The sequence below is a fragment of the Streptomyces sp. NPDC091387 genome (assembly GCF_044756945.1).
Taxonomy (GTDB): domain Bacteria; phylum Actinomycetota; class Actinomycetes; order Streptomycetales; family Streptomycetaceae; genus Streptomyces.
Genome location: NZ_JBIVTZ010000002.1, coordinates 111,815 through 169,485, shown reverse-complemented (window position 1 = coordinate 169,485; position 57,671 = coordinate 111,815). Strand labels below are relative to the sequence as shown.

General features: G+C 69.4%; 48 protein-coding genes and 2 pseudogenes (2 of these 50 running past the window's edge). 22 read left to right on the top strand and 28 right to left on the bottom strand.

Annotated elements, in window-relative coordinates; translation table 11 throughout:
• The 4 genes from ACIQM0_RS05045 to ACIQM0_RS05030 all read right to left on the bottom strand — a co-directional run.
• Positions 1-695 carry the start of a hypothetical protein gene (locus ACIQM0_RS05045; protein WP_401283646.1) on the bottom strand. Its footprint begins 1,318 nt before the window's first position, so 695 of the gene's 2,013 nt are visible here — the first part of the coding sequence; it begins with the start codon at positions 693-695; its stop codon lies off the left edge, out of view.
• Positions 696-1,126: 431 nt separating this feature from the next.
• Positions 1,127-1,573, bottom strand: a complete 447-nt coding sequence (locus tag ACIQM0_RS05040; protein WP_401283644.1) for a DUF6113 family protein — start codon at positions 1,571-1,573, stop codon at positions 1,127-1,129.
• Complete coding sequence (mshB, locus tag ACIQM0_RS05035) at positions 1,570-2,469, bottom strand: N-acetyl-1-D-myo-inositol-2-amino-2-deoxy-alpha-D-glucopyranoside deacetylase (RefSeq protein ID WP_401283642.1); 900 nt, start codon at positions 2,467-2,469, stop codon at positions 1,570-1,572. The genes ACIQM0_RS05040 and mshB overlap by 4 nt, the downstream gene beginning before the upstream one ends.
• 84 nt (positions 2,470-2,553) lie before the next feature.
• On the bottom strand, positions 2,554-2,748 hold the full coding sequence (locus ACIQM0_RS05030; RefSeq protein ID WP_363027592.1) for a hypothetical protein: 195 nt from the start codon (positions 2,746-2,748) through the stop codon (positions 2,554-2,556).
• 209 nt (positions 2,749-2,957) lie between these two features.
• Here ACIQM0_RS05030 and ACIQM0_RS05025 point away from each other — a divergent pair, with 209 nt between their 5' ends.
• From ACIQM0_RS05025 to ACIQM0_RS05015, 3 genes are all read left to right on the top strand, one after another.
• Complete coding sequence (locus ACIQM0_RS05025) at positions 2,958-5,048, top strand: prolyl oligopeptidase family serine peptidase (protein ID WP_401284153.1); 2,091 nt, start codon at positions 2,958-2,960, stop codon at positions 5,046-5,048.
• 261 nt (positions 5,049-5,309) lie between these two features.
• Positions 5,310-5,819 carry a hypothetical protein gene (locus ACIQM0_RS05020; RefSeq protein ID WP_401283639.1) on the top strand — a complete coding sequence of 170 codons (510 nt, stop codon included), beginning with the start codon at positions 5,310-5,312 and terminating at the stop codon, positions 5,817-5,819.
• Positions 5,816-7,024, top strand: coding sequence for a PrsW family intramembrane metalloprotease (locus tag ACIQM0_RS05015; RefSeq protein ID WP_401283638.1), 1,209 nt, complete (start codon positions 5,816-5,818; stop codon positions 7,022-7,024). The genes ACIQM0_RS05020 and ACIQM0_RS05015 overlap by 4 nt, the downstream gene beginning before the upstream one ends.
• A gap of 10 nt (positions 7,025-7,034) precedes the next feature.
• Here ACIQM0_RS05015 and ACIQM0_RS05010 read toward each other — a convergent pair whose 3' ends face one another.
• From ACIQM0_RS05010 to ACIQM0_RS04985, 6 genes are all read right to left on the bottom strand, one after another.
• Complete coding sequence (locus ACIQM0_RS05010) at positions 7,035-8,186, bottom strand: hypothetical protein (RefSeq protein WP_401283636.1); 1,152 nt, start codon at positions 8,184-8,186, stop codon at positions 7,035-7,037.
• 196 nt (positions 8,187-8,382) lie between these two features.
• Complete coding sequence (locus ACIQM0_RS05005) at positions 8,383-9,654, bottom strand: ABC transporter ATP-binding protein (RefSeq protein ID WP_401283634.1); 1,272 nt, start codon at positions 9,652-9,654, stop codon at positions 8,383-8,385.
• Positions 9,644-10,621, bottom strand: a complete 978-nt coding sequence (locus ACIQM0_RS05000; protein WP_401283632.1) for an ABC transporter ATP-binding protein — start codon at positions 10,619-10,621, stop codon at positions 9,644-9,646. The genes ACIQM0_RS05005 and ACIQM0_RS05000 overlap by 11 nt, the downstream gene beginning before the upstream one ends.
• A gap of 13 nt (positions 10,622-10,634) precedes the next feature.
• On the bottom strand, positions 10,635-11,615 hold the full coding sequence (locus ACIQM0_RS04995; RefSeq protein WP_401283630.1) for an ABC transporter permease: 981 nt from the start codon (positions 11,613-11,615) through the stop codon (positions 10,635-10,637).
• Entirely contained in the window at positions 11,608-12,531 is a 924-nt protein-coding gene (locus ACIQM0_RS04990) for an ABC transporter permease (RefSeq protein ID WP_363027579.1), read from the bottom strand. The genes ACIQM0_RS04995 and ACIQM0_RS04990 overlap by 8 nt, the downstream gene beginning before the upstream one ends.
• 330 nt (positions 12,532-12,861) lie before the next feature.
• The gene (locus ACIQM0_RS04985) at positions 12,862-14,496 is read right to left on the bottom strand and encodes an ABC transporter substrate-binding protein (RefSeq protein WP_401283628.1); all 1,635 of its coding nucleotides are present in this window, start codon (positions 14,494-14,496) and stop codon (positions 12,862-12,864) included.
• Positions 14,497-15,003: 507 nt separating this feature from the next.
• Between ACIQM0_RS04985 and ACIQM0_RS04980 the strand changes: the two genes are divergently transcribed.
• The 6 genes from ACIQM0_RS04980 to ACIQM0_RS04955 all read left to right on the top strand — a co-directional run bounded on the left by ACIQM0_RS04980 (position 15,004) and on the right by ACIQM0_RS04955 (position 21,928).
• The gene (locus ACIQM0_RS04980; protein ID WP_401283626.1) at positions 15,004-16,032 is read left to right on the top strand and encodes an ABC transporter permease; all 1,029 of its coding nucleotides are present in this window, start codon (positions 15,004-15,006) and stop codon (positions 16,030-16,032) included.
• A 75-nt stretch (positions 16,033-16,107) separates the two neighbouring features.
• Positions 16,108-17,898 carry an ABC transporter substrate-binding protein gene (locus tag ACIQM0_RS04975; RefSeq protein ID WP_401283624.1) on the top strand — a complete coding sequence of 597 codons (1,791 nt, stop codon included), beginning with the start codon at positions 16,108-16,110 and terminating at the stop codon, positions 17,896-17,898.
• 92 nt (positions 17,899-17,990) lie between these two features.
• The gene (locus ACIQM0_RS04970; protein ID WP_363027571.1) at positions 17,991-18,971 is read left to right on the top strand and encodes an ABC transporter permease; all 981 of its coding nucleotides are present in this window, start codon (positions 17,991-17,993) and stop codon (positions 18,969-18,971) included.
• Positions 18,972-18,982: 11 nt separating this feature from the next.
• Positions 18,983-20,008, top strand: coding sequence for an ABC transporter ATP-binding protein (locus ACIQM0_RS04965; RefSeq protein ID WP_401283622.1), 1,026 nt, complete (start codon positions 18,983-18,985; stop codon positions 20,006-20,008).
• A 26-nt stretch (positions 20,009-20,034) separates the two neighbouring features.
• The gene (locus tag ACIQM0_RS04960; protein WP_401283620.1) at positions 20,035-21,123 is read left to right on the top strand and encodes an ABC transporter ATP-binding protein; all 1,089 of its coding nucleotides are present in this window, start codon (positions 20,035-20,037) and stop codon (positions 21,121-21,123) included.
• A gap of 268 nt (positions 21,124-21,391) precedes the next feature.
• Positions 21,392-21,928: a hypothetical protein gene (locus ACIQM0_RS04955; RefSeq protein ID WP_401283618.1), complete on the top strand. Its 537-nt coding sequence runs from the start codon at positions 21,392-21,394 to the stop codon at positions 21,926-21,928.
• Positions 21,929-22,076: 148 nt separating this feature from the next.
• On the opposite strand, the gene ACIQM0_RS04950 is transcribed toward ACIQM0_RS04955, so the two are convergent.
• The 7 genes from ACIQM0_RS04950 to ACIQM0_RS04920 form a co-directional block, all read right to left on the bottom strand.
• Positions 22,077-23,219: a dipeptide ABC transporter ATP-binding protein gene (locus ACIQM0_RS04950; protein ID WP_363027565.1), complete on the bottom strand. Its 1,143-nt coding sequence runs from the start codon at positions 23,217-23,219 to the stop codon at positions 22,077-22,079.
• The gene (locus ACIQM0_RS04945; protein WP_401283616.1) at positions 23,212-24,270 is read right to left on the bottom strand and encodes an ABC transporter ATP-binding protein; all 1,059 of its coding nucleotides are present in this window, start codon (positions 24,268-24,270) and stop codon (positions 23,212-23,214) included. Before ACIQM0_RS04945 ends, ACIQM0_RS04950 begins: the two co-directional genes overlap by 8 nt.
• Positions 24,271-24,281: 11 nt before the next feature.
• Entirely contained in the window at positions 24,282-25,232 is a 951-nt protein-coding gene (locus ACIQM0_RS04940; RefSeq protein ID WP_401283614.1) for an ABC transporter permease, read from the bottom strand.
• Positions 25,225-26,157: an ABC transporter permease gene (locus ACIQM0_RS04935; protein WP_363027625.1), complete on the bottom strand. Its 933-nt coding sequence runs from the start codon at positions 26,155-26,157 to the stop codon at positions 25,225-25,227. Before ACIQM0_RS04935 ends, ACIQM0_RS04940 begins: the two co-directional genes overlap by 8 nt.
• 169 nt (positions 26,158-26,326) lie before the next feature.
• A complete protein-coding gene (locus ACIQM0_RS04930) occupies positions 26,327-27,967 on the bottom strand; it encodes an ABC transporter substrate-binding protein (RefSeq protein WP_401283612.1) in 1,641 nt (546 codons plus the stop codon).
• Positions 27,968-28,624: 657 nt separating this feature from the next.
• Positions 28,625-30,496 carry a translational GTPase TypA gene (typA, locus tag ACIQM0_RS04925; protein ID WP_363027557.1) on the bottom strand — a complete coding sequence of 624 codons (1,872 nt, stop codon included), beginning with the start codon at positions 30,494-30,496 and terminating at the stop codon, positions 28,625-28,627.
• A 512-nt stretch (positions 30,497-31,008) separates the two neighbouring features.
• Positions 31,009-33,393, bottom strand: coding sequence for an ABC transporter family substrate-binding protein (locus tag ACIQM0_RS04920; RefSeq protein WP_401283609.1), 2,385 nt, complete (start codon positions 33,391-33,393; stop codon positions 31,009-31,011).
• Positions 33,394-33,699: 306 nt separating this feature from the next.
• Between ACIQM0_RS04920 and ACIQM0_RS04915 the strand changes: the two genes are divergently transcribed.
• The 4 genes from ACIQM0_RS04915 to ACIQM0_RS04900 all read left to right on the top strand — a co-directional run bounded on the left by ACIQM0_RS04915 (position 33,700) and on the right by ACIQM0_RS04900 (position 37,699).
• Positions 33,700-33,948 (top strand): hypothetical protein, encoded by a 249-nt coding sequence (locus ACIQM0_RS04915; protein WP_401283607.1) that lies wholly within the window; start codon positions 33,700-33,702, stop codon positions 33,946-33,948.
• 176 nt (positions 33,949-34,124) lie between these two features.
• Positions 34,125-35,012 (top strand): hypothetical protein, encoded by an 888-nt coding sequence (locus ACIQM0_RS04910; RefSeq protein WP_401283606.1) that lies wholly within the window; start codon positions 34,125-34,127, stop codon positions 35,010-35,012.
• On the top strand, positions 35,013-36,926 hold the full coding sequence (locus ACIQM0_RS04905; RefSeq protein ID WP_401283604.1) for a fumarate reductase/succinate dehydrogenase flavoprotein subunit: 1,914 nt from the start codon (positions 35,013-35,015) through the stop codon (positions 36,924-36,926). It begins immediately after the preceding gene.
• Positions 36,923-37,699: a succinate dehydrogenase/fumarate reductase iron-sulfur subunit gene (locus ACIQM0_RS04900; RefSeq protein ID WP_401283602.1), complete on the top strand. Its 777-nt coding sequence runs from the start codon at positions 36,923-36,925 to the stop codon at positions 37,697-37,699. The genes ACIQM0_RS04905 and ACIQM0_RS04900 overlap by 4 nt, the downstream gene beginning before the upstream one ends.
• A 21-nt stretch (positions 37,700-37,720) precedes the next feature.
• Here the strand turns inward: ACIQM0_RS04900 and ACIQM0_RS04895 are convergent, their stop codons facing one another.
• The 3 genes from ACIQM0_RS04895 to ACIQM0_RS04885 are packed head-to-tail and all read right to left on the bottom strand — an operon-like array spanning position 37,721 to position 40,202.
• Positions 37,721-38,272 (bottom strand): isochorismatase family protein, encoded by a 552-nt coding sequence (locus tag ACIQM0_RS04895; RefSeq protein ID WP_363027547.1) that lies wholly within the window; start codon positions 38,270-38,272, stop codon positions 37,721-37,723.
• A gap of 35 nt (positions 38,273-38,307) precedes the next feature.
• Positions 38,308-39,750: an MFS transporter gene (locus ACIQM0_RS04890; protein WP_401283600.1), complete on the bottom strand. Its 1,443-nt coding sequence runs from the start codon at positions 39,748-39,750 to the stop codon at positions 38,308-38,310.
• Positions 39,747-40,202, bottom strand: a complete 456-nt coding sequence (locus tag ACIQM0_RS04885) for a MarR family winged helix-turn-helix transcriptional regulator (RefSeq protein ID WP_401283599.1) — start codon at positions 40,200-40,202, stop codon at positions 39,747-39,749. The genes ACIQM0_RS04890 and ACIQM0_RS04885 overlap by 4 nt, the downstream gene beginning before the upstream one ends.
• Before the next feature lie 168 nt (positions 40,203-40,370).
• On the opposite strand from ACIQM0_RS04885, the gene ACIQM0_RS04880 reads away from it, so the two are divergent.
• On the top strand, positions 40,371-41,426 hold the full coding sequence (locus ACIQM0_RS04880; RefSeq protein ID WP_401283597.1) for a LacI family DNA-binding transcriptional regulator: 1,056 nt from the start codon (positions 40,371-40,373) through the stop codon (positions 41,424-41,426).
• A gap of 76 nt (positions 41,427-41,502) precedes the next feature.
• Here the strand turns inward: ACIQM0_RS04880 and ACIQM0_RS04875 are convergent, their stop codons facing one another.
• Positions 41,503-42,483 carry an acetylxylan esterase gene (locus ACIQM0_RS04875; RefSeq protein ID WP_401283595.1) on the bottom strand — a complete coding sequence of 327 codons (981 nt, stop codon included), beginning with the start codon at positions 42,481-42,483 and terminating at the stop codon, positions 41,503-41,505.
• Between the two features lie 256 nt (positions 42,484-42,739).
• Here ACIQM0_RS04875 and ACIQM0_RS04870 point away from each other — a divergent pair, with 256 nt between their 5' ends.
• From ACIQM0_RS04870 to ACIQM0_RS04840, 7 genes and pseudogenes are all read left to right on the top strand, one after another.
• Positions 42,740-43,990: a sugar ABC transporter substrate-binding protein gene (locus ACIQM0_RS04870; RefSeq protein WP_401283593.1), complete on the top strand. Its 1,251-nt coding sequence runs from the start codon at positions 42,740-42,742 to the stop codon at positions 43,988-43,990.
• Positions 43,991-43,995: 5 nt separating this feature from the next.
• Positions 43,996-44,988, top strand: coding sequence for a carbohydrate ABC transporter permease (locus ACIQM0_RS04865; protein ID WP_385037625.1), 993 nt, complete (start codon positions 43,996-43,998; stop codon positions 44,986-44,988).
• Positions 44,985-45,899, top strand: a complete 915-nt coding sequence (locus ACIQM0_RS04860) for a carbohydrate ABC transporter permease (RefSeq protein WP_401283592.1) — start codon at positions 44,985-44,987, stop codon at positions 45,897-45,899. The genes ACIQM0_RS04865 and ACIQM0_RS04860 overlap by 4 nt, the downstream gene beginning before the upstream one ends.
• 116 nt (positions 45,900-46,015) lie before the next feature.
• On the top strand, positions 46,016-47,218 hold the full coding sequence (locus ACIQM0_RS04855; protein ID WP_401283590.1) for a glycoside hydrolase family 1 protein: 1,203 nt from the start codon (positions 46,016-46,018) through the stop codon (positions 47,216-47,218).
• A gap of 204 nt (positions 47,219-47,422) precedes the next feature.
• A pseudogene (locus tag ACIQM0_RS04850) lies at positions 47,423-47,602 on the top strand (hypothetical protein); the annotation flags it as partial.
• Positions 47,603-47,745: 143 nt separating this feature from the next.
• Positions 47,746-49,869, top strand: a complete 2,124-nt coding sequence (locus ACIQM0_RS04845; RefSeq protein ID WP_401284151.1) for a TPM domain-containing protein — start codon at positions 47,746-47,748, stop codon at positions 49,867-49,869.
• 82 nt (positions 49,870-49,951) lie between these two features.
• On the top strand, positions 49,952-50,665 hold the full coding sequence (locus ACIQM0_RS04840) for a PspA/IM30 family protein (protein ID WP_363027527.1): 714 nt from the start codon (positions 49,952-49,954) through the stop codon (positions 50,663-50,665).
• A gap of 33 nt (positions 50,666-50,698) precedes the next feature.
• Here the strand turns inward: ACIQM0_RS04840 and ACIQM0_RS04835 are convergent, their stop codons facing one another.
• From ACIQM0_RS04835 to ACIQM0_RS04805, 7 genes and pseudogenes are all read right to left on the bottom strand, one after another.
• Entirely contained in the window at positions 50,699-53,269 is a 2,571-nt protein-coding gene (locus ACIQM0_RS04835; protein WP_401284149.1) for a SpoIIE family protein phosphatase, read from the bottom strand.
• Between the two features lie 193 nt (positions 53,270-53,462).
• Complete coding sequence (locus ACIQM0_RS04830; RefSeq protein ID WP_401283588.1) at positions 53,463-53,891, bottom strand: ATP-binding protein; 429 nt, start codon at positions 53,889-53,891, stop codon at positions 53,463-53,465.
• A 191-nt stretch (positions 53,892-54,082) separates the two neighbouring features.
• On the bottom strand, positions 54,083-54,487 hold the full coding sequence (locus tag ACIQM0_RS04825; RefSeq protein ID WP_385037643.1) for a (deoxy)nucleoside triphosphate pyrophosphohydrolase: 405 nt from the start codon (positions 54,485-54,487) through the stop codon (positions 54,083-54,085).
• 63 nt (positions 54,488-54,550) lie between these two features.
• The gene (locus ACIQM0_RS04820; protein ID WP_401283586.1) at positions 54,551-54,751 is read right to left on the bottom strand and encodes an SPOR domain-containing protein; all 201 of its coding nucleotides are present in this window, start codon (positions 54,749-54,751) and stop codon (positions 54,551-54,553) included.
• Between the two features lie 203 nt (positions 54,752-54,954).
• Positions 54,955-55,398, bottom strand: a pseudogene (locus ACIQM0_RS04815) (hypothetical protein); the annotation flags it as partial.
• A 33-nt stretch (positions 55,399-55,431) separates the two neighbouring features.
• Positions 55,432-55,656, bottom strand: coding sequence for a hypothetical protein (locus ACIQM0_RS04810; RefSeq protein WP_401283584.1), 225 nt, complete (start codon positions 55,654-55,656; stop codon positions 55,432-55,434).
• Between the two features lie 258 nt (positions 55,657-55,914).
• Complete coding sequence (locus ACIQM0_RS04805; protein WP_362955739.1) at positions 55,915-56,667, bottom strand: GntR family transcriptional regulator; 753 nt, start codon at positions 56,665-56,667, stop codon at positions 55,915-55,917.
• 284 nt (positions 56,668-56,951) lie between these two features.
• Here ACIQM0_RS04805 and ACIQM0_RS04800 point away from each other — a divergent pair, with 284 nt between their 5' ends.
• Positions 56,952-57,671, top strand: partial view of a glycoside hydrolase family 18 protein gene (locus tag ACIQM0_RS04800; protein ID WP_401283582.1) — the 5' portion only. 699 nt of this gene lie beyond the right edge of the window; 720 of the gene's 1,419 nt are visible here — the first part of the coding sequence; the start codon lies at positions 56,952-56,954; its stop codon lies off the right edge, out of view.

Sequence of the window (57,671 nt, the reverse complement as noted above, 5' to 3'; positions counted from 1 at the left end):
CCGCCCGGTCCCGAGCCGAAGGGGCCCGGCCCGTCGAGGTTCGGGGTGAGCGGGGAGGTGCCGCCGGCCGGTCCCGTGGTGGGTCCGGACGGGCCCGGCGGACGGATACCGAGGTTCGGCGTGGCGCGCGGCCCGCCGGGGCCGTCCGCGCCGAACTCGTCGGAGCCGGGCGCGCCGGGCTCGCCCGGCTGCTGCGGGCCGTCCGAGAAGTACGGCAGATCGGCGCGTGGGCCGGCGGGCGGGGTGGCCCGGTCGGGTCCCGGACCGTCCGCCCGGCCGCCGGGGCCGGTGGCGGAGAAGCCCGCGCCGTTCGTGCCAGGACCGGGGCCGGTGGCGGAGAAACCGGCGCCGTTCGTACCGCCCCCCGGGCCGGTGGCGGAGAAACCGGCGCCGTTCGTACCGCCCCCCGGGCCGGTGGCGGAGAAACCGGCGCCGTTCGTGCCGCCGGACGACGGCTGGCCCGTCGACCCGTTCGCGGGCGCGTCGGCCGGGGGCTTGCGCGGTGCGAACCAGTCGCTGCCGCTCTTCTCCCTGGCCGGCTTCTCGGCAGCGGGCTCCGCCGCGGGGGCGGGCCCGTCCCTGCCCTCGGACCCCGGTGCGGCGGGGGTCCCCTGCGCACCCTTGGGCGCGGAGGGGCCCGGACGCGGGATGGTGCCCGTGCGTTCGTTGCCGGGGCCGCCGTCCGCGTCGCTCATGGGCGTACGCATGACAACCGGTGGGATGGGACGCGAGCCGGGGATGTTGATCCGGATACGCGTCGTCAGCGTCGTCTCCGTCCTCGGCTCTTCGGGCTGGGGCGGATCCGCAGGCTCCGGGGTCTCCTCCGGGGCATCCTGCGAAGGGTGCAGCGACGGATACTGGCGGGATCCGTACGGCGGCGTACCCGAGGGGTACGCGGCTCCCCCGCGGCTCTGGGGCCCGGAGGACGAACTGTCAGTTTCACGACTCAAAGCAGGTTCTCCCGATTGGCTCCGCCGCCCGTACTCTCCCCCATGCCGCAGGGCAGGGGACGGCTCGGCGCGCGAACCACCTTACTGGCCGCGGCCGACAGACACCCCGCGACCGGGGGAAACGACTGCGCACCCCCCGGACGGACAGGGGGCATTACGGGATCGGACGTGGCACATTACTTGCCAGGTCGGCCGTTGTCGGCACCCGGTTGGGGTGACCGCGACATGGTGGCACAGATCACAGCGATGACCATCCCGCCCAGCATGAAGAGGGCGAGGCCCAGTTCGTCACCGAAGACATAGTCGCCTTCGGGGCGTCCGCCCAGTAGGACAATGACCGAAACCAGCCACCCCGCGGCGGGTGCCAGGGCGCCGGGCTGCGTACCCATGAGGACGCGGCCGCCGTAGAAGAGACCGCCGGACGCGAGCAGTGTGAGCAGCAATCCGCCCGGGAACCAGGCGGCTTGGACCAGCGTCCCGGCGATCCCGACGAGCGCGCCGAGGACCGCGAGGCCCAGCAGGGCGGCGATCCGGCGGGGGTTGAGGGGGGCGGCCAGCCCGGTGGCCGGAATGTCCCTCGGCGGTGCGTTGGTCCGTGCGGCCCGCTGTCTGCTGCTGCTCACTGGTCCACTCCCGTCACACCGGCGAAGAGATCGTGTTCCCGTGCCCCCGGCGCGGCGCCCGGGGTGCCGCTCACCAACTCGTAGTACTCGGTGGTGAGGACGGGCTGGCCCAGATCGTTCGACAGGGCGAAGAAGGGGCCGCTCAGCGCGATCTGGGTGGCGTGCGCCCGCATCGCCGCGGTCTTGGCCTCCGCGTGGCGGGTGCCGTCGATCTCGGTGGTGATCAGGGTGTCGTTCACCACACCGGGTACGTCGTCGATCGCGGCGATGCCGGGGAAGGTGTCGGGGGCGGTGGCCCGCAGGTGCGCGAAGGTGTCCTCGGCGACCGTGCGCGGCACCCGGTTCCAGTAGATCTTGGCGATCGTGTGCGGGGCGCCGGAGCCGGCCCGGTACGCGGGGTCCGCGGCCAGTTCGGCGGCGCGCGTGGCGACCCGGTGCGCCTGGATGTGGTCGGGGTGCCCGTAGCCCCCGTCGGGGTCGTACGTGACCAGGACCTGGGGGCGGACCGAGCGGATCACCTCCACGAGGTACCCGGCGGCCTCGTCCACGTCGGCGGACCAGAAGGCGCCGGGGCGGTCGTTCTGCTCGGCGCCCATCATTCCGGAGTCGCGGAACCGGCCGGGGCCGCCCAGGAAGCGGTGGTCGGTGACCCCGAGCGCCTTCATCGCCGCCGCGAGTTCACCCTGCCGCCAGGGCCCCAGGGAGTCGTCCCGGTCGGCCGCGAGGTGCGCGAGCTCGGGCGGGATGATCTCGCCCTCCTCGCCGAGCGTGCAGGTCACCAGGGTGACCAGGGCGCCGTCGGCCGCGTATCTGGCCATGGTGGCGCCGTTGTTGATCGACTCGTCGTCGGGGTGCGCGTGCACCAGGAGCAGACGCCGGGCGGGAAGGTCCGTCATGGGGACCACCCTACGAGTAGGCGGCCCCGATGACCGACGGCGCCCGCGCGCCGGGCGCCGGCGAACCGTGGACGGTTGCCGCCGTCAGAATTTGAGCCCTCCGATCATGCCCGCCACGTTCGTCGTCACCTCGGAGATGGTGGGAGCGATGGACGAGCTGGCGAGATAGAAACCGAACAGCATGCAGACCACCGCATGTCCGCCCTTCAGTCCGGACTTCCGGACCAGCAGGAAGACGACGATCGCCAGCAGCACCACCGCCGAAATCGAGAGTGCCACGGCGGTTCACCTCCATCAGTGGGGTCGGGACGGGCAGCACGCATGGAGCCAGCAGGTTCATACCCACCGAGCGCTACGGATCATAACTATCCGTGGCAAGGCATTGGTCGGGGCACAGCAGCACGAGGGGCGCACGGGCGGAGGACGGCCGATAGGTTCGGCACATGACTTCGTCAGAGATCACCTTTCCGCTCCAGTCGGCCCGGACGATGCGGTTCACCCTCGGCGCACCCCGCGCGTTCACGGTGTCACCCGATGGTGAGCGGGTGATCTTCCTGCGCTCGGGGTCGGGCACCGACCGGTCGGGCCGGCTCTGGGTGCTGGACCTGGACGGCGACGGAGCGCCCCGGGAGCGGGTGGTGGCCGATCCGGCGGTGCTGCTGGGCGGTTCGGTGGAGCGGCTGTCGGTGCAGGAGCGGGCCCGGCGCGAACGGAGCCGCGAGGGGTCGTCGGGCATCGTGGGCTACGCGGTGGACGCGGCTGCCGAGTCGGCGGCGTTCGCGCTCTCCGGGAAGGTGTACGTCGCCGAGCTGCGGTCGGGCACGGCCCGCGCGCTGCCCGTGCCCGGTCCGGTGATCGACCCGCGCCCCTCCCCGGACGGACGACACATCGCATACGTGTCCAAGAGGGCGCTGCGCGTCGTGGGAGCCGGCGGCGAGGAGGACAGGGCACTCGCGGAGCCGGAGGACGCACAGGTGTCCTACGGCCTCGCGGAGTTCATCGCGGCCGAGGAGATGCAGCGCTCGCGGGGCTTCTGGTGGTCGCCGGAGTCGGACCGGCTGCTCGTCGCCAGGGTCGACGACAGCCCGGTGCGGCGGTGGTGGATCGCCGACCCGGCGCACCCGGAGCGCAAGCCCGCAGAGATCGCGTACCCGGCGGCCGGGACGCCCAACGCCGAGGTGCGGCTCTTCGTGGTGGACCTGGCCGGGGAGCGCACCGAAGTGGTGTGGGACCGGGCCCGGTTCCCGTATCTGGCGTCGGTGCACTGGTCGTCGGCCGGGGCGCCGCTGCTGCTCGTGCAGGCCCGTGACCAGCAGAGCCAGCTCCATCTCGCGGTGGACCCGGGGACCGGCACGACCCGGACGGTGCACGTCGACGAGGACCCGGTCTGGCTGGACCTGTTCCCGGGGGTGCCCGCGTGGGCGCCGGACGGGCGGCTCGTACGGATCGCGGACGAGGGCGGTGCGCGGGTCCTCGCGGCCGGCGACCGGCTGCTGACCGGGGCCCAGTTGCAGATCCGGTCGGTGCTGGACATCGGCGACTCGGACATCCTGGTGACGGCGACGGCGGGTGAGCGGGCGGCCGTGCCGGAGATCGGCGAGAGCCATGTCTACCGGGTCAACGAGCTGGGCGTGGAGCGGGTCTCGGAGGGCGTGGGCGTGCATTCCGCGGTCCGGGCGGGCGGGGTGACGGTCATGGTCTCCACCGCTCCGGACCGGCCGGGTGCGACCGCTCAGGTGCTCCGGGACGGGAAGCGGATCGCCACGATCGCGAACCACGCGGAGCAGCCGGTGCTGTCCGTCCGGGCCCGGTTCACCGAAGGGGGCGCACGGCGGATTCCGTGCGCCGTGCTGCTCCCCACCGGCTACAAGGAATCGGATGGTCCGCTTCCGGTTCTGATGGATCCGTACGGCGGGCCGCACGGCCGCCGGGTGGTCGCCACCCACAACACGCATCTCACCTCGCAGTGGTTCGCGGACCAGGGTTTCGCCGTGGTCGTCGCGGACGGCCGGGGCACCCCGGGCCGTTCACCCGGCTGGGAGAAGGCGGTCAAGCACGACCTGACCCTCACCCTCGACGACCAGGTCGAGGCGCTGCACGCGCTCGCCGAGCGGTTCCCGCTGGACCTGGGGAAGGTGGCCATCCGCGGCTGGTCGTACGGCGGCTTCCTGGCGGGCATGGCCGTGCTGCGGCGGCCCGACGTGTTCCACGCGGCGGTCGTGGGCGCCCCGGTGACCGATCAGCGGCTCTACGACACCCACTACACGGAACGCTACCTGGGCGACCCGGCGGCCCGGCCCGAGGTGTACGCGTACAACTCGCTGGTCACCGACGAGGGCCTGTCGCACGCCGCCGAGCAGGAGCGGCCGATGCTGATCGTGCACGGTCTCGCGGACGACAACGTGGTGGTCGCGCACACGCTGCGGCTGTCGTCGGCGCTGCTCGCCGCGGGGCGGCCGCACGAGGTGCTGCCGCTGAGCGGGGTGACCCACATGACCCCGCAGGAGAAGGTGGCGGAGAACCTGCTGCTGCTCCAGGTGGACTTCCTGAAGCGGTCCCTGGCGGGCCCGGCCGCGTAGGACCCACCGAGCATCGGCGGCAGCGCAGCGGGGGCGGGCTCCGGCACCCGGAGGCACAGTCCGGGGCGAGGCGAGGTGGCCGCCTACCGGATGATCGGGCTTCAGGTGCGAGTGGGATCATTTTGCGAAATGGCCGATTTCGTATGATGCCGTCACGTATTCGAGAGGACTGTCGTGGAGAGATCTCAACAAGCAGCGGCGCCCACGCTGCCTGCGATACCCCGGCGTGAGCGGTACGGGACGCTCGGAGGGTCGGCCCTCGTGCTGCTCTTCGTGTTCCTGTATGTCGGGTTCTGGCTGATCTGGGACGGGCGTGCCTCCGGCGAGGAGGAGGTGCGGCCCGGCACGACGATCGCGGTGTCGGACAGCGTGTCCTTCGTCCCGGTCGGAGGCTGGTCCCTGGAGCGCGGGGAGATCACCCCGGGGCAGCGTTCGACGGTCACGAGCGGGGCGAGCGCGTTCAGCGTCTCGACATCCACCTGGATGGGAACCCTGGAGGAGCACACGGCGAGGGAGAAGAAACTTCTCCAGGCCGGAAGCAAGGTCCACCTCTACGGGAACGACCAGTCCTTCCACACCGGCAACGGACTGACCGGGGTGAAGTTCTCCTATTTCGCCTCCAAGGTCGAGGGCATCCTCTGGATCGCCTACGACCCCGGGACGAAGACCGTGGTGACCCTCAGCGGGCAGAGCGCCCAGGGCACTCTGCCCGCCGCGGCGAGCCAGTTCCAGACGATGGTCGACAGTGTCAGAACAGGGGCCGGTCAATGAGCGCATCGCACAATCCACTGACGGCACACCGGAAGCTGAAGGCAGGCTCCCTGGTCGACGCGCAGGCGCCGATCGGTGTGGACGGCTTCTTCCAGCCACGCCGCGCGGCGTTCTGGCTGTTCGTGTTCTTCCTCGTCAACGGCGTGTTCTCGATGGTGTCGAACTTCTACGTCGGCTACCGCGTCGTGCCTACCGCTGTGGTGCTCGCCACTCTGGTCTGGTCCCTGTACGCGCTGCCGTTCCTGTTGTTCTTCCGCTCCCTCGACCTGTTCGAGCAACACCCTCCGCTGGGTTTCGCCATGGCCTTCGCCTGGGGCGGCTTCGCGGCCTGCTACCTGGCGATCCCCGTCAATTCCGCGGTGCAGTCACTGTCTGCCAAGCTCATCGGCCCGGAGTTCACGAAGGACTGGGGACCCGCGCTGGCAGGGCCGATCAACGAGGAAATCCTCAAACTGCTCGGCGTGATCGTGCTCGTCATGATCGCCCGGACCCAGTTCCGCACGATCCTGTCCGTCGTGGTCCTCGGAGCAATGATCGGCCTCGGCTTCCAGATCGTCGAGGACCTCCTCTACTCGGTCAACACCGCCATCCAGTTCCCCTACACCAACCAGGTCCTCCCGGTCGGTCTGATGTTCCTCGTGCGAGGCGTGTTCAGCGGTATCTGGAGCCACGCGCTGTACACCTCCGTCGCCGCGTTCGGCATCGGTTACTTCATCACCCGTCGGCACAAGCCCCTGATCCAGCGCACGGCCGTAGCCGTGGGCGCCTTCGCCCTGGCCTGGTTCCTGCACTTCTTCTGGAACTCCCCCTGGCTCCAGAACATCGGCGGCGACGGGGTGGGCGGCATCCTGGTCCTGTCCCTCGTCAAGGGCATCCCGGTCTTCGCCGTCGGCTACCTGCTGTGGAAGTTCGCAGGCCGCGAGGAGGGAAGCCAGCTCCGCACCGTCGCCGACTACTACCTCGACGACGACCTCATGACTCCCGAGGAACGCGACAGCCTGACCTCACTGCGCGAGCGCCGCCTCCTGCGCAAGCACATGAAGAAGGCACACGGCCGCAAGGCAGCCCGCACCCTGCACAGACTGCAACGCGCGCAACTGCACCTGATCCGCGTCTGCGAGGAGAACGGCGCGGGTGTCCCCGCCGCCCGCGCGGCCCAGGACGTCACCGCCCTGCGCACCGACCTCACCGAAGCGACCGCCTGACCCCGGTCTCCTACCAGCCCGGCGGTGGCTGGGAGGGCGGCGGGGGCGGTCCGAAGCCGCCGCCCTGCGGGTATCCGTAGCCCGGGGCGGGCGGCTGCTGCCCCGGGTACGGGCCGGCGTCCTGCCCGGGATGCGCCTCGGGGCCGTACCCGGGGGTTCCGTGTCCGGGGGTTCCGTACCCCTGGCTGCCGTATTCCGGCTGCCCGTATCCCGGCTCGCCGTAGCCGGGCCCGTACCCCGGTCCCGGTCCGTACGGGCCGGGGACGTCGGCGAAGCCCCTGGGGGCCAGCGCCAGCAGGACCACCACGGCGACGAACGCCTCGAGGAACCAGCTGACCACCATGAGCTGGGTCTCGCTCTGCAGCGAACCGAAGTCGTCGAGCAGGTCGTAGCGCACGGTCTGGACCACGCCCAGCACCCCGCCGGGCAGCAGCAGCGCGGCGGCCACCAGACCGAACGGCCTCGCGTGCACGGCGTGGAAGAGGGCGCTCGCGCCCGCGTACAGGCAGAGCAGGGCGGCCAGCGCTGTTCCCCAGCCCGGCGGCGGATCGATCAGCCCGTGCATGATCCGGTCGCCGCCCACGTACCACTCGGGGAAGATCTCCGGGTACTTCACGACCTGGCGGATCTCCCAGGCGATCAGCACCGCGGCGGCCGCGCACAGCAGCAGGAACGCGGTGACCGAGGCGCCCGGTCCCGGCCGGGTGGGCAGTCGCTCGTAGGAGTCGGCCGGCGGACGGCGCCCGGCCCCGGCGGTGATGAGCAGCGCGAGGCCCGCCGCGAGGCCGGCGAAGGCGCAGATCAGCGCCCGGGTGCGCAGCTCGTCCGGGAACGACGACTCCATCGCGCGGTCGCCGATGTTCCAGAGTCCGGGCAGCCGTACGCCAAGGGTGACCACTCCGGTGGCGACGAGCACCGCGGCGGCGACCGAGGAGCGGAGCGCGGCGACGGTGGCGACCGCGTACACCACGAGGAGGACGACATCCGTGGCCGTGGTCGCGGGCAGCGCGTGCGGGCGGGCTTCGCGGAACCCGGCCCAGTACCGCCACAGCTCGTCGAACCCGGCCGCCCTGATGTCCCGTACGAGCCAGCTCGCGACGATCACCGCGAGCACACCGCAGAGGACGGCGCCGGTGACTCTTGCTCCCCGCGTGAGTATCACCCGAGCGATACTCCACCGCCCCCGGGCTCCCGACAAGGGGGCCGCGACCGCGAGGGCCTGTCGGGCGACCGGCCGGGGGACTTGACGGCCCCCGGCCGGTCCACGGCACCCGCACGGCCGTACGTTGTCCATGCTGACGGGTCCGTATATCGGACGTGCGACGGCCGAGTTGCCCGTGCGTTAACCGTTCGCCGGGTCAGTCGGCCCGGCTGCTCCCGGCGGGCGGCGGCCCGTCGTCGCCGCTCTCCGGCGCCCGCCCGTGCTCCTGGCCCGGCTGCTGCGACGACGGCGGCCTGCGGGCCTCCTTGTCCACCTTCTCCACGTCCGGGCCTGAGCCGCCCTCCCCCTCCGGCGGCAGCAGGTTCTTCTCCTCCGCGAAGTGGCAGGCCGAATCGTGCCGGGCCGGGGTGTCCGTCAGCCGGAAGACCGCGGGGACGGCCAGCAGCGGCACCTCCAGCTCGCACCGTTCCTGCGCCTTCCAGCAGCGGGTGCGGAACCGGCAGCCGGAGGGCGGGTTGGCGGGCGAGGGCACGTCGCCGTGGAGGATGATCCGCTCGCGGTACTCGCGCGCCATCGGGTCCGGCACCGGCACGGCGGAGAGCAGCGCCTGGGTGTACGGGTGCGTGGGGTGCTCGTAGATCTCCTCGTCGGTGCCGATCTCCGCGAACCGGCCCAGGTACATGACGCCGACCCGGTCGGAGATGTGCCGGACGATCGACAGGTCGTGGGCGATGAAGACGTAGCTCAGGTTGAACTCCGACTGGAGCCGGTCCAGCAGGTTGACGACCTGCGCCTGGACGGAGACGTCGAGGGCGGAGACCGGTTCGTCGGCGACGATGATCTCGGGGTTGAGCGCGAGGCCGCGGGCGATGCCGATGCGCTGGCGCTGTCCGCCGGAGAACTGGTGCGGATAGCGGTTGATGTACTCCGGGTTGAGACCGACGACGTCCAGGAGCTCCTGGACCTTGCGCCGGCGGTCACCCTTCGGGGCCACCTCGGGGTGGATCTCGTACGGCTCCCCGATGATGTCGCCCACGGTCATCCGCGGGTTGAGGGAGGTGTACGGGTCCTGGAACACCATCTGGATGTTGCGGCGCACGGCCTTCAGGGCCCGGCCGGACAGCTTGGTGATGTCCTCGCCCTTGTACCGGATCGTTCCGGCCGTCGGCTCCTCCAGGTGCACGAGCAGCCGGGCGACGGTCGACTTCCCGCAGCCGGACTCGCCCACGATGCCGAGCGTCTCGCCCGCCGCCAGGTCGAAGGAGACCCCGTCGACGGCCTTGACGGCCCCGATCTGCTTCTTGAACACGATGCCCCGGGTCAGCGGGTAGTGCTTGACGAGGTCGCGCACCTCCAGGATGGGTTCCCTGCCCGCCTGGGCGCTCGTCTCCCGTGACTTGGCCAGCAGGGCGCGTGCCATCTCGGCCTCCTGGCGCGCTTCCCTGCGCCCCGAGTGGTCAGCGTGCATCGAGCGTCTCCTTCCAGAAGTAGCAGGCGCTCTGACGGTTCTCGGCCACGTCGAACAGCGGCGGTACGTCGGTGCGGCAGACGTCCTGGGCCATCGGGCAGCGCGGGTTGAAGGCGCAGCCGGGCGGGATGTGGAGCAGGTTGGGCGGCAGCCCCTTGATCGCGTACAGCTCCCGGCCCTTCTGGTCCAGGCGCGGGATCGAGCGGAGCAGGCCCTGGGTGTACGGGTGCGCGGGCGCCTGGTAGATGTCGTGGACGGGCGAGGTCTCGACGATCCGGCCCGCGTACATCACGGCGATCTTGTCCGCGACGTCGGCGACGACGCCCAGGTCGTGGGTGATCAGGATCAGGCCCATGTTCAGTTCGCGCTGGAGCTCCGCGAGCAGGTCCATGACCTGGGCCTGGACGGTGACGTCGAGGGCGGTGGTGGGTTCGTCCGCGATGATCAGCGAGGGCTCCAGGGCCAGCGCCATGGCGATCATGATGCGCTGGCGCATACCGCCGGAGAACTGGTGCGGGTAGTTGCCGACCCGTTCCTTGGCGGCCGGGATGCGCACCCGGTCCATCAGCTCTACGGCCTTGGCCTTCGCTTCCTTGCGGGACGCCCCCCGGTGCACCACGAACATCTCGCCGAGCTGCTCGCCGACCGTCAGCACGGGGTTGAGGGAGGAGAGCGCGTCCTGGAAGATCATGGCCATCTCCTGGCCGCGGATCTTCCGGCGTTCCTCCTTCTTGAGCTTCAGCAGGTCGCGGTCCTTGAAGAGGATCTCGCCGCCGCTGATCCTTCCCGGCGGCATGTCGAGGATGCCCATGATCGCCTGTGCGGTGACGGACTTGCCGGAGCCGGACTCGCCGAGCACGGCGAGCGTCTCGCCCTCGGACACCGAGTAGTTGACCCCGTTGACGGCCTTGGCGACCCCGTCCCGGGTGTGGAACTCCACGTGCAGATCGCGCACTTCGAGCAACATGGCAGCGGACTCCTCAGCGCAGCTTGGGGTCGAGGGCGTCGCGCACCGCGTCGCCGAGCATGATGAACGCGAGCACGGTGACCGCGAGCGCGCCGGCGGGCCAGAGGAGCATGTGCGGGGCGTTGCGGATGTTCTGCGAGGCTGACGAGATGTCGATGCCCCAGCTGACCGTGGGCGGCTTCAGTCCGACACCGAGGTAGGAGAGCGTCGCCTCCAGCGCGATGTACGTGCCCAGCGCGATGGTGGCGACCACGATGACGGGTGCCACGGCGTTGGGCGCGACATGCCTCAGCAGCATGCGGGAGTTGGACGCGCCGAGGGCGCGCGCCGCCTGGACGTAGTCGTGCTGCTTGGCGGTGATCACCGCGCCGCGGGCGATCCTGGAGATCTGCGGCCAGCCGAGCAGCACCATGAATCCGATGACCGGCCAGACGGTGTTGCTGGTGACCACCGACAGCAGGACCAGACCGCCGAGCACCACGGGAATCGCGAAGAAGATGTCGGTGACGCGGGAGAGGACGGCGTCCCAGCCCCCGCCGAAGAAGCCCGCGAGCCCGCCGAGCAGGCCGCCGAGCAGCGCGACGCCCAGGGTGGCGCAGACGCCGACGGTGACGGACGCCCTGGCGCCGTAGACGACCCGGGTGTAGACGTCGCAGCCCTGCGCGTTGAAGCCCATCGGGTGGCCGGGCTGGGAGCCCTGCTGGGCCTTGGCCAGATCGCACTTGAGCGGGTTGCCGGACGCGATGAGCGAGGGCCAGATCGCGATGACGACCAGGAAGATGATGATCAGGGACGAGATGATGAAGACGGGGTTGCGCCTCAGGTCGCGCCAGGCGTCGGCCCACAGGCTTCCGGCCCGTTCCCTGGGCCCGCCGCCGTCCGGGCCGCCCGGCTCGCCCTCCAGTGTGGTGCCCTCGCTCATGGCGAGGTCCGTCGCTCCGCCGGCACCGGTCCCGGCGATGGCGTCCTGGTGCTCGGGCTGAGGTTCAGGCATAACGGATCCTCGGGTCGAGTACGGAGTACAGGAGGTCGACGACCAGGTTGGCGATGAGGAAGACCAGCACCAGGATGGTCGCGAAGCCGACCACGGTCTGGGTGTTCTGCCGCAGGATGCCCTGGTAGATCTGGTATCCGACCCCATGGATGTTGAAGATCCGCTCGGTGACGATCGCCCCGCCCATCAGCGCGCCGATGTCCGTACCGATGAAGGTGACGACGGGGATCAGCGAGTTGCGCAGCAGGTGGCGCACGATGACGCGGCGCCTGGGGAGCCCCTTCGCCACGGCCGTGCGCACGTAGTCGGCGCGGGAGTTCTCGGCGATCGACGTCCTGGTGAGGCGGGTGACGTAGGCCAGCGAGACCGAGGCGAGCACCAGTCCGGGCAGGATGAGTTCGTTGAACGGCGCGTCCGAGGAGACCGTCGGGGAGATGACGGACCAGTTCACACCGAGCAGGTACTGGAGTACGTAGCCCGTGACGAAGGTGGGGATCGCGATGACGACGAGCGTCGCCACCAGGACCGAGTTGTCGACGACCCGGCCCCGCCTGAGTCCGCTGATGACGCCGAGCGTCACGCCCACGATGATCTCGAAGAGGATCGCGACGATGGTCAGCCGCAGGGTGACCGGGTAGGCGGTCGCCATCAGCTCGGTGACCTTCTGCCCGTTGAAGGCGGTACCGAAGTCGCCGGTGAACACATTGCCCATGTAGGTCAGGTATTGCTGCCAGACGGGCTTGTCGAGGCCGAACTCCTTCTGCAGCTGGGCGGCCGTCGTCGGGTCGCACTGCCGGTCGCCGCAGAGGCCCGCGATCGGGTCCCCCATCACGTTCACCATCAGGAAGAGCAGCAGCGTGGCTCCGATGAAGACCGGAATCATCTGGAGCAGACGGCGGATCACATAACGCCCCATGTCACCCTCCGCACGTCGATCGGGCAGCGGACTCCGGACGGCGGTCGCTCCGGGGCGGATCGGGACCTGATGAACGGCTGCATCGCGCAGTCACCTCCCTGGTGCCACCGGCCTCCCCGAGCGGCCGTTGACTCGATTGCCGGGTCGTTCACTGTCCCGACGTGAACCAAATAACATCCCATTTAGTACGGAATAGCATCTTCTGTGCACCCTCACGGGAACACCGGTCCGCCGGAAGGGGCCAAACGTGTGACGGGCGACGGGGACCGGCCGCACACCCGGCGGCCCGGCGCCCCCCCGGGGTGCCGGGCCGCCGCCGTCGCTACCGGGTCACTTGACCTTGATCTGGCTGTAGACCGGCACGCTGAAGGGGTTCAGCGCGACGTTCGAGACCTTCGTGGAGTAGCCGGCGCTGCCGTTCTGGTACCAGAGGGGGATGGCCGCCATGTTGTCCCGGACCACGGCCTCCGCGTCCTTGAAGGTCTTGACCGCCTTGGCCTTGTCCGACTCGGCGTTGGCCTGGTTGACCAGGCTGTCGAACTTCTTGTCCGACCACTTCCCGTCGTTGGACGAGGCGTTGGTGTAGTAGAGCGGCTGCAGGAAGTTCTGGATGAGCGGGTAGTCCATCTGCCATCCGGCGCGGAACGGGCCCATCATCTTCTTCTGGGTGATCTTGTTCCGGAAGTCGGCGAACGTGCCCGTCGGACTGCCCACACAGGCCTTGTCGTTGCCGAGCGCGTTGTTGATGCTGTTGCAGACCGCGTCCACCCAGTCCTTGTGGCTGCCCGTGTCGGCGTTGTAGCCGATCTTGACCTGCCCGCCGGGGATGCCGCCGCCCTGCGCGACCAGCTTCTTGGCCTCCGCGGGGTTGTAGTCGCACAGGCTGCCGCAGAAGCCCGCCTGGTAGCCGCCCGCCTCTCCCAGCACCGGCGAGGTCCAGTCCGTGGCGGGGGTCCGCGTCTTGTTGAAGATCGTCTCGGTGATCTGCTTGCGGTTGATGGCCATGGACAGCCCCTTGCGGACCTTGTCGCTGTCCGCCTTGTTCCACGCCTTGTCGTAGAAGGGGAAGGCCAGGGTCTGGATGATGCCGGCCGGGGTGTTGATGTAGCGGTCCCCGAGGTCCGCCTTGACGTTCTTCAGCTGCGAGGCGGGGACGTCGTCCACCAGGTCGAGGTTGCCGGCCACCAGGTCCGTGTATGCGGTGTTGTTGTCGGTGTAGACCTTGAGGTCGATGCCGCCGTTCTGCGCCTTGTCGTCGCCGGGGTACTTGTCCCACTTGCGCAGGGACATCTGCGAGCCCCGGGTGTACGACTGAATGGCGTAAGGACCGTTGCCGACCGGCTTCTTCAGCCAGGCGGCGTGGTCACTGAAGAAGGCCTGGGGCAGCGGGGCGAACGCCGCGTAGCCCAGCGTGTCGGGCCACAGGGAGAACTTCTGGCTGAGCCTGACGGTGAACGTCCGCGCGCCGGTGACCTTCAGCCCCGACAGCGCGCCGGCGGCCTGGGCACCGGAATCCGGGTGCACCTTGTCATAACCGTCGATCTGACCGAAGAAGTAGGCGTTCTTCTGGTTGTTCTTGAGGCTCGCGCCGTAGTTCCACGCGTCCACGAAGGACTTGGCGGTGACCTTCTCACCATTGGAGAACGTCCACCCGTCCTTCACGGTGACGGCGAAGGTCCTGGAGTCGGAGGTGTCGATCTTCTCCGCCAGCATGTCCTCGGCCGCACCGGTCTTGGGGTTGTAGCGCTTGAGCCCCCGGAAGACCATGTCGAGAACCTTGCCGCCCTGCACCTCGTTGGTGTTGGCCGGCTCCAGCGGGTTCTGCGGGTCACCCCAGGAAGAACTCACCACCCCATTGGCGCCGCCACCGCCACCGCCACTGTCGCCCCCTCCACCGCAGGCGGTCGCCGTCAGAGCGACGGCGATCGCGCATGCGGCCCACTTGACCTGTGTGGCTCCGCGCATGGAGTGCCTCCTCGTAGTGCTCCGTCTTACTTGATGTCAAATATCACGGCATACCGCGCCTTACGCATATTTACCCCCGCCATCCGGGCACATCGAGAGTCACCCGGAAGAGGGAAGAGGGGGCGGCGACCGGACACTTTTGTCACGCGCATGACATGTCGGTCGAGAGGGCTGAGCGGCCTGACGGGCGGCGGAGCGGTAACGGCAGCACAACGAACGGGCATCAACCCGGCCCCCCTCCGACCGGATGCACGAATTCCGAGACACGGCCGCCCGGATATCGGACTCATTGCCGGACTTCCATGGATTCGCCATGGAATCGACTCCGGAACAGGTAAACAAACAGTAAAGACATGACCTTCAGTTGGTCATGCATAGGTCAAGCTTCCAAAGAGCGCCTCAAGCCGGTCCGACATTCATTGACCCTGAATGAATTGCGTTGAAAAAGTCCGGGTAGCCCGTAGGTGTGCCCTGCGGAGTCCTTCGACCCTCCGGGCCAGGAGCACCATGACGATTCCAACTTCGAACGCAGCAGCCCCTCTTGAGGTGGCCGAAGCGAGCCCGCAGAAGACGCCGGGATCCCCGGTACTGAAGGGTGGTGCCGGACGCTCCCCGGGCAAATTGGCCTGGCGGCGCTTCAAGCGTGACCGGTCCGGCGTCATGTCGGCCTATGTGGTCATTTTCTTCATTCTGGTGGCTGTGTGCGCGCCGCTGATCTCCAAGGTCTACGGCAAGGATCCGTTCACGACGTACGGCCAGAACCAAGAGGGACTGCTCAACGACTTCGGCTTTCCGATCAAGCCGAACGGCGGTATCAGCGGCGACTTCTGGTTCGGAATCGAACCCCAGCTGGGCCGTGACCTCTTCACGTTCCTCATCTACGGGATCCGCAACTCGCTGTTCATCGCGGGCGTGACGACGATCCTGGTGACCGTCCTCGGCATCGTGATCGGCGTGACCGCCGGGTACCTGGGCGGGAAGACCGACTACTTCATCGGCCGGGTCATCGACATCCTGCTGGCCTTTCCCTCGACGCTGTTCTTCATCGCGTTCTGGCCGGTGCTCATCTCGATCCTGGTCTCCCCCGAGGAGGCCACGCCCGTCTGGCTCACCATCACGAGCCTCATCCTGGTGATGACGGCGTTCGGCTGGGCGTCCATCGCCCGCCTCCTGCGCGGCGAGGTACTCGCCCTGCGTGAGCGGGAGTTCGTCGAGGCGGCCAGAGTGACCGGGGCCTCGCCCGCCCGGATCATCTTCAAGGAACTGCTGCCCAACCTGTGGACGCCGATCCTCATCCAGGCGACCCTCGCTCTTCCCATGTTCGTGAGCGCCGAAGCCGGACTCGCGTTCCTGGGGGTCGGGCTGACCGCGAAGACACCTGACTGGGGCGTGATGCTCCAGCGCGGGGCCGACGTCTACCAGAACGACATCACCTTCATGCTCTTCCCGGGTGTGTCGATGGTGATCTTCGTCCTCGCCTTCAACCTCCTCGGCGACTCGGTCCGTGACGCTCTCGACCCGAAGACCAAGCGCTGAAAGTTCCGCCCCCGGACCGGAGCGACGGGGCTCCGCCGGATCATTCGTCCCTCTCACCGACCAGGGCAGGTTGCCATGTCTCTCTCCCGCAGAAACTTCGTCATCGCCACATCCGTCGCGGCGGGCGGCTCTCTCGTTCTCTCCGCGTGCAGCAGTGGTGACGCGGGCGGAGGCGGTGGCAAGGGCGGCAGCCCGAACGCCGGCGCCACCGAGTACACCGGCGCGACCGTCAAGGTCGGCAGCAAGGAGGACTCGGCCGGCCCCGCGGCCGAGATCGCCGGCGCCAAGAAGGGCGGGACGATCTACGGCATCTCCAAGGACGACTTCTCCCACCTCGACCCGCAGCGGATCTACTTCGCGTACAACTCCAGCGGGGCGATGCTGTTCGCACGTGGCCTCACCGGCTACAAGGTCGACGACAAGGGTGCGATGACCCTGGTCGGCGACCTCGCCACCGACGTCGGCACGGCGTCCGCCGACAACAAGACCTGGACCTTCACGCTGAAGGACGGGCTCAAGTGGCAGGACGGCAGCGAGCTGACCGTCGAGGACGTCCGCCACGGCATCGAGCGCGCCTGGGCACCGTTCGTCACCGAGGGCGCCGCCTACGTCCAGCAGGCACTGACCGGCAAGGGCGACTGGCGCAAGGGTTACGAGGGGCCGTACAAGGGCCAGCACCTGGACTCGCTCGTCATCGACAAGGCCAAGAAGACGATCACCTTCAAGCTGGCCGAGGCCCGCCCGGACTTCAACTTCACCCTGGCCATGACCTCCTACGCCGCCACGCCGGTGAAGCTGGACACCAAGGAGAAGTACGACAAGCAGCCCGCCTCCTGCGGTCCCTACATCGTCAAGCACCGCACCATCGACAAGTCGATGACACTGACCCGCAACAAGCACTGGGACCCGGCGACGGACCCGATCCGCAACGCCTACCCGGACACCTTCGAGTTCGAGTTCGGCACCGACGCGCTGGAGTCCACGGACCGCTTCATCGCGGACCAGGGCAAGGACCAGCAGATGATCTCCATCTACAAGTCCGTGCCCGCAGAGCGCATGCAGAAGGTGCTCAGCGACCCGGAGCTGAAGAAGCGGACCTTCAACGGCCTGCTCACCGGCACGTACTACTACGCGATCAACTGCAAGCGCATCACGGACGTCGAGGTGCGCAAGGCGCTCAACACCGCCTGGCCGCTGGAGCAGATCCGCAAGATCTACGGCGGACCGTCGGCGGGCGACTACGCGACGACTCTCCTCAGCCCCGACATCCTGGGCCGCAAGGAGTTCGACCTCTACGGCAAGCTCAAGACACCCAAGGGTGACGCCGCAGCGGCCAAGGCGATCCTCAAGAAGGCCGGCAAGCTCGGCCAGAAGATCGTCTACTCCTACCCGCAGAGCCCTACCTACGACAAGACGGCCGTCGTCATCGAGAACGCGCTCAAGGCCGCGGGCTTCACGCCGGTCGTCAAGCCCGTCGACTCGACCTCGTACTACGACCAGATCCAGCAGGTCGACAACAGCTTCGACGTCATGTGGTTCGGCTGGTCCCCGGACTGGCCGACCGCCTACACGATGATCCAGCCGCTGCTCGACAGCGCCAACATCGGCAACGGCCAGAACAACGTCTCCCAGGTGAAGGTCGACTGGATCGACGCGGCCATCAAGAAGAACGTCGTCATCGGCGACCAGAAGGCGGCCGGTGCCGCCTGGACGGCGCTGGACAAGCGGATCATGGACGAGGTCGTCCCGATCATCCCGGAGACCTTCCAGCGTCGCTTCTACCTGTACGGCTCCAAGGTCGGCGGCGCCATGATGGACCCGCAGTTCTCCGCGACGATCATCCACAAGACGTACGTCAAGGCCTGACGAACGGCCCCAGCGGTGCGCGGGCGGCTCTCCGGTGAAGAGCCGCCCGCGCCCCTCCTACCCCTCGGCATCCGTCAGGAAATCCAACTGCCATGCTGCGCTTCCTCCTCCGCCGTACCATCGGCGCCGCGGTCATCCTGCTGATCATCAGCGCCCTGGTCTTCTACCTCTTCTACGCCGCCCCGCGCGACCCCGCCCGGGTGGCCTGCGGCAAGGTCTGCACGCCCGAGACCCTCGCGCTGGTGCGGCACAACCTGGGGATCGCCGACCCGATACCGGTGCAGTACTGGCACTGGCTGCAAGGCATCTTCGTCGGGCGTGACTACGTGTCCTACGGGCACTGTCCCGCCCCCTGCCTGGGGTACTCGTTCATCAACCGCGAGCCCGTCTTCGGCACCATCGTCGACCGCTTCCCGACCACGCTCTCGCTCTCCGTCGGCAGCGCGTTCGTCTTCGTCATCTTCGGCGTCGGAGCCGGCATGCTCGCGGCCGTCAAGCAGGGCAAGCCGCTCGACAAGGTCGCGTCCTCCGCCTCGCTGATCGCCTCCTCGATGCAGATCTACATCGTCGGCGTGCTCGCCATGTACTTCTTCACCGACCAGCTGCACCTGCTGGACCGGCCCAGCTACACGCCGATCAGTGAGAACCCCGGCGCGTGGTTCTCGGGCCTGCTGCTGCCCTGGCTGGTGCTCTCGGTCATCTTCACGGCCAACTACACGCGTATGTCGCGCTCCCAGCTGGTGGAGTCGATGAGCGAGGACTACGTCCGCACGGCGCGGGCCAAGGGCCTCTCCCGCCGGACGGTGTTCTTCAGATTCGCCTGGCGCGGGGCCATGGGCCCCATCATCACCATCTTCGGCCTCGACCTCGGCGTGCTCCTCGGCGGAGCGATCATCACCGAGACGGTCTTCAGCCTCCAGGGCATCGGGACGCTCTCGGTCAAGGCCGTGTCGACCAACGACCTCCCCACGCTCCTCGGCGTGATGATGGTGGCCGCCGCCGCGATCGTGCTGCTCAACATCGTCGTGGACGCCGTCTACGCCCTCATCGACCCACGCGTCCGCCTCGCCTAGGGAGAGATCCAGTGAGCACCCCCTTCCTCTCCGTACGCGATCTGCGCGTGCACTTCTCGACCGAAGACGGCGTCGTCAAGGCCGTCGACGGCCTGTCCTTCGACGTCGAGCGGGGCAAGACGCTCGGCATCGTCGGCGAGTCCGGCTCCGGCAAGTCCGTCACCAACCTGACGATCCTCGGCCTGCACCACCCCGACCACACCGAGATCGAGGGCGAGATCCTGCTCGACGGGCAGGATCTGCTGGCCGCCTCCGAGCGTGAGCTTGAGCGGCTGCGCGGCAACAAGATGTCCATGATCTTCCAGGACGCGCTGGCCTCGCTCTCGCCGTACCACACGATCGGCAAGCAGATCGGTGAGACGTACCGCAAGCACACCGGGGCCTCCAAGCGCGAGGCGCGGGCCCGGTCCGTGGAGATGCTCACCAAGGTGGGCATCCCGCAGCCGAACCTGCGCGTCGACGACTACCCGCACCAGTTCTCCGGCGGTATGCGCCAGCGCGCGATGATCGCCATGGCGCTGGTCTGCGACCCCGCACTGCTGGTGGCGGACGAGCCGACGACGGCGCTCGACGTCACCGTGCAGGCCCAGATCATGGACCTGCTCAAGGAACTCCAGCAGGAGACCGGCACCTCGATCATCTTCATCACCCACGACCTCGGCGTCATCGCCGACATCGCGGACGACGTGCTGGTGATGTACGGCGGCCGGTGTGTGGAGCGCGGTACGAAGAAGGAAGTACTGCGCGCGCCCCAGCACCCCTACACCTGGGGCCTGCTGGGGTCGATGCCGACCCTCGACGGACCGGTCGACGTACCGCTTTCGCCGATCCCCGGGTCACCGCCGAGCCTCCTCAACCCGCCGAGCGGCTGCTGCTTCCACCCGCGGTGCGCGTTCACCGAGCGGGTCGGCGGCAACCGCTGCGCGACCGAACAGCCTCCGCTGGAGCTGTCCGGAGGGCGCGGGGCGGCCTGCCACCTGACGCCGGAGCAGCGCACGGAGCACTTCGCCGACTTCGCCGGTACCCGGCCCAACTGACGCACACGAGACGGGACTTCCCCACCATGAGCAGCACCGATCCCCTCCTTGACGTCTCCGGGCTGACCAAGCACTTCCCGATCAAGGGGGGCTTCCCGATCCGGCGGACGGTCGGCGCGGTCCAGGCCGTGGACGGAGTGGACTTCACGGTGGCCGAGGGCGAGAGCCTCGGCCTGGTCGGCGAGTCCGGCTGCGGCAAGTCGACGACGGGCCGGCTGATCACCCGGCTCCTGGAGCCGACCGCCGGCCGGATCTCCTACCGCGGCCGGGACATCAGTCATGCCTCGCGCAGGGAGCTGGCGCCGATCCGTTCCGAGATCCAGATGATCTTCCAGGACCCGTACGCGTCGCTGAACCCGCGCCAGACGGTCGGCAAGATCATCACGGCGCCGATGGAGATCAACGACGTCAGTCCGGCCGGAGGCCGGGAGAACCGCGTCCGGGAGCTCCTGGAGATCGTCGGCCTCAACCCGGAGCACTACAACCGCTTCCCGCACGAGTTCTCCGGCGGTCAGCGCCAGCGCATCGGCGTGGCCCGCGCGCTGGCCCTGGAACCGAAGCTGATCGTGGCCGACGAGCCCGTCTCCGCGCTGGACGTGTCGATCCAGGCCCAGGTGGTGAACCTGCTGCAGAAGCTGCAGAAGGAACTGGGCATCGCGTTCCTGTTCATCGCCCACGACCTGGCGATCGTGCGCCACTTCTCGCAGCGCGTCGCCGTCATGTACCTGGGCCGGATCGTGGAGATCGCCGACCGCGACGACCTGTACGGCAACCCGCGCCACCCGTACACCAGGGCGCTGCTCTCCGCCGTTCCCGAGGCCACCGCCGACGACGTCCCGGCCCGCGAGCGCATCCTGCTCACCGGCGACGTGCCGTCCCCGGTCAATCCGCCGTCGGGCTGCCGCTTCCGCACCCGCTGCTGGAAGGCGACGGACAAGTGCGCGAGCGAGACGCCGCCGCTGGTGCGGATCAGCGGCAGCCGTGACGGGCATCTGACGGCCTGCCACTACCCCGAGGAGCCGGGCACCGCCTCGTCCGTCCCCGGCGCTCGTACGGCGTCCGAGGCGCCGCGGCTCGACAAGAAGACCCTCGAAGACCCCGAGGCCCGAGGCTGACACCCCTCGCCACGGCCCCCCGGGAACCGAGCACGTCGGCCCATTGACCCGAGCCACCTGCGTGCCCGGTTCCCGGGTACACGGGAAAGGCGCCCGGAACCGATCGGTTCCGGGCGCCTTCGCGCTCCCCTCGTGCGGCGGAATCGGGCGGAACGCGCACTTCCTCATAAAGAACCTCAATGGTTCCTCAAGTCGCTTATTCCGCAGGGTAGTTGGCTCATATCTTGTGACGCGTACAGCGCAAGATGATCCCAACAGGAGGACCTGCGTGAAGCGTGTAATCAGCACCGTGGTCACAGCCACCCTGCTCGGCGCCGGCGTCGTGGCCGGAGCGGCGGCACCCGCGTCGGCGGGCACCAAGTGCGACGACACCCCGATCTACTCGATCGGGAACAAGAAGACCGTGTGGCGTGCCACCCAGGTGCACAGCGACTGGGCGAAGCCCGGCGTCACCATCAGCTACTCCAAGAACAAGACGGGCTCCTGGACCGCCACCGGCACGGCGACGGTCGGCACCGAGGCGGGTGTCATCTTCGCGAAGGCCTCGGCCTCCTTCAGCGTCTCCGTGGGGAAGACCTGGTCGAAGTCCGACACCTGGACCTACGCCGCCACGGTCAAGAAGAAGAAGGGCAAGACCCGCGGCCGTCTGATGATGTACCACGAGGCCAAGGGCTTCAGCGTCACGAAGTACCGCATGGTGCCCAAGAGCACCGGTGGCTGCAAGAAGAGCCAGGTGTGGAAGAAGAGCAACAACGTGGCGCCGGTGAAGAAGAGCAGCAACCTGTGGGGCATCCAGTACAAGTAGCCCGACCCGCAGGGGGCGGACCGTCATGAACAGCGGAGGGTGACGGTCCGCCCGCCGGGGCGACGGAAGACAGTGTGAACCAGGACGAACGAGACCCCCCGGGTTCCCAGAAGGGCTCCCGAGGGGTCCGCAGTGGCTCTACGGGCCGTCAGGCCGCGTGAACGACGTCCTTCTCCTCGGCGAAGTGGCAGGCCGACTCGTGCGCGGCCGGCGTCGTCGAGGTCTTGAAGCGCTCGGGGATGGCCAGCAGCGGCATCTCCTCGGCGCACTTGGCCTCGGCCTTCCAGCAGCGGGTGCGGAAGCGGCAGCCCGACGGCGGGTTGGCCGGCGACGGGACGTCCCCGGAGAGGATGATCCGCTCGCGGCCCTCGCGGGCCTCCGGGTCCGGGACCGGGACCGCCGACAGCAGCGCCTGGGTGTAGGGGTGCGTCGGGTGGTCGTAGATCTGCGTGTCCGTACCGATCTCGGCCATCTTGCCGAGGTACATGACGCCGACCCGGTCCGAGATGTGCCGGACGATCGACAGGTCGTGCGCGATGAAGAGGTAGGAGAGGTTGAACTCGTCCTGGAGCTTCTCCATCAGGTTGATGACCTGAGCCTGCACCGACACGTCGAGCGCGGAGACCGGCTCGTCGCAGATGATGATCTCCGGGTTGAGCGCGAGGCCGCGGGCGATGCCGATGCGCTGGCGCTGTCCGCCGGAGAACTGGTGCGGATAGCGGTTGATGTACTCCGGGTTGAGACCGACGACGTCCAGGAGCTCCTGGACCTTGCGCCGGCGGTCACCCTTCGGCGCCACCTCGGGGTGGATCTCGTACGGCTCCCCGATGATGTCACCCACCGTCATACGCGGGTTGAGAGAGGTGTACGGGTCCTGGAACACCATCTGGATGTTCCGGCGCACGGCCTTCAACGCGCGGCCGGACAGCTTGGTGATGTCCTGGCCCTTGTAGAAGACCTCGCCCGCGGTGGCCTGCTCCAGTGTCATCAGGAGCTTGGCGACGGTGGACTTGCCACAGCCGGACTCGCCCACGATGCCGAGCGTCTCGCCCGCGTAGAGATCGAACGAGATGCCGTCGACGGCCTTGACGGCCCCGACCTGCTTCTTGAACAGGATGCCCTGGGTCAGCGGGAAGTGCTTGACCAGGTTGCGGACCTGGAGGATCGGCTCCCCCTGGGACACGGGGGCGTCGATGGCGGCTACGGCCTCCGCCTCGGTGCCCGCGTCGACCGTCTCCACTTCGGTGACGTTCGGGGTGGCGTCCACGGGCTCCTTCTTGATGTCAGCCATGGATCGTCTCCTTCCAGAAGTGGCAGGCGCTGCCGCGTCCGACCAGCTCGGCGCCGTCCTGCTCGGTCACCGGGCTCAGAGCCGGGATGTCCGTACGGCAGATGTCCTGCGCCTTCGTGCAGCGCGGGTTGAAGGCGCAGCCCGAGGGCACGTGGAGCAGGTTGGGCGGCAGGCCCTTGATCGCGAAGAGCTCCTGGCCCTTCTGGTCAAGGCGCGGGATCGATTCCAGCAGCCCCTTGGTGTAGGGGTGTGCCGGACGCTTGTAGATCTCGTGGACCGGGGCGGTCTCGACGATCCGGCCCGCGTACATCACGGCGATCTTGTCCGCGACGTCGGCGACGACGCCGAGGTCGTGGGTGATCAGGATCAGGCCCATGTTGTACTCGCGCTGGAGCTCCGCGAGCAGGTCCATGACCTGGGCCTGGACCGTCACGTCGAGCGCGGTGGTCGGCTCGTCCGCGATGATCAGGTCCGGTTCCAGGGCCAGCGCCATGGCGATCATGATGCGCTGGCGCATACCGCCGGAGAACTGGTGCGGGTAGTCCGAGATCCGGGCCGCGGCGGCCGGGATCTTGACCTGGTCCATCAGCTCGATGGCCTTGGCCTTGGCTTCCTTCTTGGACAGGCCCTGGTGGACCCGGTACATCTCGCCGAGCTGGTAGCCGACGCTGAGGACCGGGTTCAGCGAGGAGAGCGCGTCCTGGAAGATCATCGCGATCTTCTGGCCGCGGATCTTCCGGCGCTCCTCGTAGGACATCTTCAGCATGTCCTGGCCGCGGAAGAGGATCTCGCCCTGCGGGATCCTGCCCGGCGGCATGTCGAGGATGCCCATGACGGCCTGGGCCGTCACAGACTTGCCGGAGCCGGACTCACCGAGGACGGCGAGGGTCTCACCGGCGTTCACGGTGTAGTTGACTCCGTTGACCGCCTTGGCCACACCGTCACGGGTGTGGAACTCCACGTGCAGGTCACGGACTTCGAGCAGGGGGCCGACGTGGTCGTCTCCCGGGCGCGGGGACGGGACTTCGGCTGTCTTGTCGATGGTGGTCACGTTCGCCCTCCTTATCGCGACTTGGGATCGAGGGCGTTACGGACGGCTTCGCCGAGCATGATGAACGCCAGAACGGTGATGCTGAGCATGATCGACGGGTACAGCAGGATGTGCTGTGCGACGCGGATCTGGGCGGAGCCACCGGAGATGTCCATGCCCCACGAGATCGTCGGGTCGGCGAGACCCAGACCCAGGTAGGACAGGGTGGCCTCGGCGGAGATGTAGACGCCGAGGGAGATGGTGGCGACCACGATCACCGGGGCCATGGCGTTGGGCAGGATGTGCCGGAAGAGGATCCGGTTGGTACCCGCGCCCAGCGCTCTGGCGGCCTGCACGTAGTCCGACTGTTTGATCACGATCACCGCACCGCGCATCACTCGCGCGATCTGGGTCCAGCCGAGGAACGCCAGGGCGAAGATGACCACCCAGACCGTCCGTTCGGTGAACGCCTGGAGAACGACCATGGCACCCAGCAGGAAGGGGATGCCGAGGAAGACGTTGGTGAAGAAGCCGGAGAGCAGGGCGTCGACCCAGCCTCCGAAGTAACCGGCGATCATGCCGATCAGTCCGCCGAACAGCGTCACCAGGAGCGTCACACAGACACCGACGGTGATCGAGGCGCGGGTGCCGTAGATGACACGCGCGTAGACGCTGTGGCCCTGGCCGTCGTAGCCGAGCCAGCCCTCTGAGCCGACCTTGCTCAGCTCCGGCTTGCCCAGGTAGTGGTGCACCAGGTCGGCGGAGGTCGGCGAGGCGCTCGTGAACAGGCCGGGGAAGACGGCGATCACCAGCAGGATGACGATCAGCACCGACGAGATGATGAAGTACCAGTTGGTACGCAGGTCCCGCCAGGCGTCGCCCCACAGGCTGCGGGCCTTATCGGCCTTGACGACCGCCGACGGGTCCGCGAGGGGAGCCTTGGCGTCCTCGGGTGCGGGTGCGGTCTTGGTCACGTCAGGCATAACGGATCCTCGGGTCCAGGACCGCGTACAGCAGGTCGACGATGAGGCTCATGAGGAGATAGACGAGCACGAGGATGGTGACGAGGCCGACGAGTGTCGTGCCCTCACGCTTCACGATCGACTCGTAGATCGTGCCTCCGATGCCCTTCACGTTGAACAGGCCCTCGGTGACGACCGCGCCGCCCATCAGGGCACCGAGGTCGGTGCCGAGGAAGGTGATGACGGGGATCAGCGAGTTGCGCATCAGGTGGACACCGACGATGCGCCGCTTGGGAAGGCCCTTGGCGATGGCGGTGCGCATGTAGTCCGAGCGAAGGTTCTCGGCCATCGTCGTACGCGTGAGCCGCGCGACGTAGGCGAGTGAGAGCGAGCCCAGCACGATGGCCGGCGCCAGTAGTTCGCTCCATTTCGCCTCGCTGGACACGTTCGGTGAGATCCAGTCGAGCTGGAAGGCGAACACCGTCTTGATGATGAAGCCGAGGACGAACACCGGGATCGAGATGATCAGCAGGGTGAAGACCAGGACGACGTTGTCGGTGAGCCGGCCGGCACGCAGTCCGGCGAGGGTGCCGAGGCTGATGCCGATGACGATCTCGATGGCGAACGCCATGCCGGCCAGCCGGAGGGTGACGGGGAACGCGTCGCCGAGGACGTCCGTGACGGGACGTCCGCTGGCTATCTGCTCACCGAAGTCACCGTGCAGGACGATGCCTGTCATGTAATTCCAGTACTGCTGCAGGATCGGCAGATCGAGCCCCTTCTCATGGCGAAGTCTCGCCAGAGTGGCCGGATCGGCCCCCTTGTCCCCGAAGAGCGCGCGCACGGGGTCACCGGGCAGCGTGTAGACCATCAGGAAGATCAGCAGGGTTGTCCCGAGGAAGACCGGGATCATCTGGAGCAGTCGTCGTGCGACATAGCGCCCCATCATGCCTCCATGTAATAGGCAAGCAGCAGCCGACGGGCCCTCCCCCGCACCGAACTCCCCCTAAGGGTCGTCGGATGCGTGGAAGGGCCCCCCGGCCACGGCGTGCGGACAGGCGCGGACCGTCTTTCAGTACCGGTCCCGCGCCTGCGCGCGGACTACGTCGGGATGTTTACTTCTTGACTTCGATCTTGGTCAGGATCGGGTCGCCGTCCTGCGCGTACTCGACGTTCTGGACCTTCTCCGAGTAACCGGCGTTGACCTTGTAGTACCAGAGCGGGATGGAGGGCATGTAGTTCACCAGCTCCTTCTCGATCTTCTGGTAGGCCGCGACGGAGTCGTCGAGGGAGGCAGCGGAGTCAGCCTTCTTGATCTCCGCGTCAAGACCCTTGTTCGAGAAGTCACCCTGGTTACCGGCTGCGCCGGTACGGAACAGGTCCGAGATGAAGTTCGCGTTCACCGGGTAGTCGAGCACCCAGCCGGAGCGGTACAGGGACTTGACCTGCTTGTCGTCACGCGCGTTCGTGTCGGCCTGGAAGTCGGCCTTCGAGTCGGTGGTGCAGTTCACACCGGTCGACTGCTTGATGCTGTTGCAGACCGCCTCGACCCATTCCTTGTGGCCGCCGTCGGCGTTGAACTGGATCGAGATCTTGTTGCCCGGGACGCCGCCGCCGTCCTTGATGAGCTGCTTGGCCTTCGCCGGGTCGTACTTGGTGACGTCGCCCGCGGCGTCCTTCTGGAAGCCCAGAACACCCTTGGCGACCCAGCCCGTGGCCGGCTCGCGCGTGCCCTGGAGCACGGTCTTGGTGATGGTGTCGCGGTCGATGCCCATCGACAGGCCCTGGAGGACCTTCGGGTCGATGTCCTTGAACTGCTTGGTGTAGAACGCGACGGCGATCGTCTGGATGGCGGAGTACGCCTTGTCCACCGCGCGGTCACCGAGGTCCGCCCGGTAGACCGGGAGGTCCTTCGGGCCGATCTGACGCAGGACGTCGACGTTGCCCGACTTCAGGTCCTCGTAGGCGGTCTCGAGGGTGGTGTAGTTCTTGAAGACCACACCGCCGTTCTTCGCCTTGTCGGCACCCTTGTAGTCGTCGTTGCGGACGACCTTGATCTGCTTCTTGTGGTCCCAGCTGACGAACTTGTACGCGCCGTTGCCGACCGGCTTCTCGCCGGCGGCCTTCGGGTCCGCGTAGAACGACTCGGGCAGCGGGGAGAAGACCGTGTAACCGAGCTTGTAGGAGAAGTACGGCAGCGCGGAGTTCAGCTCGATGGTGAACGTGTAGTCGTCCACCTTCTTCAGACCGGACATGGCGTCCGACTTCGGCTTGGCCTTGGCGTCATCGGGGTGGACGTCGGCGTAGCCCTTGATGTCGCCGAACCAGGACGCGTTGGTCTGGTTGTTCTTGATGTTCGCGGCCCAGTTCCAGGCCTTGATGTAGGACTCGGCCGTGACCGGGGTCCCGTCGTGGAACTTCCAGTCCTTCTTGAGCTTGACCGTCCAGAGCTTGCTGTCCTTGGTGTCGACAGACTCGGCGTTGATCATCTCAAGCTTGCCGGACGGGTCGTAGTCGACCAGCTGCGAGAAGATCGAGTCGGTGACGATGCTGCCGTTCGACTCCATCGTGTTGGCCGGCTGCAGCGGGTTCTGCGGCTCACCGACCTCGACGGAAAAGATGCCGTCGGCGTTGACGGCGCCCTTGTCGCCGCCCTTGCCCTTGTCGGCGTCGTCGTTCCCGCCGCCACAAGCGGTCGCAGCCAGGGCGATGATGGCCGCTCCCGCGACCCACTTGGCGCTCTTGGCACCACGCATGGGTTCCTCCTCATGAGTCCACTTTTGACTACAAGAAGGGCACTGGATTGATACACCGACACCCCTGACGGTGATCGTTTCAGTGCCCTGAGTGTGCTCGTGAGTCGGCACTCCCCACAGTGCGTGACCCATTGACCCGAGCTCAATGGAGCCAACTATTAAGTACGACTGGGCTGTAAACCACACTTAAAGGGTCTCGGTTTGACAACATCCCCTGGTCGCGTGGTTCAAAATACGGACAAAATGACCCCAGACAGACACACCCGAAACGGACTGTTAACACATGTTCCGGAGAGCGACGCCCGATATCCGGACGCTTGGTCCCCAAAATCGGGTTGACCTGCCGGGCCCCGTACGCGCCTCCGACACCCGGTGCGTCACGGAGCGGCGGCGCGGCCGGCCGGTCGCCGGGAGCGGACTCCGGGCAGCCGGTCACGGGCCGCTCAACCCTAAGCCCATACACGGGCGCACATGGCTGGTTCAGGCCCTTCGGACCGGGGCGCCGTCCCGGACGGGGAGCAGCCGCCCCACGAGGCCCACGGGCGGGCTCAGGGGGCACCTCGGGCACGGCAGGCACAGCGAAGGGGCCCGGCACCGCGTGGTGAGCGGTGCCGGGCCCCTTCACCGGCGGGAACTGCCGGCGGGACGAGCGGAGGATCAGCGCTTGGCGCGCGACGCGGAGCGGCCGCGCTCCTTCTGGTCCAGGACGACCTTGCGGATACGCACGGTCTCCGGGGTCACCTCGATGCACTCGTCGTCGCGGCAGAACTCCAGCGACTGCTCCAGCGACAGCTTGCGGGCGGGCACCACGTTCTCCGTGGTGTCCGCGGAAGCCGCACGCATGTTGGTGAGCTTCTTCTCCTTGGTGATGTTCACGTCCATGTCGTCGGAGCGCGAGTTCTCACCGATGATCATGCCCTCGTAGACCTCCGTGGTGGCCTCCGTGAAGATGACACCGCGCTCCTGGAGGTTGACCATCGCGAACGGCGTCACGACGCCCGCGCGGTCCGCCACCAGGGAGCCGTTGTGACGGGTGCGCAGCTCGCCGAACCACGGCTCGTGGCCCTCGAACAGGGAGTGCGCGATGCCCGTGCCACGGGTCTGGGTCAGGAACTCCGTACGGAAGCCGATGAGGCCGCGGGACGGGACGATCCACTCCATGCGGACCCAGCCCGAACCGTGGTTCGTCATCGTCTCCATGCGGCCCTTGCGGCTCGCCATGAGCTGCGTGATCGCACCGAGGTGCTCCTCGGGCGAGTCGATGGTCATGCGCTCGATGGGCTCGTACGTCTTGCCCTCGACCTGCTTGGTGACCACCTGCGGCTTGCCGACCGTCAGCTCGAAGCCCTCACGGCGCATGGTCTCGATGAGGATGGCCAGCGCGAGCTCACCGCGGCCCTGGACCTCCCAGGCGTCGGGGCGCTCGGTGTCCAGGACGCGGAGCGAGACGTTACCGACCAGCTCGCGGTCCAGACGGTCCTTGATCTGGCGGGCGGTGACCTTGTGGCCCTTGCCGCCCTTGCCGACCAGCGGCGAGGTGTTCGCACCGATGGTCATCGAGATGGCGGGCTCGTCGACCGTGATCAGCGGCAGCGCGATCGGGTTCTCGGGGTCGGCCAGGGTCTCGCCGATCATGATGTCCGGGATACCGGCGATCGCGCAGATGTCGCCCGGACCGGCCTTCTCTGCGGGCTTGCGGGTGAGCGCCTCCGTCATCAGCAGTTCGGTGATGCGGACGTTGGACATCGTGCCGTCACGCTTGATCCACGCGACGGTCTGGCCCTTGCGCAGCTCGCCCTGCTCGACACGGCAGAGCGCGATACGGCCGAGGAAGTTGTCGGCGTCCAGGTTGGTGACGTGGGCCTGGAGGGGGGCTTCCTCGTCGTACTCCGGGGCCGGGACGGCGGAGAGGATCGTGCTGAAGAACGGCTCCAGGCTGTCGCTGTCCGGCGGGACGGAACCGTCCTCCGGCTTGGTCAGCGAGGCGACGCCGTCACGGGCGCAGGCGTAGACGATCGGGAACTCGATCTGGTCCTCGTCGGCGTCCAGGTCCAGGAAGAGGTCGTACGTCTCGTCGATGACCTCGGCGATCCGGGAGTCCGGGCGGTCCGTCTTGTTGATGCAGAGGATGACCGGGAGCTTGGCCGTCAGCGCCTTGCGGAGCACGAAGCGGGTCTGCGGGAGCGGGCCCTCGGAGGCGTCGACCAGGAGCACGACCGCGTCCACCATCGACAGGCCGCGCTCGACCTCACCACCGAAGTCGGCGTGGCCGGGGGTGTCGATGATGTTGATGGTGATGACGTCGCCGCCATCCTTGGGGTGGTACTTCACGGCCGTGTTCTTGGCCAGGATCGTGATGCCCTTCTCACGCTCCAGGTCGTTCGAGTCCATCATGCGTTCGTCGAGGTTCTCGGCGGCGTGCGCGGCGAAGGCGCCGGCCTGCCTGAGCATGGCGTCGACCAGCGTGGTCTTGCCGTGGTCGACGTGGGCGACGATGGCTACGTTACGGATATCGTGGCGCGTGGGCATGGGTGGCTTGCGCTTCTCTCGGATCGGGGATTCAGGCGTCTTAGTCGGTCTTGAGTCCTCGTACGCCCGCCGGGCGGACGCGCCACGGCTAGTCCCATGGTACGGGCCGGGCGCCCCTGCGGCTTCCCGGGCAAGTCTTACCGGCCACAGGACGGGTGCGCGGCCCCGCTCGCGCCCGCCGCGGCCCCCTTGCCGAGCTCCGCGGCCGCCTGATGTTTCCGCCCCCGTGCTCCGGCTCTTCCGGCGGATTTCACCGGGTGGCCGTGAACACGGCCCCGGGCGGTCCGCGCGGACGCGGGACGTGCGCGACCTCGGAGGTGGGGCTCCGAAGCCGCGGCTCCGAGGGGGAGCCCGGAGCGGTGCCGGTGCGCCGCGGTCGCCGGGGTTGGGGCCCCGGGACCGGGAGGCGGAGCGGCTACCCGGGTCAGCGGGTGCACACAGCCTTGCCCGCCGGCGGGCCGACGGGCAAGGGAATTGAGCCAGTTCTGAGCTTTCGCTGCTGCGCTGACCTGCTACTTCCTGGGGTTGGCGGGGGCGCCGGCCGCCTGCGGCTTCTTGAAGCCGATGTCCTGGTAGTGGGGCACCCCGAAGCCGAAGGCACCCACGTTCACCAGCTTCCTGTCGGTCGCGACGAGCTGCGGGCGCTGATAGAGAGGAATCGATCCTGCGGCGGCCCAGATCCTGGCGTCCGCCTTCTTCATCAGGTCCCTGGCCGAGCCCTCGTCGAGCTCCCCGGCGGCCTGGTCGAAGAGCTGGTCGATGTGGTCCGTGCCGACGCGGGTGTAGTTCTGCTCGACGAGCAGCGAGCCGTCGGTCGCGGGCACCGGCTTGGCGAAGATCGGGCGGTCGTCGGTGGCCGGGTAGGCGGTCGCGGGCCAGGAGTAGAGCGCCAGGTCGTAGTCACCGGACGCGACGTGGTCCCGGAAGTAGCTCTCGTCGGAGACCTTGGTGATCTCGGTACGGATCCCGATCGTGTCGAGCATCGCCGCGATCTTGTCCCCGACGCTGCGCAGCGACTCGGAGCCCGGCCCCGAGGGCAGGACGAACCGCAGGGACAGCGGCTTGCCGTCCTTGCCGAGGGGGCCGCGGGCGGAGTCGGGGGCCTGGGCGGGCGCCGCGGTGCCGACCGGTGCGTAGGCGCCGGCGGCGCCGCCGGGCTGCCGGTCCTGGGCGGTGATCCTGGCCGGGGCGTCCTCCGAGGTGCCCGTCTCCCCCAGGTGTCCGGCCTGGCGCAGCAGCGCGGCGCTCTGCGCGGCGGCGGCGGGGGCCGTGGCGAGGGCGCGGGTGACGGCGCCCTCGGCCGCGCCGGGCTTGCTGTCGTCGCCGACGATGTAGAGGCCGTCGTCGTTGGCGGGCTCGCGGCGGGCGGCGTTGTCGGTCTTGCCGTCGTCCTTGGCGCCGGCCTTCTTCTCGTCAGCCGTCTTCTTGTCCCCCTCCTTCTCCTCCTTCTCCTTCTCCTTCTCTTCCTTCTCCTTGTCCGTCTGCTTCTCGCCCTCGCTGCCCGCCTTGGTGCCGTCCGTCTTCTGGAGGGCCCCCTCGCGCGTCCAGCCCGCGTCGGCCAGCAGCGCCTGGGCCTCCTTGGTGTCCTGGCCGCCGAGTGCGTCGCTGCTGTCCTTGTAACCGGGCTGTCCGGCCAGGGCCAGGTGGCTGCCGAGCGGGTTCGCGGGCAGGCCGAGCGGCTTGAGCACGGTGTCGACGAGCTCCTGGCGGTCCAGGGCGCGGGCCACGGCCCGGCGTACCCGGTCGTCGGCGAGCGGGCCGGTCTCCCCGTTCAGGGCGAGCTGGGTGTACGCGGGCTCCAGGGACTTGCGGAGCACGTAGCCGCGCAGATCGTTCTGCTCGGTGGCGTACGCCTGGGCGGCACGGGCCTTCTCGTCCCGGGCGGACTGCGCCTCCTCGGCCGCTTCCTCGTCGGAGCCGTGCGCCAGTGCCCAGGAGCGCAGGGCCGCGGCCGGGGTGATCTCGGAGCCGGGGCCGTGGGCGGGCGGCGCCCCGCTGTCGCCGGCGTCCCCGGCGGCCTGGACGATGCGGTGGGCGGTCGCCGCGTCGATGTCGGCGACGTCGACCTTCCCCCCGGTCAGCGCCTCGGTGCGGTCCTGCGGCTTGACCGCCTTGAAGACCAGCGAGTCGAGCTTGGCCGGGCTGCCCCACCAGCGCGGGTTCCGGGCCAGCGTGACGGAGCCCTTCTCCTTGTCGACGTCGCGCAGCCGAAACGGTCCCGCGGTCGCCCTGAGCGCGGAGCGCGCTCCGTCGTTGAAGGCGTCCGGGGAGCCCGTCACCTGCTTCGGGTACAGCGGGGAGAAGAGGGAGCGCCAGTCCGCGTACGGCTTGGCGAAGGTGACCTTGACCTCCAGGTCGTCGGCGCCGCGCTCGATCTTCTCGATGCGCTCGTACCCGGCGTTGCGGGCGGTCCAGAACGCGGAGTCCTTGCCGCTCAGCGCCCGCCACTGGGCGACGAAGTCCGGTGCCCCGATCTCCCGGCCGTCGCTCCACACCGCCTGCTGGTTGAGCCGGTAGAGCACGACCTGCCGGGGCTCCTGCCCGACCACCTTCGCGGATTCCAGGTAGTCCGGGTTCAGCCGCGGCCGGCCCTGGGCGTCCAGCGGGAAGAGGGTCGGCAGGAGGGCGCCGGTGATGCGGGTGGTGGCGCTGTCGGCGTCCGCCTGGAAGGCGTTGAGGGTGGCGGGCATCGCGTCGATCGCCCAGTTGACCGTGCCGCCGTCCGCGACCTGGGTGCGGGCCGCGGGCGCGACGTCCTGCGGGACGACCGCGGTGGTGGCCTCCTTCTCGCCCGAGCTGCAGCCGGCCAGTACGGGGAGCGTGAGCACACCCGTGGTGAAGAGCGCGAGCGAGCGGCGCTTTCGGGCTGCCCCGCGCGGGACGCCGACGTGGGACATGGCTGATACCTCCGGAGACGGCCCGGACCACCCGTACCCGAATGGACCGGATCATGCGTGTTTGGTGGCATTTGCAGTTGATCACACTGGTTCCGCCCATCCACTGAAAGCGGCCACGCGCGAGGGGCGCCGCAGACACGGCGCAACCGCCCCGAACCTCACCCGTGCGGCGGAGTCCCGGCACCCGCACGCGCCACCGCCGCCACAAGACGGGGCGGCCCGCTCCCTTCCCAAACGAGATGTGACGCGCGACACTCGCTTCCGCATGAGCATGGCCACCCGCGACTGCGGAAGTGAGATCAAGTCATGTCACTACAGGACGAGTTGACGGCAGTTCAGCACTGTCTCGATGACCTGGTCCGCACCGTCGGGCGACTGGAGCGGAGCCTCGCGCGGCTGCGCGAGGCGGACTCCGCGCCGGACCCGCTCGCCCCGGACGGCCACGCCGACCCGGTCGACGGCGTCATCACGATCACCGAGGCGCCCTACGACACGGCGCTGTGGACGGACTCGGACGACGAGGGTCTCGGCGTCCGCGGCCGACACGCCCCCTAGAGGGGGTGTCTGACGCATGCCCGCGGCGTCGCGGTGTCCGGCACGCACGCGCGCGGCGTTGCCGAAACGCCCCTGTGGCTCCGCCACACGGCCGCTCCGGCGCCCTTGCGATCGCACGCACCGGACACGGCTCCTTCTCCCGCACTCATCCGTCAGACACCTCCTAGGAGAGTCCTTTGGCCACCGGTACCGAAACAGGCACGGATCCCGGCAGTGATCCGGCCGGCGCTCCGGGCACGAAGCCGCCCCCGCCGGGCGGAGCGGCGACCCGGACGGCGGGAGTGCACCACCCCTCGCGGGCCGCCATCGCCGCCCGCCACCTGCGGACCGACCGCTGGTGGCTGGCGCCCGCCGTGACCGCGGGCGGGCTCCTCGCCTTCATCATCTACTCGACCTGGCGGGCGTTCTCCAACGCCGACTACTACGCCGCCCCCTATGTCTCGCCGTTCTACTCGCCCTGTCTGGCGGACAGCTGCGCCCCCATGCGGCACGGGCCGAACTGGGACCTGTTCGGCAGCTGGTGGGGCCTCTCCCCCGCCCTGCTGATCCTGATCTTCCCGCTCGGCTTCCGGCTGACCTGCTACTACTACCGCAAGGCCTACTACCGGGGCTTCTGGGCCTCGCCCCCGGCCTGCGCGGTCGCCGAGCCGCACACGGCGTACAGCGGCGAGACCCGCTTCCCGCTGATCATGCAGAACATCCACCGGTACTTCTTCTACGCCGCCGTGCCGGTCGCCGGGATCCTCACGTACGACACCGTGCTCGCCTTCCGCGACGAGCACTACGCCTGGGGCCACATGGGTCTCGGTTCGCTGATCTTCGTTGTCAACATCGTCCTGATCTGGGCGTACACCCTGTCCTGCCACTCCTGCCGGCACATCATCGGCGGCCGGCTGCGGCACTTCTCGAAGCACCCCGTGCGCTACCGGCTGTGGGGCTGGGTGGGGCGGCTCAACACCCGCCACATGCTGCTCGCCTGGTCCTCGCTGATCAGCGTGGCGGCGTGCGACTTCTACGTGTACCTCGTCGCCTCCGGCGCCTTCGACGATCCGAGGTTTTTCTGAATGACAGAGCTCGAACGACAGCAGTGGGACGTCGTCGTGGTCGGTGCCGGAGGTGCCGGGCTGCGCGCCGCGATCGAGGCCCGCGAGCGCGGGGCCCGTACCGCCGTCATCTGCAAATCACTCTTCGGCAAGGCGCACACGGTCATGGCCGAGGGCGGAATCGCCGCCTCCATGGGCAATGTGAACTCCCGGGACAGCTGGCAGGTGCACTTCCGCGACACCATGCGCGGCGGGAAGTTCCTCAACCAGTGGCGGATGGCGGAGCTGCACGCCAAGGAGGCGCCCGACCGGGTCTGGGAGCTGGAGACCTGGGGCGCCCTCTTCGACCGCACCCCCGAGGGGAAGATCTCCCAGCGCAACTTCGGCGGCCACGAGTACCCGCGCCTGGCACACGTCGGGGACCGTACCGGCCTCGAACTGATCCGCACCCTCCAGCAGAAGATCGTCTCGCTCCAGCAGGAGGACGAGCGCGAGTTCGGTGACTACGAGGCACGGCTGAAGGTCTTCCAGGAGTGCACGGTCACGCAGGTCCTCAAGGACGGCGAGAGGGTCTCGGGGACCTTCTGCTACGAGCGCGAGACAGGCAGGTTCTTCGTGCTGGAGGCGCCCGCGGTCGTCCTCGCCACCGGCGGCATCGGCAAGTCCTTCAAGGTGACGTCGAACTCCTGGGAGTACACCGGCGACGGCCACGCGCTGGCCCTGCTGGCGGGCGCGCCGCTGCTGAACATGGAGTTCGTGCAGTTCCACCCGACCGGCATGGTCTGGCCGCCCTCCGTCAAGGGCATCCTCGTCACCGAGTCGGTGCGCGGCGACGGCGGGGTGCTGCGGAACTCCGAGGGCAAGCGCTTCATGTTCGACTACGTCCCCGATGTGTTCAAGGAGAAGTACGCGCAGTCGGAGGAGGAGGGCGACCGCTGGTACGAGGACCCGGACAACAACCGCCGCCCACCCGAACTGCTGCCGCGCGACGAGGTCGCGCGCGCCATCAACTCCGAGGTGAAGGCGGGCCGCGGATCACCGCACGGCGGGGTGTTCCTGGATGTGTCGACCCGGATGTCCGCGGAGCGGATCCGGCGCCGGCTGCCGTCGATGTACCACCAGTTCAAGGAGCTGGCGGACGTCGACATCACGGCGGAGGCGATGGAGGTCGGCCCGACCTGCCACTACGTGATGGGCGGCATAGCCGTCGACTCCGACACCGCCGCCGCCCTCGATGTGCCCGGTCTGTACGCGGCGGGCGAGGTCGCCGGCGGCATGCACGGCTCCAACCGGCTCGGCGGGAACTCCCTCTCCGACCTGCTGGTCTTCGGCCGACGGGCCGGGCTGCACGCCGCCCGGTACGCCGAGACCGTCGGCACGCCGCCGGTGGTGGACGGGGCCAGGATCGACGCGGCGGCCGCTGAGGCGCTGCGCCCGTTCAGCGCGGAGGAGCTCGCCGGGGGCGCGCCGACGGAGAACCCGTACACCCTGCACCAGGAACTCCAGCAGACGATGAACGACCTCGTCGGCATCATCCGCCGCGCCCCCGAGATGGAACAGGCCCTGGAGAGACTGGCCGGGCTGCGGGAGCGGGCCCGGCGGGCCGGGGTCGAGGGGCACCGGCAGTTCAACCCCGGCTGGCACCTCTCCCTCGACCTGCGGAACATGCTGCTGGTCAGCGAGTGCATCGCACGGGCGGCGCTGGAGCGCACCGAGAGCCGCGGCGGTCACACCCGCGAGGACTGCCCCACGATGGAGCGCTCCTGGCGCCCGGTCAATCTGCTGTGCCGGCCGGCCGACGCCTCCGCCGACCCGCTGGAGGGCCGGATCGAGCTCGTGCGCGAGGCCACCGAACCCATCCGTCCGGACCTGCTCTCCCTCTTCGAGAAGGAGGAGCTGGTCAAGTACCTCGCCGAAGAGGAGCTGTACGAGTGAGCAGCTACAACGCACGGTTCAGGGTGTGGCGCGGGGACACCGACGGCGGAGGCCTGGAGGACTACGCGGTCGAGGTCAACGACGGCGAGGTCGTCCTCGACATCATCCACCGCATCCAGGCGACCCAGGCGGGCGATCTGGCGGTGCGGTGGAACTGCAAGGCCGGCAAGTGCGGTTCGTGCAGCGCGGAGATCAACGGGCGGCCGCGGCTGCTGTGCATGACGCGCATGTCGGTGTTCACCCGCGAGGAGACGATCACGGTCACCCCGCTGCGGGCCTTCCCCGTGGTGCGGGATCTGGTGACCGATGTGTCGTTCAACTACGCCAAGGCACGGGAGGTGCCCGCCTTCGTGCCGCCGGCGGGCGTGAAGGCGGGCGAGTACCGGATGCAGCAGGTCGACGTGGACCGCTCGCAGGAGTTCCGCAAGTGCATCGAGTGCTTCCTGTGCCAGGACACCTGCCATGTGGTGCGGGACCACGAGGAGAACAAGGCGGCCTTCGCCGGACCGCGCTTCCTGATGCGCGTCGCCGAGCTGGACATGCATCCGCTGGACGCCGCCGCCGAGTCCGGGCTCGACCGGAAGGCGACGGCCCAGGAGGAGCACGGACTCGGCTACTGCAACATCACGAAGTGCTGTACGGAGGTGTGCCCCGAGCAGATCAAGATCACCGACAACGCGCTGATCCCGCTGAAGGAGCGGGCCGTGGACCGCACGTACGACCCGCTGGTGTGGCTGGGGAACAAGATCCGGCGGCGGGACCCGTCGTCCTGAGGGGCCCCGCCGCGCGGGCGGTCAGCCCAGCAGCTTGATGATCGCGGCGGTGGTGTCGGTCTCGCCGAGGCGCGGGAAGATCCGCTCGACGCTGTTCTCGTGGGCCTCCGCGCTCATGTCGGTCACCGCGTCCGTGGCGACCGTGACGTGGTAGCCGTACTCGTACGCCGAGCGGGCGGTGGACTCGACGCCGATGCTGGTCGCGATCCCGGCCACCACGACCTGGGTGACGCCGCGGCGGCGCAGCTGAAGGTCGAGGTCGGTGCCGTGGAAGGCGCCCCACGTCAGCTTGGTGACGACGATGTCGCCCTCCTGCGGGCCGAGCTCGGGGACGATGTCGGCCCAGTCGGCGGCGGGCTGCCCGGAGCGGGCGGGGCCCTCGGTGCGGCCGGGGGCGCCGCCGGTGACGCGGACCAGGACGACCGGGAGGCCCTTGGCCCGGAACGCGTCGGCGAGCGTCGCGGCGTGCGCGACGACATCGGCGCTGGGGTGGACGGTCGGCAGACCGGTGATGCCCTTCTGCAGGTCGACGACGACCAGCGCGGTCTTCGGGTCGAGAGTGGTGGCGCTCATGGTGGTGCTCCTCGCTGAGTGGTGCGGGACGGTTTTCAGGTACGGCCGCGCAGGGCGCGGTCGGTGACGGTGAGGACGGTGAGGAGGACGCCCAGTACGGCGGCGACCCCGGCCATCAGGTGCAGGCCGCGGTCGTCGGCCGACCGCCCGTACGCGAGCGCGATCAGGCTGGACGCGGTGATGGCCCCGATGTACTGGGCGGTGCGCTGGAGGCCCGCGGCGGAGCCGATGGACTCGGCCGGGGCGTAGAGCTGGACGGCCGCCTGGTTGCTCGTGCCGATCAGCCCCTGCGGGATGCCGAAGCAGGCCCCGGCGAGCAGCAGGACGGCGAGCGGGGTGTCCCCGGAGAGGAACATCAGCACGCCTGCCCCGACGGTGAGCAGGACGCAGGCCAGGGCGAGCGGGCCGCGCATGCCCTTCGTACGGGCGCCGAGCAGCGAGCAGACGAGTGCGGCGACGGACATCGGCAGCATCAGCAGACCGGTGTGCCCGGACGAATAGCCCCGGGCCTCCTCCAGCCACTGCGTATACCCGTACATCACGCAGTAGATCAGCAGATAGCTGACTCCGTGCCGCAGATACGTCCGTGAGAGCGCGGCGTTTCCCGCGAGCATCCGCAGATCGACGAAGGGGTCCGGGCGGCGCAGCTGCCACCGCACCAGGGCGGCGGTGAGCACCGCGAAGGGCGCGAGGAGCCACCACATCGGATGCGCGAGATCGAGCAGGAAGAAGACGAGCACGGTCAGCGCGGTGGTGAAGAGCCCGATGCCGAGCGGGTCCAGGTCGAGCCGCGGCGTACTGCCGTCGGCCGCGCGTCCGCGCGGCGGGTCGGCCGGGATCCAGCGCAGAGCGGCACCGAAGGCGATGAGCGCGACCGGCACGTTGACGGCGAAGATGCCGCGCCAGCCGACGACCATGACCAGCAGCCCGCCGAGCGTGGGCCCGACGGCCGCGCTGCCGAGCGCGGCGAAGGAGAGCCTGGCCAGGACGGAACGCGGGGTGGGCCGGCCGACCCGGGCGGACTCGTCGCGCAGCACCGCCATGGCGGCCGGATAGGCGGCCGACGTGCCGATGCCGAGCAGCAGCCGGGACACGATCAGCCAGCCGAAGCCCGGCGCCACCGTCCCGACCAGGCCGGAGGCGATGACGACGACCAGCCCGACGAGGAAGACACGGCGGGGGCCGAGCACATCGGCGAGTCTGCCCAGTACGGGCTGAGCGACGGCGCTCGCGAGATACAGGACCGAGATCAGCCACGCGGTGTCGGCGGCGCCGATCTCGAAGTGGCGTCCGATCGCCACCAGAGCGGTGGCGATCATGGTGGTGTTGAGCGGGTTGAGCAGCGAGCCGATCAGCAGCGGGGCGGTGAGCCGGCCACTGAACCCGGGCGCGACCGCCTCCTGTGTTCCGGTGGCCGCCGGTGCCGGTGCCGGTGGCACCTGGGGTATCGCCTCGGGGACCGTGTCGCGTCCGGTCATGAACCGACCAGGCGGTCCAGGAGGGCGGTCGCCTCTGCGACGGTGCGGCGCTCGGCCCCGTCGAGTTCGGCGGCGATGGCCTCGGCGAGCCAGTCGCGCTTGGCGGCCCGGACCTCCGCGAGCGTCGTGCGCCCGGCGCCGGTGATCGACATGACCGACTTGCGTCCGTCGTCCGGATCTGGCGCCCGCTCGACGATCCCCTGCTCCTCCAGTACGCGCAGGGTCAGCCGCATGGACTGCGGGCGTACGAACTCGGCGCGGGCCAGCGCGGCCGTGGTGGCCGGGCCTCCGTCGTCCAGCCGGGCCAGCACCGAGCGCTGGGTGGGCGTGAGCAGGCTCTCCGAGGACGAGGAACGCAGCCGCCGCAGCAGCCTGCCGACGACGGCCGCGAGGTCGTTCGCGACCTGTTCGGCCGTGGGGTCGGCGGGGGTGGTACCGGGCGGTCGCGTCATGCGCCCCACCATAAAGATGCACAGGACATCTTGCAAGGTAGCCTGTCGATTCCGACACGACCTTGCTCGCATCCGGCCCGCGATCTAGGGTGAATGCGCTTTCATAAGGTGTCTGTCGGCGCATGTCGACACGGGTCGGTACGGAAGAAGAAGCGGACGGTCGGTCGAGTGAGCGCCCCAACGGTGTACGACGTCGCCGAGAGATCCGGCGTCTCCATTGCCACGGTTTCGCGGGTCTACCGCACCCCCGACTCGGTGCGCGCCCAGACCCGCGAACGGGTCCTGGAGGCGGCGCGCGAGCTCGGCTACGTACCGAGCGGAAACGCCCGGGGACTGGCCAGCCGCACCACCGGAGTGCTCGGGCTGTGCTTCCCCGACTACGCCGACCCGGACGCCGAGGCCGACGCCGAGGCGGACAGCGACGCCGACGACGCGGTGATGCTCTACTCCGACCAGATCATCCGCGGCATGGAGCGGGCCGCGCGGCGGCACGGGTACGCCCTGCTGATCGCGGCATCGCTGGAGGGCGGGCCGGAGAGCCTGGTCGCGAAGGTCGCGGGCCGGGTCGACGGCTTCGCCGTACTGGCGCAGACGGTGCCGACCGAGGACCTGGAGGTGATATCGCGCCGGCTGCCGGTCGTGATGCTCGCCGGACCTCGCGAGATCGACCACCTCGACCACATCGTCGTCGCCAACGTCGACGGCGAACGCGAACTGACCCGTCACCTGATCGAGGACCACGGGCTGCGCCGGCTCGCCTTCATCGGCGGCGACACCGACTCACCGGACGCGGAGGCGCGGTTCCGCGGCTTCCGGGAGGCATGCCTGGACGCCGGGATCGCGGCGCCGGACGCGCCGACCGTACGGACCACGATGATGACGCAGTCCGAGGGCGCGGGAGCCGCCGAACGGCTCCTGGACGGGGGCGGACAGCGGCCGGAGGCGATGCTCTTCGCCAACGACCAGATGGCGGTGGGCGCCCTGCGCGCACTGGCGCGACGCGGTGTGCGGGTGCCGGAGGACGTGGCGGTGACCGGCTTCGACGGCATCCCGCTCAGCCGGATCGTCCAGCCGCCGCTGACGACGGTGCGCCAGCCGATACGTCAACTGGGAGAGCAGGCGGTCGAGTTGCTGGTGCAGCGGCTGAACAACGCGAGCCGCGAACCGGTTTCGCTCACCCTCCCGGTCTCGCTGATCCGCCGCAGGAGCTGCGGCTGCGGCTGACGGGCACGGGCAGAACCGCGTGGGGCCGGACGGGACCCGGCGACAGCCCAACCGGCCCGCCCGGCCCATCCCCCCGTCACCCCCGCAGCCGCTCCCCGAAGAACCGCCGCCGCTCCGCGACCAGCCCGGCCGTCTCTTCGGCCGACCCCGCGTGCTCGAAGTGCCCCGCGCTCAGCACCAGCAACTCCCGCTCCCCCGCGAGCGCGTTGTACACCGCGAACTGCCCCGGCGGCGGCACGGACGGGTCGAACAGCGCCGCGGCCACCAGCGTCGGCAGCTCCAGGAACCCCGCGGCCGTCGCGGCGTCGAAGTAGCTCAGCACCTCGGTGACCGCGGGGCGCTCCCGGCGGTACGCCCGCACCGACTCCCCGCTGCCCACGCACGGCAGCGTGAGCCGCAGCGGATGGTTCCCGAAGGTGGGCACCGTCAGCTGCGCGGCGCCGAAGCGGTCGTCCCACGGCAGGGCCAGCGCACCGAGGCCTCCGCCGAAGCTCTCCCCGAGGTAGCCGAGCGGCCCCGCCCCCGCCAGCTCGGGGACCAGCTCGTGCAGGGCCGACGCCGCGCACCACAGGTCCGCCACGCAGCCACCGATCACATACGTCTCACGTGACTCGATGCCGTGCAGCACATGCGCGTCGGCGACGTCCGGGACGCCCGCCACCTGGCCGCGCGCCCCCATCCCCCGTACACAGGGCAGGATCGCGGCCGCCCCGGGCAGCGGCAGCGGCACATCGCGGCCCGCCTCCTGCCGGCCCCCGTAGCCGTGGCCGATGACGAACCCGTGGCGGGCCGGTCCGTCCGCGGGCAGCGCGAGCCAGCCGCCCAGACGCGCCCCGCCCACCGAGGTGAAGGTCACTCCATGGATCCGGACGCCGTCGCGCTCGTCCTCCAGGGGTCCGATCTCCGGCTCCGTGGCGACCTTGCGAGCGGTCTCGTACCGGGCCCGCCAGAAGTCGGCGAAACCGTCCGGCGCGGGAGGTGCGGGGATGGCCGTCAGGTCGTCGAGCGTGCGCCCGTAAGCCGGGTCAAAAGGGAAATCATGCACGAATGAAGACATGATCACGACAATATCCCTCCCCCGCCCCGCACTCCAGGCCGCCGACGCCCCCCTTCGTCAACCATGCGAAATCGGTCACATCGCTCTCTTTTTCACAAACACCACACTTACCGTTCCAAGTTGAACATTCAGATGTCCAATACGTTGCACGAGTGTGACCTAGACCCCTCTTGCGGATTCCCGAATCTCTGCCGCACAGTGATGTATGCGCTTACAGGCAGCGCATACATCCGGATTGCTCAAGGAGGAGCCCTCCATGCCCCGCACCGCCAGAACCGCCTCCACCGGCATCGGTATAGCCGTCGTGCTCACTCTCGGTCTCACCGCGTGCGGCAGCTCCGGTGGCGACGACGTCGCCGCGGACAAGAAGCAGACGCTCACCGTCTGGGCCATGGGGGCCGAGGGCGAGAAGCTCGCGGATGTGGCCAAGGTCTACGAGAAGGCCAATCCGAACATCACCGTCAAGGTGACCCCGGTCGGCTGGGACGTCGCCCACCAGAAGCTGGTCTCCGCGGCCGCCGCCGGCAGCATGCCGGACGTGGCGCAGATGGGCGGCAGCTACCTGGGCGAGTTCTCCGAGCTCGGTGTTCTGGAGCCGGTCGACACCAAGTCCTTCCAGGAGAAGGACTTCTTCCCGTCCGGCTGGGAGCAGGGCGAGGTGGACGGCCAGGCGTACGGCGTGCCGTGGTACGTCGACACCCATGTCCTCTACTACCGCACCGACCTGGCCGAGCAGGCCGGCATCACCAAGGCTCCGACCGACTGGAAGGAGATGCAGGACCTCGCCACCGCCTACCAGAAGAAGGCGGGCACCAAGTGGGGCCTGTCCATCCAGCCCAGCGGCCTGGACACGGTGCAGAACTTCTACTCCTTCCTGTACTCGGCCGGCGGCGAGATCGTCAACGACAAGGGCGAGGCCGTCATCGACAGCCCCGAGGCCGTCAAGGCGCTCAAGGAGTACGGCTCGTACTTCTCCAAGGGGCTCTCCAACAAGTCCGTGCAGCCCGGCTACGACGTGGTGAAGGACTTCGGCAACGGCCGCGTCCCGATGTTCTTCGGCGGCCCCTGGCACGTCACCCTGCTGAACGAGGGCCAGCCGCAGCTCAAGGGCAAGTGGGCGGTGGCCAACGTCCCCGCCGACAAGTCCTCCGTCTCCATGGCCGGCGGCTCCTCCCTGGTGATCTCCAAGGACAGCGAGCACAAGGCCGCGGCCACCCGGTTCATCAAGTACCTGACGGACACCAAGGGCCAGGCCGACTGGTACAAGCGCACCAAGGACCTGCCGGCCAACACCTCCGCCTGGACCTCCGGTGACCTCGCCGACGACAACGATCTGCAGATCTTCAAGAAGCAGATGGACACGGCCAAGTCCTCCCCGTCGCTGCCCAACTGGACCGAGGTCACCGACAAGGTCGACCAGGCCATCGCGAAGGTGACCCAGGGCAAGGCTTCCGCCGAGGACGCGCTGAAGACGGCGCAGTCCCAGATCGAAGGCCTCGTGAAGTAGGAGCCATGAGCACCACGACCGGAAAGGCCGCAGAGTCGGCCAAGGTGCAGGCCGGACCGGGGACCGCGGAGTCCCCGGCCGCCGGGCCCAAGGGTTCGCGTATGCGCAGGAAGCCCTCGTTGGGTATGCAGAACATGGCCGGCTGGCTGTTCTCCACTCCCTTCCTGGTTCTCTTCCTCGTGTTCATGGCCGTCCCGATCATCGCCACCCTGGTGATGAGCTTCACGGACTTCGGGCTGCGCAACGTGACGCACCCGCTGGACGCGAACTTCATCGGGTTCGAGAACTACACCAAGCTGTTCAGTGACGAGAAGTTCCTCAAGTCGCTTTTCAACACGGCGTACTTCGTGGTCGTCGGCGTCCCGCTGACGATCCTCCTCGGACTGGTCGTCGCCGTACTGCTGAACAACGGCATCGACCGGGCCCGGACCTTCTTCCGCGTCGGCTTCTACGCCCCGGTCGTCACCACCATCGTCGCCGTCGCCGTCGTCTGGCGCTTCGTGCTGGACCCGAGCGACGGTCTCGTCGCGGGCCTCTTCTCCGAAGTGGGCCTCACCGCTCCGGACTTCCTGGGCTCCGAGACGCTCGCCATGCCGTCGATGATCGCGATGGCGGTCTGGCGCAACGTCGGCACGGTCATGGTGCTCTTCATCGCGGGCCTGCAGGCCATCCCCACCGAGGTGCGGGAAGCGGCGCGGCTGGACGGCGCCGGCCTCTGGCAGGAGTTCAGGGGCATCACCGTCCCGCTTCTGCGGCCCACGATGCTCTACGCCACCGTGATCACCACGATCGGCTACCTCAACGTCTTCGAGGAGCCCTTCGTGATGACGCAGGGCGGGCCCTCGGACTCGACGCTCACCGTCTCGCTGAACATGTACCGCGAGGGCTTCAACTTCTTCCACATGGGCTATGCGAGCGCCATGGCGTATGTCCTCTTCGTAGTGATCATGGGCATCACGGTGCTGCAGCTCCGACTGCTGAAGGACAACACGAAATGAGCGCCACCAATGCACCGGGCGCCGTCTCGACGGCGCCGTCGAAGAAGCCCGACGGGGACGACCGGCCGAAGGTCGGGGTCAAGCAGCCCAGGTCCGTGAAGCGGATCTTCGTCTACGTCCTGCTCTCGCTCGGTCTGCTGATCATGTCGGCGCCGTTCCTGTGGATGGCCCTCTCCTCGTTCAAGACGACGAGCGAACTGACCGCGAGCCCGCCGGTCTGGATCCCGACCGAATGGACCCTGGACAACTTCCGGGACCTGCTCGACAAGCTCGATCTGCCGCTGTACTTCATGAACTCGGTGATCGTGGCGGTGCTGGTCACCGTGTCGAACCTGGTGTTCTGCTCGATGCTCGGGTACGCCCTGGCCAAGCTGAGGTTCGCGGGCCGCAACAAGATCTTCGGTCTGGTTCTCGGCGCCCTCATGGTGCCCGGCAACCTGATGCTGCTGCCGCTCTTCGTCCTGATGAGCAAGCTCCAGCTGATCGACTCGTACGCCGGGCTGGTCCTGCCCTTCGCCGCCGGGGCGTTCGGTGTCTTCCTCATGCGCCAGTTCATGCAGTCGATCCCGGACGAGCTGCTGGAAGCGGCCCGGATGGACGGCGCCGGCGAGTGGTACATCTTCTGGCGCATCGTGATACCGCTGGTGAAGCCCGCCCTGGCGACGCTGTCGATCTTCACGTTCCTCGGTTCCTGGAACAACTTCGTCTGGCCGCTCATCGCGACCAACGACCCCGACAAGTACACCCTTCCGGTCGCCCTGGCCACCTTCGCCACCGACCCGAACAAGGCGGGTGGATCCAACGGCATGCTGATGGCCGGTTCCTTCCTGATCGTGCTGCCGGTCCTGGTCGTGTTCATCGCGCTCCAGCGGCACTTCACCCAGGGCATCGCCACCGCCGGCATGAAGTAGTCCGTTCCCGGGGGCGGCCCTGCCCCGCCCCCGGCCGCCGCATCGGCACGTACGAGGCCGCGCGCCCCACATCCCGCCGGCCACACCCCTTCCCGCACCCAGAAAGACAGTTTGCGATGACTCACACCCAGGTCCCGTTCCCCGAAGGCTTCCTGTGGGGTGCCTCCACGGCCGCCCACCAGATCGAGGGCAACAACACCAACAGCGACTGGTGGGTCAAGGAGCACACCGCGGGCACCCACATCCAGGAGCCCAGCCTGGACGCCTGCGACAGCTACCACCGCTGGCACGAGGACATGGACGTGCTGGCCGGGCTGGGCTTCACCGACTACCGGTTCTCCATCGAGTGGGCCCGTATCGAGCCCGCCGAGGGGCAGTTCTCCCGGGCCGAGCTCGCCCACTACCGCCGCATGGTCGAGGGCGCCATCGAGCGCGGTCTGCGTCCCATGATCACCCTGCACCACTTCACCGTGCCGCAGTGGTTCGAGGCCCGTGGCGGCTTCACCGCCGAGGGCGCGACCGAGCTGTTCGCCCGCTACGTCGCGGCCTGCGCACCGGTGATCAGCGAAGGCGTCAGCCACGTCTGCACCATCAACGAGCCGAACATGATCGCCGTGATGGCGGGCCAGGCCAAGCGCGGCGACATCGGCTTCCCGCCCGCCGGTCTGCCGACCCCCGACGACGAGACCAGCCAGGCCGTCATCGCCGCCCACCACGCGGCCGTCAAGGAGGTCAAGGCGATCAACGCCGACATCCAGGTCGGCTGGACCATCGCCAACCAGGTCTACCAGGCCCTCCCCGGCGCCGAAGAGGTCACCGCGGCCTACCGCCACCCCCGCGAGGACATCTTCATCGAGGCCGCCCGCGGCGACGACTGGATCGGGGTGCAGTCCTACACCCGGACCAGGATCGGCCCGGACGGACCGATCCCCACCGCCGACGACGTGGAGCGCACCCTCACGCAGTGGGAGTACTACCCCTCCGCCGTCGGCCACGCGCTGCGCCACACCGCCGAGGTCGTCGGCCGCGACGTCCCGCTGATCGTGACCGAGAACGGCATCGCGACCGACGAGGACAGCCGCCGGATCGACTACTACACCGGTGCGCTGAACGAGGTCGCCTCCGCCATCCAGGACGGCCTGCGCGTCGAGGGCTACCTCGCGTGGAGCGCCCTGGACAACTACGAGTGGGGCTCCTACGCGCCGACCTTCGGCCTCATCGGCTGGGACCCGGAGACCTTCGAGCGGCTGCCGAAGCCGTCCGCCGCCTGGCTGGGCGAGATGGGCCGCACCCGCACGCTGCCGCGTATCGCCGGCTGACGTCGGCCCCCTGACCGGGAACTCCTGACGGTTCCCGACCGTGCGGGGACCGGCGGTACCTGACGGCCGCCGGACCTCGCGCCGATCCACCCGGCGTGGCCCGAGCCTCACAGCTCGGGCCACGCCGGCAGCCACACCCGAAACCGGCGCCGCGGGCGCAGCACCACCCTCCGGGCGGCTCTCCTCCGCCGTATCCGGGTTCCGGACTCCGTCAACCTCTCCACCGGACGGGTCAGCGACTGCCGGCTCGCCCTCGACCAGGGGATGATCGCCGCAGCCCTGGCCCAGGCGATCCGGCCGTGGCTCCTCCAGCAGCCGTTCCGGACCGGCGGGTTCCGTTCCCGGGTCCGGCCGCTGCTCGCCAAGGAGCGCTCCAGCATCTGAGCCCCGCGCGGGACCGCCCGACGCGGCCGGGGAGGGTGGCCCGCCATGGGCCACCTCTCCGGCTCGCGGGTCACCGAACGTGGATCATCTCCGGCTCGCGGGTCACCGAACGTGGACATAGCCTCACAAACGTGATCTCGCCTGTGAGCCGAACCCGGACCCTCATACCGGGCCGGGCCCTGCTCGCCGTCCTGATGGCGGTGTGCTGGCTGGCCCTTCCCGCCGCGCTGACCGCACGCGCCGAGGACCCCGTCACGCTGTCCAGGGACGGACAGATCACCGACAAGGTCGGCGCGCTGGGAAACCGCAGGGCCCAGGTCGTCTCCGCACTCGACCAGCTCTACGACAAACGCCGCGTCCAGCTCTTCGTGGCGTACGTCCGTGACTTCTCCGGACGGTCCGCACAGAGCTGGGCCGATGACACGGCCAACCGCAACGGGCTCGGACGCGACGACATCCTGCTCGCCGTCGCCACCCACGACCGGCAGTACGCGTACTCGGTCGACCAGGACTCCCGCTTCACCGACGCCCAGCTCCACGACGTGGCGAGCACCGCCATCGAGCCGGCGCTCAGGGAGAACGACTGGGCGGGGGCCGCGATCGGGGCCGCCAACGGCTACTCAGCCGTCCTGACCGGCGCGGCCGTGCCCACTCCGACGATCACCCCGGGGGCCGACGACCCGGGGACGGGGAACTCCGGTGGGACGAGCGTCGGGGACCTGGTCCTGCCGATCGTGGTCGTCGTCGGAGCCGGGGCGGCGGCCGCCTACGCGTACACCCGGCGCAAGCGGCGTACCGCCACCCGTACGACGCCCGGTGCGACCGGCTGGGGGCCGGGAGGCACCGGCCGGAGCACGCCACCGGAACCGCCCACTCCGCTGCCGGAGCTCGACGCACGGGCCAAGGAGACGCTGGTCGACACGGACGACGCGGTCCGCACCAGCGACGAGGAGCTCGGATTCGCCACGGCCCAGTTCGGCGAAGAGGCCGCGGCACCGTTCACCGAGGCCGTCGCCTACGCCAAGGGCGAGCTGACGGCCGCGTTCCGGTTGCGCCAGCAGCTCGACGACGCCTTCCCCGAGGACGACGCCACCCGCCGGCAGATGCTGGACGAGATCATCAGCCGCTGCGAGGACGCCAACGCGCGCCTGGACGCGGTCTCCGAGGACTTCGACCGGCTCCGCGCGCTCGAACGCAACGCCCCGCAGGCAGTCGCCGCGGCCGAGACCGCGTTCCGCTCGCTCGCCGGCCGGGCCTCGGCGGCAGAGGCGACCCTGGCCTCGCTGCGCAGCCGTTACGCGGAGTCGGCCTCGGCCCCCGTCGCCGGCGACATCGAACAGGCCAAGGACCGGCTCGTCTTCACGACGTCGTCGCTCAATCAGGCCCGGCAGGCGGTGGACGGCGGTGACAGCGCCGCCGCCGCGGTGTACGTACGGGCCGCCGAGGGCGCGGTCGGCCAGGCGGCCACCCTCGTCGACGCCGTCGACCGGCGCGCCCGGGAGGTCGAGGAGGCGGCGGGCAAGCTGCCGGCCGCGCTCACCGAGACGGAGACGGACCTGGCCGACGCGGGCGGGCTGCTGGAAGGCACCGCCGAAGGGGTGTCCACGGCGGACCTCCGGGGCCGGATCGCCCGTGCGCGGTCCGTGGTCCGCGATGTCCGGGAGGAGCTACGGGCCGGTCCGTACGACCCGATCGACGCGCTGCGCAGGGTGGAGGAGGCGGACGCCGCCCTGGACGAGGCGCTGGCCGGTGCGCGCGAGCAGGAGCAGGGAAACCGGCGGGCCCGCTCGCTCCTCGACCAGGCGATGCTCACCGCGCGCTCGGCGATCGGCGCCGCCGCCGACTACATCAGCACCAACCGGGGAGCGGTCGGCAGCCAGGCCCGGACCCGGCTGGCGGAGGCGCAGCGAAGGCTGGAGCGGGCCCGCGAGCTGGCCGGTGCGGATGACGCGCAGGGGGCACTGGCCGAGGCGCACCAGGCGGACTCGCTGGCCAGGCAGGCCCAGGGCGCGGCCGAGCAGGACGTGCGGGCGTACGGGAACAGAAACGGTCCGGGCGGTCCACAGGGCGGCGGGGGCATGGGGGGTGCGGTCCTCGGCGGGATCCTCCTCGGCGGGCTCCTGGGCGGGGGCGGCCGAGGAGGCGGGTTCGGGGGCGGATTCGGCGGGGGCGGCCTCGGCGGCGGGGGGTTCGGCGGGGGCGGCGGGCCGGGCAGCTTCGGCGGCGGGGGCACCCGTGGCCGACGGGGCGGTGGCGGCCGGTTCTGACCGCCCCGCACACGGCGGCAGGGTGCGGATCACTCGTACCACCAGGACGCATACGCAGCACTGGACACACTGGAGAGGTGCCATGACCAAGCAGACCGTTCTCGGACGCGTCACCCAGCTGGCGAAGGCCAACATCAACGCGCTGCTCGACCAGGCCGAGGATCCGCAGAAGATGCTGGACCAGCTGATCCGCGACTACACGACCAACATCTCGGAGGCCGAACAGGCCGTGGCCGCCACGATCGGCAATCTGCGGCTGATGGAGGAGGACCACCGGGAGGATGTCGGGGCCGCCAAGGAGTGGGGCGAGAAGGCCCTCGCCGCCAGCCGGAAGGCGGACGAGCTGCGGGCGGCCGGATCGGCGGCCGACGCCGACAAGTTCGACAACCTGGCCAAGGTCGCGCTCGGCAGGCAGCTCCAGTCGGAGAAGGAGGCGAGGACCGCGGAGCCCACCATCGCCTCGCAGACGGAGGTGGTGGACAAGCTCAAGTCCGGCCTGGACCAGATGAAGGCCAAGCTGGCGGAGCTGAAGTCCAAGCGGGACGAGCTGGTCGCACGGGCCAAGTCCGCCCAGGCGCAGAACCAGATGATGGACTCCGTCAAGAACATCAACGTCCTCGACCCGACCAGTGAGATCAGCCGGTTCGAGGACAAGGTGCGGCGCGAGGAGGCGAAGGCGGTGGGGAAGCAGGAGCTTGCCGCGTCGTCCCTGGACGCCCAGTTCGAGCAGTTGGACACGCTGGGGGCCAGCGCCGAGGTCGAGGCGCGTCTCGCCGCGCTGAAGACGGCCTCATGAGTCCGGGCCTCTCGGGCCCGGTCGGGGCCCTGTTCAGAACATGCTCAGAAGCTCCTCGACCGAGCGCTCCGCGGCCGGCCGGCCGTCGGGCAGCGGCAGTTCGAACCAGACCGTCTTGCCCCGCGGCGTCCGCCTCGATCCCCAGGCCGCGCTCAGCAGCCCGACCAGTTGCAGACCGCGACCGCCCTCGTCCGTGTCGCGTGCCCGCCGTCGTCGCGGCTGGACGAGACCCGCGTCCCACACCTCGCACACGAGAGTGCGGTCGCGCAGCAGCCTGAGCCGGATCTCGCCCTCGCCGTACCGCAGGGCGTTGGTGACCAGCTCGCTGACGAGCAGTTCGGTGGTGTCCACCAGGTCGTCGAGGTCCCAGGCGAGCAACTGGCCGCGGGCGAGCTCGCGGGCGCGGCCGACCGAGCGGGGTTCCGGGGGCAGCCGCCAGTCGCCAACGGCCTCGACCGGCAGCCCCTGTATGCGGGCCATCAGCAGGGCGATGTCGTCCTCGCCGTGGCGGGTGTCGAGGGTGCTCAGCACCCGGTCGCAGACGTCCTCGAGAGGCCGCGCGGATTCGACGAGGGCGCCGCGCAACGCTTCGAGACCCTCGTCCAGCGGATGGTCCCGGGACTCGACGAGGCCATCGGTGTAGAGGGCGAGGAGGGCGCCCTCCTTGAGTTCGACCGCGACTTCCTCGAAGGGTTCGCCGCCGACGCCGAGCGGCATCCCGGGCGGGACGTCGAGCAGCAGCGCCGGTTCACCCGGCTCGACCACGACGGGGGGAAGATGGCCGGCGTTGGCGAAGGTGCACCGCCGGGTGACCGGGTCGTAGACGGCGTAGATGCAGGTCGCCAGATAGACCTCGGAGAGGTCCGCCTCCCGGGACTTGTGGGCGGCCCGCGAGGGCCACTGGGCGCCGCCGATCCCGTCGGACGAAGTGCTGCCCCCGGGGCTGCCGAGGCCCCGGGCGACTTCGTCGAGCGCGGAGAGCACCTCGGCGGGTTCCAGGTCGAGGAGGGCCAGGGTCCGCACCGCGGTCCGCAGTTCCCCCATCGCCACCGCGGCGCGCAGCCCGCGTCCCATCACATCGCCGACGACGAGGGCGGTGCGGTGCCCGGGGAGCTCGATGACGTCGAACCAGTCGCCGCCCACCTCGGTCGCCGTGTTGCCGGGCAGATAGCGGCAGGCGATGTCGAGGCCGACGGCCTCGGGGTCGCCGGGGGGCAGCAGGCTGCGCTGGAGTATCAGGGCGCGCTCGTGCTCACGCCGGTAGAGGCGGGCGTTGTCGATACAGACGGCGGCGCGGGCGGCGAGTTCGGTGGCCAGGGCCCGGTCCCGCTCGCCGAAGGGCTCGCTGCCCTTCGTACGGGAGAACTGCACGAGGCCCACCACGGTGTCGTGGGCGACCATCGGCACGGCGAACGTGGACTGGACGAATCCGCGGTCGTCGCCGGGTACGTCCTCGACATGGCCGGTGCGCAGGGCCACGGCGCAGGGCGAGTTGAACGGGTAGCGGTGCACCGCGCCGAGCGCGGGCGGTCCGGCGGCCGTCCCGGCGGGCGGGGCGTCACCGGCGAGGCCGGGGTCGGTGTCGGGCATGGCGTCCGACACGGCGCTGGCGAAGGCGACGCGGCGCAGTTCGGCGGAGCCGCCGACCGCTTCCTGGCGCAGGGAGCTCCAACTGCCCGGCGGCGCCTCCTCGCCGGTGACCAGCGCCTGGTAGAGGTCGACGGACGCGAGGTCGCAGAAGCCCGGTACGGCGACGTCGAGGAGTTCGCGTGCGGTGGTCTCCAGGTCGAGGGAGTTGCCGATGCGTGCGCTGGCCTCGTTGAGCAGCGCGAGGTTGCGCCTGGCGCTGGCCGCCTCGCGGGCGGCGATATGGCGCCGGGTGACGTCGGTGGCCAGTCCGGCGACGCCGATGGGGCGGCCCGTTCCGCTGTGCACCCGGTAGAGGTTCATCGACCAGTGGCGGCGCTCCGTGTCACCCGGGGCGGTGCCGACGAGCTGGAGGTCGGTGACGGATTCGCCGGTCGCCAGGACGCGGCTGAGGGTGGCGGCCAGCCGGTCGGCCTCCGTACCGGCGAGATAGTCGTCAACGGTGCGGCCGCGGTGGTCGTCGGCCCGGCCGCCGAAGACGGTGGCGAAGCGATCGTTGGCCCGCAGAACGGTGAAGTCGGTGTCGAACAGCACGAAACCGAAGGGAGATTGACCGAAAATCGCCTGCGAGGCAGCGAGGTCCGTCTCGATGCCGCGGAGCGCGCGGACGTCCACGACAATGCAGACTGCGGCCCGTTCGCCCGTAGCCGTCTCACTCGGCATCACATAGATCTCGGCGAGCCCGTGCAGTCCGTCCTCGCCCGGCATCCGGAAGGGGACGAGGCCCGTCCACTCCTTGCCGTCGAGCACCTCGCCGATCCGGCGATGCCCGTCGCGGCGCAGCTCGCCGGGCATGAAGGCCTCGACCGGGTCCTTGCCCACCGCCTGGTGGGCGGCAACGCCAAAGAGGCCGGCGGCCCGGCGGCTCCACTGCTCGATCAGACCATCGGGGCCGATCGAGAAGGAGGCGACCCTGATGTAGTCGTAGATCGAGCCAGGCGGACTGCTCTGCCACACGACGTCGCCCGCTGTCCCAGGTATTTCGCTCACGCGACCGTCCCCTCCAGCTCACACACCGGACCGGTCCTGCCCGCAGTATTCAGCACTACGGCCCTCACCGACACGGCGTTCACGATCACAGCACGGTCTCAGTCCCTTTCAGCCAGGTTCTGTATGACCTCTGGTGATCGCCGACCGTCCCACCCCACTCCTAACCAGGCAGGGCCAGCTCGAACCACACCGTCTTCCCACTCTTTCCGTGCCGGATCCCCCAACGCCGGGCGGAACAGGCCACGAGTTGCAGTCCCCTGCCGCCTTCGTCATCGGGTCCCGCCGTACGTTCGGTGGGCGGATCCGGAAGCGGATCGGAGACTTCCACCAGCAGGCCGGGGTGAACGGCGGGGCCGTCACCGTCGAGACGAGGGCGCACCAGTCGCACGTCGATCGGCCCCGAGGCATAGCGCATGGAGTTGGTCACCAGCTCGCTGACCAGGAGTACAGCCACATCCCCGACCGCCGCGTCGAGTCCCCAGCCGCACAGCGTCTCGTGGACGGCGTGCCGGGCCGTGCGCACGGCACCGGGAACAGCCGGAAAGCTCCACTCGGCGCGGTCGCCTTCGGTATCGATCACGCCGATCACTTCCCAAGACCAGCAGCGGGGAACGTCCTGTTTACGGGGGTTAAACATGACATACCCGATATTCATCACGGGATACCGCACGGAGCCGACACGTGGGGCGTACGGGTGTAAGGCCATGCGCACGAACGGGTGTGCGCGCAGAGAAAGGGCGCACGGGCCCATCGGTGCGCGCCGCACGGCAGGCACCCCGCTCAGTGGTGTGCGCCGCCAGGCAGTCGCCGTACGGCTTCGGCGACGGCGGGCCGGTCCTGATCCAGCCAGTCGACGGTGTCGCTCTCGCCGGGGCCGAGCCAGCGCAGCTCGTCGTGGTCCTCGAGCGGCGCGGGCACGCCGGACACCAGACGGGCCGTCCACACCCGGAGCACATAGCCGGGCTTCAGCGGCCACTCACCGGGGATGCGCTCCAGTGGCTCCGCCTCGATGCCGAGCTCCTCGCGGAGTTCGCGCACGAGCGCCTGCTCGCCGCTCTCCCCCGGCTCCACCTTGCCGCCGGGCAGTTCCCAGCGGCCGGCCAGCTCGGGCGGGGCGCTACGGCGCGCGGCGAGCAGCCGCCCCCGGTCGTAGACAGCCCCGGCCACCACCACGCGATCACTCATGCACCGGAGCGTAGTACCCGGCTCCGGCCGGACCGGAGGCGCGACCCCGGCCTGACCGGCGCACTACGGCCGCGCGGTCTGCCCGACGCGCTCGACCCAGTAGAGCTGCTCGTGTCCGCGTTCATCGAGCTTGTCGGCGGTCCGCTGCGCCTCGTCCTGCGTGGCGTACCTGCCCACGCGGTAGCGGCTGCCGTTGTCGTCCTGCCGTATCACCAGCCACGGGAGCACGGCACCGCTGTCGCTCATCGTGCTCTTCCCGAGCATTGCGCCCCTCCCCTGAACGGCGTGCATGTTTCTAAGGATCCCCAGGAAACCGCAGTACGCATATGCCCGAGCGTACGCCTGACCTTCACGGAACGAATACGCAATTGCACAAAGAGATACGGATCCGGCCAGGAGTGGACCAACTCCAGGGGGCGCATCCAACTGGATGCGCCCCCTGGTCGGTTCGCGCCGCACCGGACGCCCTACGCCTCCGCGCGCAGCACCGGCATCGGCATCGGCATGAGGACCGGGACACCGGCCGGCTCCTTGCGGCAGATGTCCCCGCACTCCGCGTCCAACGAGCAGCAGAGCGAGCAGATCGGCCCGGACCGCACGGGGCAGTCGGCGATGTCCGGCAGCTCGTAGGCCGTTTCGCAGACCGAGCAGGTGTGGGTGGCGGTGATGTCCGCGACCTCGACTCCCGGACCGTTCACCGGATTGGGGCGGGCCAGGTAGTACCTGCCCCGGGCCGCCCAGACGATCAGCGGACAGAGGGTCAGCGAGAGCCCGGCCGCGAGGAACGTGGAGAAGGCTTCCGCGTAGGTACCGAACAGTCCGAAGAAGGCGAGGATCGAGACGGCGGAGGCGATCACCATCGCGCCGAATCCCGCCGGGTTCACCGCGTACAGACAGGCCCGTTTCAACTCGCCGATCGAGGCGCCAATCGCGAAGTCGGCCAGCTAGGCGATCCCGCCGAGCGCGGTGCCCGCGACCACGCCGGGCGACCAGCGCCGATACGAGTGCGGTGCGTAGCGGAGGGAGTAGTCCTCGCGGCTCTCGTCGGCGGCGAGCCTCGCGTAACTGCGCCTGGGCGGCGGGGCGTCGGCTCCGCCCTCCGGACCCCCCGGGGCGGCAGCAGCCGCCTCGGGAGGTCCGGCCGTCTTGAGTGGGGCTGTGTCCGTCATCGGTGACTTCCCGTTCGGCAGTCCGGCGTGCGGTTCGAACGGGAAGTTAGGAGCAGGACATGACAAGCCAGCGCGGGTGACGATTGCCCGGCTGTCAAGGGACCGGAGCGGGCGTTAACTTGTCGTCACGGGCGCCGGACGGGCGCCGCCGGGTATCGGTCACCTGACAGGAATCACACCTCCGGGCTCGGTGCGCCCAGCAGGAACAGCGCTTCCGCGTACGGGCCGTCGGCCACGGACGCGGCCTTCGCCGGCCGGTCACCTGACCGGCAGGTGGTAGGCGATCCGGTAGCGATCGGCGGGCACCACCACATCGGCGGTCTCGACCGGCCGCCCCGATGCGTAGTACGTGCGCTCGATCACCATCACGACGTGCCCCGGCACCCCGCCGAGCGCCAGGAGCTCCTCCGCCAGCCCCGGGCGTGCGCCGACCTGCTCGGCCACGTTGTCCACGACCACGTCGATCGCGGCCATCCGCTCGACCACCCCGCAGCCGCCCAACGGGCCCTCCTCCGGCAGCATCACCGGCGTGCGCCCCGTGACCGCGAGGGTCTCCCAGGAGGTCGAGAGCATCATCGGCTCGCCCGCCTCCCGGAACACGTAGCGCGTCCGCATGACACGGTCGCCCGGCTCGATCCCGAGCCGTTCGGCGATCTCCGGGCTCGCCCCCTCCTGTTCGCTCCGGGACTCCCAGGTCCCCCGCGCCCCCTCCGCCGTCTGCTCCTGCCGGAACGGGCTGGCGCCGGTCTCCGAACGGAAGCCGGAGCGGGCGATCCGGCGCGGGACCGGGCGCTCGCGCACATACGTACCGGAGCCCGAGCGGCCCTCGACCAGCCCCTCCGCCATCAGCACCTTGCGCGCTTCCAGCGCGACGGTGTCGGAGACCCCGTACTCCTCGCGGATCCGCGCCTGCGACGGCAATCGCGTATGCGGCGGCAGCGAACCGTTGACGATCTTCTCTCTCAGATCGCCGGCAACGCGCAGATAGGCGGGCTGCTCACCGAAAGTCACAGGCCACTCCCCAAGAGGTTGACAGACTGCAACAGCGTCGCAACCGTCGGTTCCGGACCGCAAGCGCAGGCCAGAGATTCACTCGAAGTGATGATTCGCCCCCGACGTGCGCATACCCGGCGCGAGCCGCCGGGGCGCGTGCGACCACCCCCCGCCACGCCCCCGGCGCGCGACTCGGGGCCGTATTCGCCTCACCCCTTGACCTGATTTGGTCCAGACCAATAACTTCCTCTCCACACAGCACGGCTCACGCACCTCTCGGCACACGTACAGGAATGGGCCCCATGCGTCGAAGAACCCTGTCCGCGCTGGCAATTGCCGCCTGCGCCCTCTCGTTGGCAACAGCCGTCACCCCCACCGCCAACGCCGCCGGGCACGGCAAGAACCTCGGCACGGACCAGAGCACGAGTCACACCAAGGACCGCGGGAGCGGCGGTCACCACACCTCCGCTCCCGCCTACAAGCGCGTCGGGTACTTCACCCAATGGGGCGTCTACGGGCGCGACTTCCAGGTCAAGGACCTGGAGACGAGCGGTACGGCGGCCGGGCTCACCCACGTCAACTACTCCTTCGGCAACGTCGGCGCCGACGGCAAGTGCTTCACCGGCAACGTTCCGGGCGAGGCGGACGCGTGGGCGGACTACGTCCGTCCGCTGGACGCCGCAGGCTCGGTGGACGGCGTCGCCGACACCGACGAGCAGGCCCTCGCGGGCAACTTCAACCAGTTGCGCGAACTCAAGGCCAGGCATCCCGGGCTCAAGGTGATGATCTCGCTGGGCGGCTGGAGCTGGTCCACCCACTTCTCGGACGCGGCCCGCACCGCGGCCTCCCGCAAGGCGTTCGTCTCCTCCTGCATCGACCTGTACATCAAGGGAAACCTGCCGCTGGACGGGACCCGGGGCGGGCAGGGCGCCGCGGCCGGCCTCTTCGACGGGGTCGACATCGACTGGGAGTGGCCGGGATCCGCCGGTGACACCGACACGGTGTACCGGCCAGAGGACAAG

Excerpts from the sequence above, each read along its gene's own strand:
- typA (WP_363027557.1), bottom strand. The coding sequence starts at position 30,496 with ATGCCCACGCGCCACGATATCCGTAACGTAGCCATCGTCGCCCACGTC.
- ACIQM0_RS04860 (WP_401283592.1), top strand. The coding sequence starts at position 44,985 with ATGAGCGCCACCAATGCACCGGGCGCCGTCTCGACGGCGCCGTCGAAG.
- ACIQM0_RS04940 (WP_401283614.1), bottom strand. The coding sequence starts at position 25,232 with ATGCCTGACGTGACCAAGACCGCACCCGCACCCGAGGACGCCAAGGCT.
- ACIQM0_RS05005 (WP_401283634.1), bottom strand. The coding sequence starts at position 9,654 with ATGCACGCTGACCACTCGGGGCGCAGGGAAGCGCGCCAGGAGGCCGAG.
- ACIQM0_RS04920 (WP_401283609.1), bottom strand. The coding sequence starts at position 33,393 with ATGTCCCACGTCGGCGTCCCGCGCGGGGCAGCCCGAAAGCGCCGCTCG.
- ACIQM0_RS04995 (WP_401283630.1), bottom strand. The coding sequence starts at position 11,615 with ATGCCTGAACCTCAGCCCGAGCACCAGGACGCCATCGCCGGGACCGGT.
- ACIQM0_RS05025 (WP_401284153.1), top strand. The coding sequence starts at position 2,958 with ATGCGGTTCACCCTCGGCGCACCCCGCGCGTTCACGGTGTCACCCGAT.
- ACIQM0_RS04825 (WP_385037643.1), bottom strand. The coding sequence starts at position 54,487 with ATGAGTGATCGCGTGGTGGTGGCCGGGGCTGTCTACGACCGGGGGCGG.
- ACIQM0_RS04865 (WP_385037625.1), top strand. The coding sequence starts at position 43,996 with ATGAGCACCACGACCGGAAAGGCCGCAGAGTCGGCCAAGGTGCAGGCC.
- ACIQM0_RS04990 (WP_363027579.1), bottom strand. The coding sequence starts at position 12,531 with ATGGGGCGTTATGTGATCCGCCGTCTGCTCCAGATGATTCCGGTCTTC.
- ACIQM0_RS04895 (WP_363027547.1), bottom strand. The coding sequence starts at position 38,272 with ATGAGCGCCACCACTCTCGACCCGAAGACCGCGCTGGTCGTCGTCGAC.
- ACIQM0_RS04950 (WP_363027565.1), bottom strand. The coding sequence starts at position 23,219 with ATGGCTGACATCAAGAAGGAGCCCGTGGACGCCACCCCGAACGTCACC.
- ACIQM0_RS05015 (WP_401283638.1), top strand. The coding sequence starts at position 5,816 with ATGAGCGCATCGCACAATCCACTGACGGCACACCGGAAGCTGAAGGCA.
- ACIQM0_RS04820 (WP_401283586.1), bottom strand. The coding sequence starts at position 54,751 with ATGCTCGGGAAGAGCACGATGAGCGACAGCGGTGCCGTGCTCCCGTGG.
- ACIQM0_RS04905 (WP_401283604.1), top strand. The coding sequence starts at position 35,013 with ATGACAGAGCTCGAACGACAGCAGTGGGACGTCGTCGTGGTCGGTGCC.
- ACIQM0_RS04980 (WP_401283626.1), top strand. The coding sequence starts at position 15,004 with ATGACGATTCCAACTTCGAACGCAGCAGCCCCTCTTGAGGTGGCCGAA.
- ACIQM0_RS04970 (WP_363027571.1), top strand. The coding sequence starts at position 17,991 with ATGCTGCGCTTCCTCCTCCGCCGTACCATCGGCGCCGCGGTCATCCTG.
- ACIQM0_RS04810 (WP_401283584.1), bottom strand. The coding sequence starts at position 55,656 with ATGACGGACACAGCCCCACTCAAGACGGCCGGACCTCCCGAGGCGGCT.
- ACIQM0_RS04885 (WP_401283599.1), bottom strand. The coding sequence starts at position 40,202 with ATGACGCGACCGCCCGGTACCACCCCCGCCGACCCCACGGCCGAACAG.
- ACIQM0_RS04975 (WP_401283624.1), top strand. The coding sequence starts at position 16,108 with ATGTCTCTCTCCCGCAGAAACTTCGTCATCGCCACATCCGTCGCGGCG.
- ACIQM0_RS04840 (WP_363027527.1), top strand. The coding sequence starts at position 49,952 with ATGACCAAGCAGACCGTTCTCGGACGCGTCACCCAGCTGGCGAAGGCC.
- ACIQM0_RS04960 (WP_401283620.1), top strand. The coding sequence starts at position 20,035 with ATGAGCAGCACCGATCCCCTCCTTGACGTCTCCGGGCTGACCAAGCAC.
- ACIQM0_RS04985 (WP_401283628.1), bottom strand. The coding sequence starts at position 14,496 with ATGCGCGGAGCCACACAGGTCAAGTGGGCCGCATGCGCGATCGCCGTC.
- ACIQM0_RS04890 (WP_401283600.1), bottom strand. The coding sequence starts at position 39,750 with ATGACCGGACGCGACACGGTCCCCGAGGCGATACCCCAGGTGCCACCG.
- ACIQM0_RS04930 (WP_401283612.1), bottom strand. The coding sequence starts at position 27,967 with ATGCGTGGTGCCAAGAGCGCCAAGTGGGTCGCGGGAGCGGCCATCATC.
- ACIQM0_RS04935 (WP_363027625.1), bottom strand. The coding sequence starts at position 26,157 with ATGGGGCGCTATGTCGCACGACGACTGCTCCAGATGATCCCGGTCTTC.
- ACIQM0_RS04915 (WP_401283607.1), top strand. The coding sequence starts at position 33,700 with ATGTCACTACAGGACGAGTTGACGGCAGTTCAGCACTGTCTCGATGAC.
- mshB (WP_401283642.1), bottom strand. The coding sequence starts at position 2,469 with ATGACGGACCTTCCCGCCCGGCGTCTGCTCCTGGTGCACGCGCACCCC.
- ACIQM0_RS04870 (WP_401283593.1), top strand. The coding sequence starts at position 42,740 with ATGCCCCGCACCGCCAGAACCGCCTCCACCGGCATCGGTATAGCCGTC.
- ACIQM0_RS04855 (WP_401283590.1), top strand. The coding sequence starts at position 46,016 with ATGACTCACACCCAGGTCCCGTTCCCCGAAGGCTTCCTGTGGGGTGCC.
- ACIQM0_RS04875 (WP_401283595.1), bottom strand. The coding sequence starts at position 42,483 with ATGTCTTCATTCGTGCATGATTTCCCTTTTGACCCGGCTTACGGGCGC.
- ACIQM0_RS05000 (WP_401283632.1), bottom strand. The coding sequence starts at position 10,621 with ATGTTGCTCGAAGTGCGCGATCTGCACGTGGAGTTCCACACCCGGGAC.